The 47,116-nt window shown below is 62.6% G+C and carries 42 protein-coding genes, 1 tRNA gene, 2 pseudogenes and 1 riboswitch; of the genes and pseudogenes, 33 read left to right on the top strand and 12 right to left on the bottom strand.

Annotation, left to right across the window (positions count from 1 at the left end; genetic code table 11):
• From RUW20_RS09005 to RUW20_RS09050, 10 genes and pseudogenes are all read left to right on the top strand, one after another.
• A partial coding sequence (locus RUW20_RS09005) for a MiaB/RimO family radical SAM methylthiotransferase (protein WP_313951864.1) occupies positions 1-771 on the top strand: 771 nt, incomplete at its 5' end.
• A complete protein-coding gene (locus tag RUW20_RS09010; RefSeq protein ID WP_313951865.1) occupies positions 768-1,799 on the top strand; it encodes a PhoH family protein in 1,032 nt (343 codons plus the stop codon). The genes RUW20_RS09005 and RUW20_RS09010, both read left to right, overlap by 4 nt.
• The gene (gene ybeY, locus RUW20_RS09015; RefSeq protein ID WP_313951866.1) at positions 1,783-2,250 is read left to right on the top strand and encodes an rRNA maturation RNase YbeY; all 468 of its coding nucleotides are present in this window, start codon (positions 1,783-1,785) and stop codon (positions 2,248-2,250) included. Before RUW20_RS09010 ends, ybeY begins: the two co-directional genes overlap by 17 nt.
• 72 nt (positions 2,251-2,322) lie before the next feature.
• Positions 2,323-3,162: a transporter associated domain-containing protein gene (locus tag RUW20_RS09020; protein WP_313951867.1), complete on the top strand. Its 840-nt coding sequence runs from the start codon at positions 2,323-2,325 to the stop codon at positions 3,160-3,162.
• Positions 3,143-4,690 (top strand): apolipoprotein N-acyltransferase, encoded by a 1,548-nt coding sequence (lnt, locus tag RUW20_RS09025; protein WP_313951868.1) that lies wholly within the window; start codon positions 3,143-3,145, stop codon positions 4,688-4,690. The genes RUW20_RS09020 and lnt overlap by 20 nt, the downstream gene beginning before the upstream one ends.
• A gap of 93 nt (positions 4,691-4,783) precedes the next feature.
• On the top strand, positions 4,784-5,689 hold the full coding sequence (gene glyQ, locus RUW20_RS09030) for a glycine--tRNA ligase subunit alpha (RefSeq protein ID WP_313951869.1): 906 nt from the start codon (positions 4,784-4,786) through the stop codon (positions 5,687-5,689).
• A 1-nt stretch (position 5,690) separates the two neighbouring features.
• Positions 5,691-7,763 (top strand): glycine--tRNA ligase subunit beta, encoded by a 2,073-nt coding sequence (gene glyS / locus RUW20_RS09035; RefSeq protein WP_313951870.1) that lies wholly within the window; start codon positions 5,691-5,693, stop codon positions 7,761-7,763.
• Positions 7,739-8,257, top strand: a pseudogene (gmhB, locus tag RUW20_RS09040) (D-glycero-beta-D-manno-heptose 1,7-bisphosphate 7-phosphatase); the annotation flags it as partial. The gene glyS and the pseudogene gmhB, both read left to right, overlap by 25 nt.
• A gap of 38 nt (positions 8,258-8,295) precedes the next feature.
• Positions 8,296-9,039 carry a lysophospholipid acyltransferase family protein gene (locus RUW20_RS09045; protein ID WP_313951872.1) on the top strand — a complete coding sequence of 248 codons (744 nt, stop codon included), beginning with the start codon at positions 8,296-8,298 and terminating at the stop codon, positions 9,037-9,039.
• Entirely contained in the window at positions 9,023-9,784 is a 762-nt protein-coding gene (locus tag RUW20_RS09050; RefSeq protein ID WP_313951873.1) for a SprT family zinc-dependent metalloprotease, read from the top strand. The genes RUW20_RS09045 and RUW20_RS09050 overlap by 17 nt, the downstream gene beginning before the upstream one ends.
• 120 nt (positions 9,785-9,904) lie before the next feature.
• Here RUW20_RS09050 and RUW20_RS09055 read toward each other — a convergent pair whose 3' ends face one another.
• The gene (locus tag RUW20_RS09055) at positions 9,905-10,402 is read right to left on the bottom strand and encodes a hemerythrin family protein (RefSeq protein ID WP_313951874.1); all 498 of its coding nucleotides are present in this window, start codon (positions 10,400-10,402) and stop codon (positions 9,905-9,907) included.
• Positions 10,403-10,813: 411 nt separating this feature from the next.
• Here RUW20_RS09055 and gloA point away from each other — a divergent pair, with 411 nt between their 5' ends.
• The 5 genes from gloA (at position 10,814) to RUW20_RS09080 (ending at position 14,961) form a co-directional block, all read left to right on the top strand.
• The gene (gloA, locus tag RUW20_RS09060) at positions 10,814-11,203 is read left to right on the top strand and encodes a lactoylglutathione lyase (RefSeq protein ID WP_313951875.1); all 390 of its coding nucleotides are present in this window, start codon (positions 10,814-10,816) and stop codon (positions 11,201-11,203) included.
• A gap of 4 nt (positions 11,204-11,207) precedes the next feature.
• On the top strand, positions 11,208-11,462 hold the full coding sequence (locus tag RUW20_RS09065; RefSeq protein WP_313951876.1) for a hypothetical protein: 255 nt from the start codon (positions 11,208-11,210) through the stop codon (positions 11,460-11,462).
• A gap of 401 nt (positions 11,463-11,863) precedes the next feature.
• Positions 11,864-12,382 carry an HD domain-containing protein gene (locus RUW20_RS09070; protein WP_313951877.1) on the top strand — a complete coding sequence of 173 codons (519 nt, stop codon included), beginning with the start codon at positions 11,864-11,866 and terminating at the stop codon, positions 12,380-12,382.
• A 148-nt stretch (positions 12,383-12,530) separates the two neighbouring features.
• Positions 12,531-13,151: a LysE family translocator gene (locus RUW20_RS09075; protein WP_313951878.1), complete on the top strand. Its 621-nt coding sequence runs from the start codon at positions 12,531-12,533 to the stop codon at positions 13,149-13,151.
• A gap of 187 nt (positions 13,152-13,338) precedes the next feature.
• A complete protein-coding gene (locus RUW20_RS09080) occupies positions 13,339-14,961 on the top strand; it encodes an ABC-F family ATPase (protein ID WP_313951879.1) in 1,623 nt (540 codons plus the stop codon).
• Between the two features lie 141 nt (positions 14,962-15,102).
• On the opposite strand, the gene RUW20_RS09085 is transcribed toward RUW20_RS09080, so the two are convergent.
• A complete protein-coding gene (locus tag RUW20_RS09085; protein ID WP_313951880.1) occupies positions 15,103-15,693 on the bottom strand; it encodes a hypothetical protein in 591 nt (196 codons plus the stop codon).
• A 286-nt stretch (positions 15,694-15,979) separates the two neighbouring features.
• Between RUW20_RS09085 and thrH the strand changes: the two genes are divergently transcribed.
• From thrH to RUW20_RS09110, 5 genes are all read left to right on the top strand, one after another.
• Positions 15,980-16,597, top strand: a complete 618-nt coding sequence (thrH, locus tag RUW20_RS09090; RefSeq protein WP_313951881.1) for a bifunctional phosphoserine phosphatase/homoserine phosphotransferase ThrH — start codon at positions 15,980-15,982, stop codon at positions 16,595-16,597.
• 13 nt (positions 16,598-16,610) lie between these two features.
• Positions 16,611-17,483, top strand: a complete 873-nt coding sequence (purU, locus tag RUW20_RS09095) for a formyltetrahydrofolate deformylase (RefSeq protein WP_313951882.1) — start codon at positions 16,611-16,613, stop codon at positions 17,481-17,483.
• A gap of 82 nt (positions 17,484-17,565) precedes the next feature.
• Positions 17,566-19,512 carry an ABC-F family ATP-binding cassette domain-containing protein gene (locus RUW20_RS09100; RefSeq protein WP_313951883.1) on the top strand — a complete coding sequence of 649 codons (1,947 nt, stop codon included), beginning with the start codon at positions 17,566-17,568 and terminating at the stop codon, positions 19,510-19,512.
• A gap of 41 nt (positions 19,513-19,553) precedes the next feature.
• Positions 19,554-19,970, top strand: coding sequence for a hemerythrin family protein (locus RUW20_RS09105; RefSeq protein ID WP_313951884.1), 417 nt, complete (start codon positions 19,554-19,556; stop codon positions 19,968-19,970).
• Positions 19,971-20,156: 186 nt separating this feature from the next.
• Entirely contained in the window at positions 20,157-21,887 is a 1,731-nt protein-coding gene (locus RUW20_RS09110) for a diguanylate cyclase domain-containing protein (RefSeq protein ID WP_313951885.1), read from the top strand.
• A 152-nt stretch (positions 21,888-22,039) separates the two neighbouring features.
• On the opposite strand, the pseudogene RUW20_RS09115 reads toward RUW20_RS09110, so the two are convergent.
• From RUW20_RS09115 to RUW20_RS09125, 3 genes and pseudogenes are all read right to left on the bottom strand, one after another.
• Positions 22,040-22,741: pseudogene (locus RUW20_RS09115) on the bottom strand (ABC transporter ATP-binding protein); the annotation flags it as partial.
• Between the two features lie 79 nt (positions 22,742-22,820).
• Positions 22,821-23,810, bottom strand: coding sequence for an iron ABC transporter permease (locus RUW20_RS09120; RefSeq protein WP_313951887.1), 990 nt, complete (start codon positions 23,808-23,810; stop codon positions 22,821-22,823).
• Between the two features lie 8 nt (positions 23,811-23,818).
• Positions 23,819-25,690 (bottom strand): TonB-dependent receptor domain-containing protein, encoded by a 1,872-nt coding sequence (locus tag RUW20_RS09125; RefSeq protein ID WP_313951888.1) that lies wholly within the window; start codon positions 25,688-25,690, stop codon positions 23,819-23,821.
• A 132-nt stretch (positions 25,691-25,822) separates the two neighbouring features.
• Positions 25,823-26,032, bottom strand: a riboswitch (cobalamin riboswitch).
• Positions 26,033-26,189: 157 nt separating this feature from the next.
• Between RUW20_RS09125 and RUW20_RS09130 the strand changes: the two genes are divergently transcribed.
• The 7 genes from RUW20_RS09130 to RUW20_RS09160 all read left to right on the top strand — a co-directional run bounded on the left by RUW20_RS09130 (position 26,190) and on the right by RUW20_RS09160 (position 32,556).
• Positions 26,190-26,390 carry a hypothetical protein gene (locus RUW20_RS09130; RefSeq protein WP_313951889.1) on the top strand — a complete coding sequence of 67 codons (201 nt, stop codon included), beginning with the start codon at positions 26,190-26,192 and terminating at the stop codon, positions 26,388-26,390.
• A 13-nt stretch (positions 26,391-26,403) separates the two neighbouring features.
• A complete protein-coding gene (locus RUW20_RS09135) occupies positions 26,404-26,733 on the top strand; it encodes a cell division protein ZapA (RefSeq protein WP_313951890.1) in 330 nt (109 codons plus the stop codon).
• A gap of 372 nt (positions 26,734-27,105) precedes the next feature.
• Positions 27,106-27,564 (top strand): chaperone NapD, encoded by a 459-nt coding sequence (locus RUW20_RS09140; RefSeq protein ID WP_313951891.1) that lies wholly within the window; start codon positions 27,106-27,108, stop codon positions 27,562-27,564.
• Position 27,565: 1 nt separating this feature from the next.
• A complete protein-coding gene (gene napA / locus RUW20_RS09145; protein ID WP_409559334.1) occupies positions 27,566-30,091 on the top strand; it encodes a nitrate reductase catalytic subunit NapA in 2,526 nt (841 codons plus the stop codon).
• 100 nt (positions 30,092-30,191) lie between these two features.
• Positions 30,192-31,136 carry a ferredoxin-type protein NapG gene (gene napG / locus RUW20_RS09150; protein ID WP_313951892.1) on the top strand — a complete coding sequence of 315 codons (945 nt, stop codon included), beginning with the start codon at positions 30,192-30,194 and terminating at the stop codon, positions 31,134-31,136.
• The gene (gene napH / locus RUW20_RS09155) at positions 31,133-32,035 is read left to right on the top strand and encodes a quinol dehydrogenase ferredoxin subunit NapH (protein ID WP_313951893.1); all 903 of its coding nucleotides are present in this window, start codon (positions 31,133-31,135) and stop codon (positions 32,033-32,035) included. The genes napG and napH overlap by 4 nt, the downstream gene beginning before the upstream one ends.
• A 53-nt stretch (positions 32,036-32,088) precedes the next feature.
• Positions 32,089-32,556, top strand: a complete 468-nt coding sequence (locus tag RUW20_RS09160) for a nitrate reductase cytochrome c-type subunit (protein ID WP_313951894.1) — start codon at positions 32,089-32,091, stop codon at positions 32,554-32,556.
• A gap of 107 nt (positions 32,557-32,663) precedes the next feature.
• Here the strand turns inward: RUW20_RS09160 and RUW20_RS09165 are convergent, their stop codons facing one another.
• From RUW20_RS09165 to rnr, 4 genes are all read right to left on the bottom strand, one after another.
• Positions 32,664-35,495, bottom strand: coding sequence for an AMP-binding protein (locus RUW20_RS09165; RefSeq protein WP_313951895.1), 2,832 nt, complete (start codon positions 35,493-35,495; stop codon positions 32,664-32,666).
• Between the two features lie 150 nt (positions 35,496-35,645).
• On the bottom strand, positions 35,646-36,209 hold the full coding sequence (gene napF / locus RUW20_RS09170; RefSeq protein ID WP_313951896.1) for a ferredoxin-type protein NapF: 564 nt from the start codon (positions 36,207-36,209) through the stop codon (positions 35,646-35,648).
• A gap of 98 nt (positions 36,210-36,307) precedes the next feature.
• Positions 36,308-36,979 carry a 5,6-dimethylbenzimidazole synthase gene (gene bluB, locus RUW20_RS09175; protein WP_313951897.1) on the bottom strand — a complete coding sequence of 224 codons (672 nt, stop codon included), beginning with the start codon at positions 36,977-36,979 and terminating at the stop codon, positions 36,308-36,310.
• 348 nt (positions 36,980-37,327) lie between these two features.
• Entirely contained in the window at positions 37,328-39,499 is a 2,172-nt protein-coding gene (gene rnr / locus RUW20_RS09180; protein ID WP_313951898.1) for a ribonuclease R, read from the bottom strand.
• A 38-nt stretch (positions 39,500-39,537) separates the two neighbouring features.
• On the opposite strand from rnr, the gene RUW20_RS09185 reads away from it, so the two are divergent.
• From RUW20_RS09185 to RUW20_RS09205, 5 genes are all read left to right on the top strand, one after another.
• Positions 39,538-39,624, top strand: a tRNA-Leu gene (locus tag RUW20_RS09185).
• 338 nt (positions 39,625-39,962) lie between these two features.
• Positions 39,963-41,516, top strand: a complete 1,554-nt coding sequence (locus RUW20_RS09190) for an acyl-CoA carboxylase subunit beta (protein ID WP_313951899.1) — start codon at positions 39,963-39,965, stop codon at positions 41,514-41,516.
• A gap of 24 nt (positions 41,517-41,540) precedes the next feature.
• Complete coding sequence (locus tag RUW20_RS09195; protein WP_313951900.1) at positions 41,541-41,876, top strand: hypothetical protein; 336 nt, start codon at positions 41,541-41,543, stop codon at positions 41,874-41,876.
• A 12-nt stretch (positions 41,877-41,888) separates the two neighbouring features.
• The gene (locus tag RUW20_RS09200; RefSeq protein ID WP_313951901.1) at positions 41,889-42,287 is read left to right on the top strand and encodes a biotin/lipoyl-containing protein; all 399 of its coding nucleotides are present in this window, start codon (positions 41,889-41,891) and stop codon (positions 42,285-42,287) included.
• A gap of 94 nt (positions 42,288-42,381) precedes the next feature.
• Positions 42,382-43,587 carry a sodium ion-translocating decarboxylase subunit beta gene (locus tag RUW20_RS09205; protein ID WP_313951902.1) on the top strand — a complete coding sequence of 402 codons (1,206 nt, stop codon included), beginning with the start codon at positions 42,382-42,384 and terminating at the stop codon, positions 43,585-43,587.
• Positions 43,588-43,838: 251 nt separating this feature from the next.
• Here RUW20_RS09205 and phaR read toward each other — a convergent pair whose 3' ends face one another.
• Entirely contained in the window at positions 43,839-44,414 is a 576-nt protein-coding gene (gene phaR / locus RUW20_RS09210; protein ID WP_313951918.1) for a polyhydroxyalkanoate synthesis repressor PhaR, read from the bottom strand.
• A gap of 144 nt (positions 44,415-44,558) precedes the next feature.
• Positions 44,559-45,302: an acetoacetyl-CoA reductase gene (phbB, locus tag RUW20_RS09215; RefSeq protein WP_313951903.1), complete on the bottom strand. Its 744-nt coding sequence runs from the start codon at positions 45,300-45,302 to the stop codon at positions 44,559-44,561.
• 603 nt (positions 45,303-45,905) lie between these two features.
• On the opposite strand from phbB, the gene RUW20_RS09220 reads away from it, so the two are divergent.
• Positions 45,906-46,136 carry a hypothetical protein gene (locus tag RUW20_RS09220; protein ID WP_313951904.1) on the top strand — a complete coding sequence of 77 codons (231 nt, stop codon included), beginning with the start codon at positions 45,906-45,908 and terminating at the stop codon, positions 46,134-46,136.
• 125 nt (positions 46,137-46,261) lie between these two features.
• Here the strand turns inward: RUW20_RS09220 and pgeF are convergent.
• Positions 46,262-47,116: peptidoglycan editing factor PgeF (gene pgeF, locus RUW20_RS09225; RefSeq protein WP_313951906.1), on the bottom strand; the 855-nt coding region annotated here is incomplete at its 5' end.

Below are 47,116 nucleotides of genomic sequence, written 5' to 3' on the forward strand. Positions count from 1 at the left end.
GGGCAGAACGTCAATGCCTACCGTGGCGCGATGACCGGCAACGGCCAGGTCCAGCCCGGTGAAGAAGCAGCCGATCTGGCGCTGCTGATCGAATACATCGCCGAGGTCCCGGGCATCGAACGCATCCGCTACACCACCTCGCATCCGCGCGAGGTGACGCAGCGGCTGATTGATGTCTATGCCACGGTGCCGAAGCTGGTCTCGCACCTTCACCTGCCGGTGCAGTCGGGTTCCGACCGTGTCCTGGCAGCGATGAAGCGCGGCTATACGGCGCTCGAGTACAAGAGTCTGGTGCGCAAACTGCGGGCGGCGCGTCCGGATCTGTCGCTGTCCTCAGACTTCATCGTCGGTTTTCCGGGCGAGACGGCCGAAGATTTCGAGAAGACGATGAAGCTGATCGACGATCTCGGCTTCGACGCGTCGTTCTCGTTCATCTACAGCGCGCGTCCCGGCACACCGGCCGCCGAACTCGCCGACGACACGCCGCCAGCGGTCAAACTCGAACGCCTGCAGCGCCTTCAGCAGCGCATCGATGGACTGGCGCAGGCAGTCTCGCTGGCGATGGTCGGGACCATCCAGCGGGTGCTGGTCGAAGGCGTTTCGCGGAAAGACAAGAACGAACTCGCGGGACGTACCGACAACAACCGGGTGGTCAACTTCGCGGCCGAATCGACCGATACCGCGCCCTGGCTCGATCGCTTCGTCGATGTGCGCATCAGTTCGGCGATGCCGCATTCGCTGCGCGGCGAAATGGTCGGCCAAAGCGCATGAACACGAAGACACCAGTGGTGAAAAACCGGGCCATCGAGCTGTTGCTGTCGCCGGTCAATAACCGGCATCTGGCCAACCTGTGTGGCTCTCTCGACGAAAATCTACGCCAGATCGAAACCGCTCTCGACGTCTCGATTTCCCGCCGCGGCGAGCGCTTCACGCTGCGCGGGGAGGTGGCGCAGACGACGCGCGCTTCCGAGGCCCTGCAGCAATTCTACGGACAAGCCAAGGACGCCTTGTCGGTCGACGAAATCCAGCTCGGATTGATCGAGATCCTCAACCGGCCGGTGCGCAAGCTGTCGTCCGGCGGCGGCCTCTCGCCTTCCTTGATGACCCGCAAGACCGAACTGCACGGCCGCACGCCACGGCAGATCGAATACCTCAAGCACATCCAGGAACACGACATTACCTTCGGCACCGGCCCGGCCGGTACCGGCAAGACCTACCTCGCTGTCGCTTCGGCGGTCGACGCCTTCGAACGCGAACTGGTACAGCGCATCGTGCTTACCCGGCCGGCGGTCGAGGCCGGCGAACGCCTCGGCTTCCTGCCCGGCGACCTGACGCAAAAGGTTGATCCCTATCTGCGGCCGCTCTACGATGCGCTCTACGACCTGATGGGCTTCGAGCGCGTCGGCAAGCTGTTCGAGCGTGGCTCGATCGAGATCGCGCCGCTGGCCTATATGCGTGGCCGCACCCTGAACCACGCCTTCATCATCCTCGACGAAGCGCAGAACACCACGCCCGAACAAATGAAGATGTTCCTGACGCGAATCGGCATCGGCGCCAAAGCGGTGGTTACCGGCGACGTCACCCAAATCGACCTGCAGCGTGGCCAGAAAAGCGGCCTGATCGAAGCGCGCGTGATCCTCAAGGACGTTCGCGGCATCGCCTTCACCGAGTTCCTCAAGGAAGATGTCGTACGCCACCCGCTGGTGGCGCGCATCGTCTCGGCCTACGAAGCGCATACCGCGGCGCTCGAAGCACGCGACGCCAAAGCGAGTGCCCGCCAGCATGCCGAAAACAACTGAAGCGCTGGAGGTCGGCGTGCAGTACGCCTGCAAACACAAGGACCTCCCCGGCAAAGGGCAGGTCCGCGCCTGGGTGCGTGCCGCGATCGCCGCGGTCGGTGAGCGTTCCGGACAAATCACCGTCTGTTTCGTCGCGGCCGGCGAAGGACGGCGACTGAACCGGGAGTACCGCAGCAAGGACGATGCGACCAACGTCCTGTCCTTCCCCTATGAGCTGGAACCGCTGCTCTGTGGCGATTTGGTACTCTGCGCGCCGGTGGTGGCGCGCGAAGCCGCTGAGCAGGGCAAATCGCTGGAAGCGCATTACGCGCATCTGATTGTTCATGGCGCACTGCATTTGCAGGCCTACGACCATGAAGCGGGCGAGGAACAGGCGGCCGAGATGGAACACCTCGAACGAAAAATCCTGGCCACCTTGGGATATCCCGATCCGTATCAGGACGAGGACTGATACGTCAGCGGCGGTGAGCGCTCGCCGGGCACCGCTTCATCGCCGCTGACGCCTCAATCCTCAAAGCTTACGATGGCCAAACCCAGCACCACTCCGGGCTTTTTCGAACGCCTCTCTTCCCTTCTCCTGCGTGAGCCCGAAGACCGCGAGCAACTGATGAAGTTGCTGCAGTCGGCGCACCAGCGCAAGCTCCTTGATGCCGATGCCCTCAGCATCACCGAAGGCGCGCTCGCCGCTTCCGAAATCACCGCGCGCGAGGTGATGGTGCCGCGCCCACTGATGGAGGTGGTCGATATCGGGGATTCACTGGAGACCATCATCGCCCAGGTGAATCGCACGGCACACTCGCGCTTTCCGGTCGTCGAGGGCAATCGCGACAAGGTGATCGGCATCCTGCTAGCCAAGGATTTGCTACGCGTGCAGCGCGAAGTTGGTTTTGATCTGCGCGACTGGGTGCGCCCGGCGGTGTTCATCTCGGAATTCAAGCGCCTCGATGGCTTGCTGCGCGAGTTCCGCGTCTCGCGCAATCACATGGCGATGGTCATCGACGAATACGCCGGCATTGCCGGTCTGATCACCATCGAGGATGTGCTCGAGCAGATCGTCGGCGAGATCGAGGATGAGTACGACTTTGACGAGGCTGACGGCAACATCGAACTCGATCACAGCGGTCTCTACCGGGTCAAGGCGCATACCGCTGTGGCGGACTTCAATGCCGCCTTCGGAACGTGCTTCAGTGACGACCGGTGCGCGACGGTCGGCGGCCTGCTCCTGCGCGAACTGGGCCGCGTGCCACTGTTCAACGAAACCATCGCCATCGACGGCACGAACTTCCAGATCTTGCGCGCCGACAGTCAGCGGATCTATACCCTGCTGGTCTCCGGACCGCCAGATGCCGGCGACCCACAGTAGCGCGCTCGGCTGGCGCTGCCTCGCTGCGCTGCTGATCGGCGCCGCGGGGGTTCTGGCTTTCGCACCGTTCGGCTGGTTTCCGCTCAACTGGCTAACCCTCGGCGGATTCTACGCCCTGCTCAGCGCCGAGGCAGACGGTACGCGGCGCGCTCGCCACGGCGCCCTCCTCGGTGCCGCTTTTGCCTTCGGCCTGTTCGTCGCCGGCGCATCCTGGGTCTACGTCAGCCTCAGCGTCTTTGGTGGCATGCCGGCCTGGCTGGCAGGCCTGGCCACCGTTCTCTTCTGCGTCGTATTGACCCTCTTCCCGGCGCTGGCAGGCGCGCTGTTCGTCCGCCTGGCGGCAGCGGGCGCCCTCGCCCGGGCGCTACTCTTCGCCAGCCTGTGGACAGTCGGCGAGTGGGCACGCTCCTGGGTTTTCACCGGCTTTCCGTGGCTCGCCGCCGGCTACTCGCAAGTCCCGTCAAGTCCGCTCGCCGGCTATGCGCCAGTGCTCGGCGTCTACGGTGTTTCGTTGTCTTCGGCCCTGGCGGGCGCGCTGCTGTTCCAGCTAGCCAAACGCTGGCGCTGGCCACCGGCCAACAGCGCGGGCGGCCAGCGACGCTGGTTGGCGGCTCAACCGCTACTGGCCATCGCCCTGATCCTCGCCGGCGGCGCCCTGCTGCGCGAAGTGCGCTGGACGCAAGCCACAGGCGAACCACTGACCGTGGCACTGCTCCAGGGCAACGTGGCCCAGGAGATGAAATGGCGGCCTGAACGCTTCGCCGATTCGCTGCGCACCTACTACCGGCTGGCGCAGGAGAATCCTGCGCGACTTACGGTGCTGCCCGAAACCGCCCTGCCCGCTTTTCTCGAGCAGATCCCCGCCGAATATCTTGACGAACTGCGAAAGCTCGCCCTTCGCCAGCAAGGCGACCTGCTGCTCGGCATCGCGGTCGCCGACGGCAAGCGCTATTTCAATGCGGCGGTGACGCTCGGCGCGTCGCCAGCGCAGCGCTACAGCAAGCGACACCTGGTTCCTTTTGGCGAGTTCGTGCCGCCCGGCTTTGCCTGGTTCATGGCCATGGCCAACATCCCGATGTCCGATTTCACTGCCGGCTCGCCACGGCAGCCACCGCTCCAGCTGGCCGGCCAGCAGGTCGCCGTGAACATCTGCTACGAGGACGCTTTTGGCGAGGAGATCATCGGCGCCCTGCCCGCCGCCACGCTACTGGTCAATATCTCCAACGTCGCCTGGTTCGGCGACTCTCTGGCCCCCGCGCAACACCTGCAGATCGCCCAGATGCGCGCGCTGGAAAGCGGCCGCATGATGCTGCGGGCGACCAACACCGGCATGACGGCGATCATCGCTGTCGACGGCCGCGTACGCTCGGTGCTGCCGCCGTTCACCCGCGGCGCACTGGTCGACGAAGTGCAAGCCTATGCGGGGGCAACGCCATTCGTGCGCTGGGGTAACTGGCCAGCCATCGCTGTCGCCCTGCTGCTGATCGTGCTGGCGACGAGACGCCCACCGGCCCGGCCGACTGTCTGAGCCGGCCAACGCCGCAAACCGGGTTGAAGGCGGTTCTTGTGCAGCCAGAAACCAAGTAAAATTGCGCATTCTGCTTCGATCCGAAATTCTCCCATGCCCACGTTTCAGCAAGTCATTCTGCGTCTCCAGGAGTTCTGGGACAAACAGGGCTGCGCGCTGCTGCAGCCCTACGACATCGAAGTCGGTGCCGGCACCTTTCATACCGCGACCTTTCTGGGAGCGATCGGCCCGGAACCATGGAACGCCGCCTACGTGCAACCGTCGCGCCGCCCCAAGGACGGTCGCTACGGCGAGAACCCGAACCGCCTGCAGCATTACTACCAGTACCAGGTGGTACTGAAGCCGTCACCCGCCAACATCCAGGAGCTGTACCTTGAATCGCTGCGCGCGCTCGGCATCGATACCGCCAAGCACGACATCCGCTTTGTCGAGGATGACTGGGAAAGCCCGACCCTGGGCGCCTGGGGACTCGGCTGGGAAGTGTGGCTGGACGGCATGGAAGTGACCCAGTTCACCTATTTCCAGGAAGTCGGCTCCCTGCCCTGCAAACCGGTACTCGGCGAAATCACCTACGGCCTCGAACGACTGGCGATGTATCTGCAAGGGGTGGAGAACGTCTTCGACCTGATCTGGGCTGAAGGACCGGGCTACCGCGTGACCTATGGTGACGTCTTTCACCAGAACGAAGTCGAGCAGTCGACCTACAACTTCGAACAGGCCAATGTCGAGCTGCTGTTCCGCCATTTTGGCGAACACGAATCCGAAGCCCTGCGTCTGATCGCTGCCGGGCTGCCGCTACCGGGCTACGAGATGGTGATGAAGTGCTCGCATACCTTCAATCTGCTCGACGCGCGCGGCGCCATCTCGGTCACTGAACGGGCGGCTTATATTGGCCGGGTCCGCGCCCTGGCGCGCGCCGTCGCACAAGCGTATTACGACTCCCGCCAAGCCCTGGGTTTCCCGATGTGCAAGGCCAGCGCCAGCCGCGAGGGGCAATGAGATGAACGATACCCTCCTGATCGAACTGCGCACCGAAGAGCTGCCGCCGAAATCGCTCAAGCAGCTCTCCGAGGCCTTTGCCGACGCCGTGTTCACCGCCCTCAAGGGACAGCAGTTCACGGCTGCCGACAGCGTTTGCACGCCATACGCCACCCCGCGCCGACTGGCGTTGACCCTCTCCGCTGTCGCCCGGCTCCAGCCCGACCGTGTGCTGGAGCGCAAGGGGCCGGCCGTCGCCGGTGCGCTCGACGCGGCTGGCAAGCCGACCAAGGCGCTGGAAGGCTTCATGCGCTCCGCCGGTGTCAGTTTCGAACAATTGCACAAGACGACGGACGGCAAGGGTGAGTACTTCGTCGCCCGTCTGGAGAAAAAGGGCGAGCAACTCGATGTCCATCTTGCCGAGATCGTCGCCCAGGCGCTGCGCAAGCTACCGATCCCCAAGCTAATGCGCTGGGGCGATTCCGAACACCAGTTCGTTCGCCCGGTGCATGGCCTGATCCTGCTGCACGGTGAGCACGTCATCCCCGGCGAGGTGCTGGGACTGCGCAGTGACCGGATTACCCTCGGTCACCGCTTCCTGTCGGCCGGCGAAATCGTCGTCGGCGACGCCAGCGAATATGCTGAAAAGCTGACCGCGAGCAAGGTCATCGCCTCGTTCCCGGCCAGGCGCGCGGCGATCGCTGCGCAGCTCGAGGCCGCCGCCGCCACACTCGACGCCCGCATCAATCCGTCCGACGGACTGCTCGACGAGGTCACGGCGCTGGTCGAATGGCCGGCAGTCTATGCCGGTGAGTTCGAGGCCGAGTACCTCGAAGTCCCGCAGGAGTGCCTGATCCTGACCATGCAGCAGAACCAGAAGTATTTCCCGCTGCTCGATGCCGGTGGCAAGCTGCTCAACCGGTTCCTGATCGTTTCCAACATGCAGGTCGACGATCCCAGCCAAATCATCCGCGGCAACGAGCGCGTCGTTCGCCCACGCCTGGCGGACGCCCGGTTTTTCTACAATCAGGACCGCAAGAACGCTTTCAGCACGCGCGCCTCGCGCCTCGGCGCGGTGGTCTATCACAACAAACTCGGCTCCTTGGGCGACCGCGCGCAGCGCCTCGGCCGCATCGCGCGCGGCATCGCCGAACGGCTCGGCGCCGACGGTAAGCTCGCCGAAGACGCCGGCCTGCTGGCCAAGGTCGACCTGCTGACCGACATGGTCGGCGAGTTTCCCGAGTTGCAGGGGATCATGGGCCGCTACTATCTGCTCCATGAAGGCCAACCGCCGGAGCTGGCCGACGCCGTCGAACAACACTACCGGCCGCGCTTTGCCGGCGACGCCCTGCCGGCAGGCAACATAGCCTGTGCCGCCGCGCTGGCCGACAAACTCGATGCACTGGTCGGTTTCTTCGGCATCGGGCAACTGCCGACCGGCGACAAGGATCCCTTCGCCCTGCGCCGCGCCGCCCTCGGTGTGCTGCGCATCCTGATGGAAACGCCGCTGCCGCTTGATCTGGCGGAACTGATCAGCGACGCGACCAAGGCGCTGAGCACGCAAGGGATTTCGCTCGAGCCGGTCGATCAGCCCTTGCTGGCATTCATGCTTGACCGCCTGCGCGGCATGCTCAGGGATGCCGGCCATTCGGTGGACGTCGTCGAGGCGGTGCTTGTTCAGCAACCGACGCGGATTGATCTGGTTCCTGCCAGACTGGCGGCGGTGCGCGAGTTTTTGACGCTGCCCGAAGCACAGGCTCTGGCCGCCGCCAACAAGCGGATCGGCAACATCCTGAAGAAGGCCGACGCGAACCTGCCCGAGCCGGACGTGGCATTGCTTGAGGAAGACGCCGAGAAGGCGCTGTTCGAGCGCGTGCTGCTGATCGCACCACTGGTCAAGTCGCACGTCGCCAACGAGGACTACGCCGATGCGCTGAAAGTACTCGCCTCGGTACGCGCCGAGGTCGACCGCTTCTTCGAAGAGGTGATGGTCAACGTTCCTGAACCGCTGCTGCGCGGCAACCGCCTTGGCCTCCTGAAGACCCTCTTCGAGCAGCTCAACGCGGTCGCCGACATTGCGAAACTCGCGCTATGAAACTCGTCATTCTCGACCGCGACGGCGTCATCAACTACGACTCGAAGCAATTCATCAAGTCACCGGCAGAGTGGCGGCCGATCCCGGGTAGCGTCGAGGCGATCGCCCGGCTCAATCAGGCTGGCTACCGCGTAGTACTGGCCACTAACCAGTCCGGGGTGGGGCGCGGCCTGTTCGACATGGATACGCTGAATGCGATCCACGACAAGATGCACCGTGCCGTGCAGGCTGCCGGCGGGCGCATCGACGCCATCTTCTACTGTCCGCACCCGGTCGACGCGCACTGCACCTGCCGCAAGCCCAAGACCGGCATGTTCGATCGCATTGCCAACTGCTTCAACGTCGACCTGGCGGGAGTACCAGCAGTCGGCGACACCCTGCGCGATCTGCTCGCCGCCGCCGCAGTTGGCGCCCAGCCGCTGCTGGTATTGACCGGCCTGGGCGCGCAAACGGTCGAAGCAGGCGGCCTGCCCGAGGGCACTCTGGTCTTCCCTGATCTCGCTGCAGTTGCCGACCACATCCTGCTTTCCTGATGGTCGCTCTACGGTCCACGCTGTTCCTGCTGCTGGTCAGCCTGTGGACGATACCTTTCGGCATTCTCGTTTCGCTGGCGGTGCTGCTGCCGATAGCTGTGCGCTACCGGATCATCGCGCTCTGGCGAGCCGGATTCATGGCCCTCTGCCGCTGCGTCCTCGGTATCCGCTATCGGGTGATCGGCCGCGAGAACATCCCCGCCGAGCCTTCGGTAGTTCTCGCCAAGCACCAGTCGGCGTGGGAAACGGTCGGCCTGCAGGAAGTCTTTCCGCCGCTCGTCTTCGTGCTCAAGAAAGAGTTGCTGCGGCTACCGTTCTTTGGCTGGGGCCTGGCGGCGTTGAAGATGATCTCGATCAACCGTGCCGCCGCCAAGGATGCGCTCAAGCAAATATTCGATCAGGGACGCGATCGCCTGTCCGCCGGCTATTGGGTGGTAATTTTCCCTGAAGGGACCCGCGTCGCGCCGGGTCAGACCTGTCGTTACAAGCCGGGGGGCGCTCACCTTGCCGTTCGTGTTGGGGCACGGGTGGTACCGGTGGCGCACGATGCCGGCGAAATCTGGGGACGAAACGCCTTCCAGATTCGCCCCGGCCTGATCACGGTCAGCGTCGGACCAGCGATCGACACGGCCGACAAATCGGCGGCCAAGATCAACGCCCTGGCTGCCGCCTGGATAGAGGAGGAAATGCGTCGCCTCTCGCCGCACCGCTACCCGCCACTTACCGATGCCGTGGCTGCCTGAGGCATGGCGGCTGGCTGAGCGCCCACCAGCGTCCGCCGAAACTTCACGGACCATCGAGCTCGGCGAGCGCACCATCCCCTACGTTCTGCGGCGAGCTCGCCGCAAGACCATCGGGCTGTCGATCGATCATCGCGGCCTGCGCGTCGGCGCCCCACCCCGCGCCTCGCTGCGCGATGTCGAGGCGCTGCTGGTGCAGCATGGCGAATGGATCGGCAGGAAGCTCGACGAGTGGTCTCGCCGCAGCGCTCCCGAAGCGCTGCGCATCACCGACGGACTGGTCCTGCCGGTGCTCGGCGGCCCGCTCAGAATCCGCCTGGCCCTCGGCGCCAATCGCTGCGTATGGAACCTGCAGGCGGCCGAACCAGCGCTTACCCTGTGCCTACGCTCACCGGCAGACGCGCCTCGCGTACTCGAGAAGACGCTGCGCGAAAAGGCGCGTGAGCTGTTCGGAGAGCGTCTTGCCCATTACGCACCGCAACTCGGCGTCGAACCACCGACGCTGTCGCTGTCGGCCGCCCGCACCCGCTGGGGAAGCTGCAGCCTGCGCAGCGGTATTCGTCTGAATTGGCGGCTGATCCATTTCCCGCTGGCGGTGGTCGATTACGTGGTGGCGCACGAGTTGGCTCATCTGCGCGAGATGAATCACAGCCCGCGCTTCTGGGCGATCGTGGCGCGGCTATACCCCGATCACCGGGCCACGCGCCAGGAACTGAAACGACTCGCGGCCAATTGCCCACGCTGGTAGAAACCCGCTTCGCCGGCAGACGCGTCAGATAGAGCGCTGCCAGCCCAAGAGCTTCGTCGCCTCGGCTAACCGGTGACGGTGCCCTATCGCTCGGACGTAGGTGCGCCGCTTCTCCCGGACTTACGAGGCGGGCCAGACCTGCTCCTGGTTGCTCACTGCCTTGCGGGCATACAGGCAGTAATCCATGTCGCTGTTGAAAATGTGGCCGACCGTCAGGCCCAGGACGTAGTTCTGGAAAGCCAAACCCGGCTCTCCGGCGATAGTGCCGGATTCCGACTTGTGGAGGCGATCGAGGATGACCTGAAGTTCCTCGAGCATCAGCTGGTGTTCGGCCTGATGCGCAACGAGCCCCGGATAACCGATCTCCGCCAGCAGCTGTTCCTCGTATCGGAAATGGGCTTTCAGGACCTTGTTGAGCTTCTCGGCGAGCGCCCTGAGTTCGCCGAGATCACCCCGATCCTGCCAGATGTGCGCGATTTCAAGCGCGAGATCGAAAATGGCCTCGTGCTGGGCATCGATCTGCGGTTGGTGGACCTTGAGGTGGTCGCCCCACGAGATCAGTTGTTTGAGGGAAAACTCGGAAAGGTTGTGAAGACCCGATACCGGAGCCAACTTCATGGTGTTTCTCCTTTCGCCTTCGCAGGGTGTACTCTTGCGATTAGTACACCACGACTGCTCTGGTTATAGGTGCTCAGCCGATTTTGTCAAGCAACAACGATTGCGTGCCTACGCGTGATGTGTTGCGACTGCAGGATATGCCGGGAGAGCGGACTGCCCGAGCCAGATGCCGAAGCATCGGTATCGCCACAGCGTCTGATAGCGATTGGTGGCGGCCGTGCAGCCGCCGTGCAGCCTGCTTCTGCGGCCATTATTCGCACCAGTCGTGGCGCATGAACTGGCGAATCCCTGCTGAACGAGCCTTGGCCCGTGCTTCTGGTGTATCGTCACGTGGCCACGCCGCCATCCCACTGACTGCGCGCAGCACTGAATCTGCGCGCAGCCAATTGCCCACCCTGTTGAGGAGAAAGCATGAGAATTCTGCATACGATGCTGCGCGTTGGCGATCTCGATCGCTCGCTGGCTTTCTACACCGAGGTCCTCGGCATGCGCCAGTTGCGTCGCCAGGATTACCCCGGCGGTCGCTTTACCCTGGCCTTTGTCGGCTTCGGCTCGGAGTCCGAAGGGGCGGTCATCGAGCTGACCCATAACTGGGATACGCCATCCTATGACCTGGGCAACGGCTTTGGCCACATTGCCGTCGAAGTCGCCGACGCCTACGCCGCCTGCGAGCAGATCAAGGCGCGCGGCGGCAAGGTCGTTCGCGAAGCGGGTCCGATGAAACACGGCACGACGGTAATCGCTTTCGTCGACGATCCGGATGGCTACAAGATCGAGCTGATCCAGAAGAAGACGGCCTAAAGCGATGACTTTCCCCGGTTTCTTCGCCGCAGTACCGACCATCGCCGTGCGCGATCACCTGGCCGAGTTTCTTGGGGCTGCCGAGGGCGGGTTGATCGAGTACGGCTACGCCGGCGCCGTCAAACTGGCCGCTCATTCCTGCCCGACCGTCGCCGGCAGCTATCTCCTCTGCAGCCGCGTCCTGAAGGCACTCTATCCCGAACAGATTCCCTTGCGCGGCGAGATACGCGTGTCGTCGCCGCCGTCGTCGGGCTGCTGACCGGCGCTGCCGGGGTTGGTGGTTTCAAGGGGCTGGCGGGGCGTTTCTCGCGGCGCGAGCTGCTTCGCTTCGGCGTCGACCTGCCGGGCGAGGTCTGCTTCACCCGCCAGGACAGTGGACAGCGTGTCACCGCGTCGCTGCACCTGGGCCATGTGCCGCCCGACCCACGCCTCGGATCCTTGCTGCAGAGGCAACTGGCCGGCAACGACGATCGCCAAGAGTCGGCCCTGTTCGCCATGCTCTGGCAAGATCGCGTGCGGCGAATCCTTATCGAGCACTTCACCGATCCCCGCCTGGTCAGTTTCACGTAAGAGAGCAATTGCAGAATCCGGCCGTGACCGATCCGCTCACGCTCGGCCGGCAGCGGCTTACGCTGCCCGAGCAGTGGCAAGGAGACACCCATGCTCGATGAAGCACGCAAGTTTGCCCTGGCTGCGCACGGCAAGCAACGCTATGGCAGTCGACCCTACTCCGTTCACCTCGACGCGGTAGTCAGGCTCCTGTACCCGTACGGCATCGACGCGCAGGTGATCGGCTATCTCCATGACGTCGTCGAAGACACCGAGGTCAGCGACGACGATATCCGGAATTGCTTCGGACAACTGGTTGCCGACTGTGTCGCCCTGCTCACTGACTCTCCCGGCGCCAGCCGCGCCGAGCGCAAGGCAGCGACCTACGCCCGGCTCGCCAGTGTCACGGGTGCCGTCGAGCTGGCGCTGGTGGTGAAGGCCGCCGACCGCCTGGCCAACGTCAGGACCTGTGCGTTCGACGACCAGCGAGGCCTGATGCAGGTCTATCGCAGCGAGCACCCCACGTTCAGACGCGCCGCCTACCGCGAGGGACTCTGTGAACCTTTGTGGGTGGAACTGGATGCCTTGCTGACGGTAACGGCATCCGCGGCAGCGGCTGACCAGGGCTGAGCAACGGCCCGAATGTCCGAACAGGATTCGCTTGCCGGCCATCGCCGCTTCCGACCTGGTCGGGCAAGGCGCGACGCCAGCGAGGGCTGCCGTTGACCACGGACGGCGCCCCGACCTCGCGCATCACCATCGACAGGAAATTCAAAACGTGTTCGAAATTCAGAACTACGCCAGCTTCATCGCCGCCATCGTCGTCTTCCAGCTGATTCCAGGGCCGGGTACGCTGGCCATTGTCAACGCCACCGCGCGCAATGGCGTGCTGGCCGGTCTGGGCGCAGTAATCGGCACGCTGCTCGGCGATTTGGTCTATATGGTCGCGGCCCTCGCCGGGCTGGCGGCAGTTATGAATGCCCACCCCGCTCTCTTCCAGGCCTTGCAGTGGTTTGGCGCAGCCTATCTCGGTTGGATCGGTCTGCAGTTGCTGCTCAGACCAGTCGCCAGTAGCAGCGCCGGGCAAGCAACAAGACAAAGCGCCTGGGTGTACTTCCGCCAGGCATTCGCCGTGAGCCTCACCAACCCGAAAGTGATGCTCTTCTTCGTCGCCTTCTTTCCGCTCTTCCTGCGTGCCGATGCCTCGGCGCCGACCCTCGCCGCGATGATGCTGCACGTGACCCTGCTCAGCCTTCTCTACCAGACAGGTTTGGTACTTGCTGGCAACCTGGTAGCGCGCAAACTGTCGGCTCTGCCCCTGGCACGTACGCTGGCAACGCGCCTGGCGGGCATCGCACTGCTCGCTTTCGGGATCAAGCTGGCGCTGAACAATCGCTGACCCTGACGGATCCGGGCCGACCCGGTCGTACCGCCAGCAAACCACCGTCAGGCAGCAAAAATCGGGGCGCTACGCCGCCCGCGCTGGCCGCCGAGCCCCGGATCGGGCGCGCGAAGCGGTCACACGGCTGCTCCCTGAGGTACAATATCGCCCCTTTGCAACCCAATGATTTTGCCGAGGATTCTGAGTGCTCGTTGCCAACAATGTCACCATGCAGTTCGGGGCCAAACCCCTTTTTGAAAATGTCTCGGTCAAGTTCGGCGAGGGCTATCGCTACGGGCTGATCGGAGCCAATGGCTCCGGCAAGTCGACCTTCATGAAGATTCTCGACGGCGAACTTGAGCCCACCGCGGGCAACGTCTCGAAGGACGCTCACGAACGCATGGCCTACCTTCGCCAGGATCAGTTTGCCTTCGAACAGCAACGCGTCATCGACGTGGTGATGATGGGCCATGAGCAGATGTGGGCCTGTATGGTCGAGAAGGACGCCATCTACGCCAATCCGGAAGCGAGCGAGGCCGACTACCTGCACGCGGCCGAACTGGAAGGTCGCTTTGCCGAATACGACGGCTACACCGCCGAGGCGCGCGCTGGCGAACTGCTGCTCGGCGTCGGCATTCCGGCGGAACAGCACTTCGGGCCGATGAGTGACGTCGCACCGGGCTGGAAACTTCGGGTGCTGCTGATTCAGGCGCTATTCGCCGACCCCGACATCCTGCTGCTTGACGAGCCGACCAACAACCTCGACATCGGCACCATCCGCTGGCTGGAAGACGTGATCAACGAGCGCAACAGCACGATGGTCATCATTTCCCACGACCGACACTTCCTCAACCAGGTGTGCACCCACATGGCCGACCTGGACTACGGCAAGATCACCGTCTATCCGGGCAATTACGACGATTTCATGGAAGCTTCGACGCAGGCGCGTGAGCGGCAACAAAACGCCAACAGCAAGGCCAGGGAAAGGATCGCCGACCTGCAGAACTTCGTTCGCCGCTTTTCGGCCAACGCCTCCAAGGCCAAGCAGGCCACCTCCCGCGTCAAGCTGATCGAGAAACTCAAGCCGGAGGACGTCAAGCCTTCGTCACGCCAGTATCCGTGGATCCGCTTCGAGTACGACGAGCGTGAAAAACTGCACCGCCAGGCTGTCGAGATCGAAAGCCTGAGCTTCGGCTACCCGGGAGCCGCTAGCCGGCTGTTCAACAAGCTTGATCTGACCATCAACGGCGGCGATCGCCTGGCCATCATTGGCGAAAACGGTGCCGGCAAAACGACCTTGTTGAAGCTGCTGATGGGCGAGCTGCAACCCCAGAGCGGCAGTATCAAGTGGGCGGAGAAAGCTCGGCTCGGATACTACGCCCAGGACCACGCCGGCGATTTCAACAGCAACACCAGCCTGACCGACTGGATCTCCGGCTACGCGCGCGCCAGCGCCGATGACGGCGATGACCTCGAGACGCTGATCCGCGGCACCCTCGGACGCCTCCTTTTCTCGGGCAGCGAAGTAGGCAAGGCAGTGAACGTGATCTCCGGCGGCGAGCAGGGCCGGATGATTTTCGGCAAGCTGATGCTGATGAAGCCGAACGTGCTGGTGATGGACGAGCCGACCAACCACCTCGACATGGAGTCAATCGAGTCGCTGAATACCTCGCTCGAAAAGTTCAAGGGCACGCTGATCTTCGTCTCCCACGACCGCGAGTTCGTCTCCTCGCTGGCGACGCGGATCCTGGAGATCCGCCTCGACGGCCGGCTGGTCAACTATCTCGGCAGCTACGAAGAGTACCTGGCCAGCCAGGGCCTCGCCTGACGCCGCGATCCAGCCTGCGGCCAGCCCGACTTCGCTCGATCGGCCGGCGGCCTGCAGCCAACCGCGCCGGTGCCTTCTGCAGCGACGGCGCGGCGGGCCGGCGAATCAGCTCGCCCGGTGGCGGCAAAGCCAGCCGCCAGATCAGTTGACCGGAACGGGAGTTTCCTTGCGCCCTTCTCTGGCCGCCTTTTCTGCCGCGCGCTCCGCATCTTTCCGAGCCCGCCGCTCAAGCTTGGCTTGCCTTTTGGCCTGCTCGGCAGCCGCGTTGGCACGCCCTTGTTCCGCTTTCCTGGCTTTGTCGGCCAGCTTTCGCTCGCGTTCAGCGGTCTTCGCCACCTGCTCCGCGCGGTACAGCTTGGCGCTTTCCGCCTCCTCCGCCTCGCGCCGAACCCGATCCGCCGCCCGCTGAGCGTCCTCGGCCTCGACTTCGTGCCTCCTTGCTTCACGCTCGAAATCGCGAGCCGGTTGATCAAGCTTGCGGGCCTCGATGAGCGACGCCGTACGGCGCTTTTTGGCGGCAACCAGGCAATCGCTGACCAGGAACTTGCCGTAGCACTCGTTCTGCTCGAACTCGTAGCGACGCTCGGCTTCATCGCTCATCGCTGCAGCCCTTTCCCGTTGTGCGAGGGCCTCCTCCAGCGTTTGCGGAACTGGTGGCGAGGGCGGCGGCGTATCAGCCCACGCCGCGCCACTGATCCACAAGGTGACAAGCAGCAAATGGCCGGTGCGCATGCAGTTCCCTTTCCTGTCGACAATACGGTTGGTTCAATCATTTCGCCGCGGCCGGCGGGCAGGCCTAGGCCAACCGCTGGTCTACTATAAACGACACCTGCTGCCGGACGTCAGCGGAACGAGAACTGGTCTGCTCGGCAAGCGGATCGTTCGGCTTCTCAGCGCTTCTGATAGCGGCAAGGATCGGCCAGTAGCACCTCTTCACCGCCATCGGTCTGCGTTTTTCGCCGGGAGTATTTGGTAGAATCACGTTTTTTCGCCAAACCTTCGATTTTGGGAGCCTGCCGTGCAAATCGTCTGCCTTGACCTTGAAGGCGTACTCGTCCCCGAAATCTGGATCGAATTCGCCGCTCGCACCGGCATACCGGAGCTTCGCCGCACCACCCGCGACGAGCCCAACTATGACAAATTGATGAGCTACCGGCTGGCCATCCTGGCGGAGAACAAACTTGGACTCCCCGACATCCAGAAGGTCATCGCCGAGATGGGGCCGCTCGATGGAGCCCGTGCTTTCGTCGATGGGCTGCGCGAGGACTATCAGCTGATCATTTTGTCCGACACCTTCTACGAGTTCGCGCACCCGCTGATGCGCCAACTCGGCTGGCCCACGCTGTTTTGTCACAGCCTCGAAACCAACGCCGATGGCATGGTGGTGCAATACCGGCTGCGCATGCCGGACCAGAAACGTGAGGCGGTGCAACGTCTCAAGGAACTCAGGTTCACGGTCGTCGCCGCAGGTGACTCGTACAACGACACGGCGATGCTCGGCGAAGCGCACGCCGGCATTCTTTTTCGCCCGCCAGAGAAGGTGGTCGACGAGTTCCCGCAGTATCCGGTGACGCAGTCCTACGCTGATCTGCGCGCAGAGATCGACAAGGCCTTTGCCGCAGTCGCGGTGACCTGAGAGTTAGCGCGAAATGCAGCCAAAACGCTTCTATACCCTGTCCGGATCCTGCCCGGACCAGGTCGGCATCATCGCCCGCGTTTCGAGTTTCATCGCCCAGCACGGCGGATGGATTCTCGAATCGAGCTATCACGCTGATGACGGCAACAGCGACAACGGCAGTCGCTACTTCATGCGCATGCAGGTGAAAGCTGATTCGCTGCCTTTTCACCTGGCCGAGTTTCGCGAGCGCTTCGCGCCGCTGGCGAACGAGCTGTCAATGGACTGGAAAATCAGCGATTCGGCGGTCAAGCGGCGGGTCGTGCTGATGGTCAGCAAACAGGAGCACTGCCTGTACGACCTGCTGGCACGCTGGCAGTCGAAGGAGCTCGACATCGAGATCCCTTGCGTCATCTCGAATCATGACAACTTCAAGGCCTTCGTCGAATGGCACGGCATCCGCTTTCACCACGTTCCGGTAAACCCGGATAACAAGGAAGCTGCGCACGCCGAAATCCGGCGCATCTACGACGAGGTCAAGGGCGATACGATGGTCCTCGCTCGCTACATGCAGATTCTGCCGCCCGACCTCTGCGAGCGCTACCCCGGACAGATCATCAACATCCATCACTCGTTTCTGCCCAGCTTCGTTGGCGCCCGACCCTACCATCAAGCCTACCAGCGTGGTGTCAAGCTGATCGGCGCCACCTGCCACTACGTCACCAGGGAGCTTGACCAGGGGCCAATCGTCGAACAGGACGTGATCCGCATTGACCATTCCGACTCGGTCGAAGACATGGTGCGCTACGGCAAGGATATCGAGAAGGCGGTACTGGCGCGCGGACTGCGCTACCACCTGGAAGACCGCGTGCTGTTACACGCCAACAAGACGGTGATTTTCCGCTGAGCCCTGCCAACGCCGGCCCGGTTCACCTTGAAGTCCCGTACGCTCCGCTGGCACTCGACAATCGACTGGAGTTACCCCCCGCATGATCACCCTCAAGGGCATCACGCTGCGCCGCGGCGCCAGGGTGTTGCTTGACAACACCTCGGTGACCATCAACACCGGCGAAAGAGTCGGCCTGATCGGTCGCAACGGTGCCGGCAAGTCGACCCTCTTCGCGCTGCTCGACGGCAGCCTGCACGAAGACGCTGGCGAGTTCTTCCGACCGGCCCAGTGGCGCCTCGCGCAAGTGCTGCAGGAAATGCCGGAAACAGCCCAAAGTGCAACCGACTTCGTGATCACCGGCGACACCGCCTTGCTCGCCGCCCAGGAGGAAGTGCGCCTGGCCGAAGAGAGCGGCGATGGCGACGAGCTGGCACACGCCTACATGGCGTTGCACGATGCTGGAGCACACGACGCGCAGGCGCGCGCGCAGGCGCTGATTCTTGGCCTCGGCTTCAAGACCACCGAATTGAACAACCCGGTAGACAGCTTCTCCGGTGGCTGGCGGATGCGGCTGCAGCTGGCACGGGCGCTGATGTGTCCGTCAGATCTGTTGCTGCTCGACGAGCCGACCAACCACCTCGATCTGGATGCGCTGGTGTGGCTGGAGAGCTGGCTTAAACGCTACGAAGGCACGATGCTGGTGATCAGTCACGACCGGGAGTTTCTCGACGCGATTTGTACGGTGACGCTGCACCTCGACAACGCGCAGTTAACGCGTTATGGCGGCAACTACAGCGTTTTCGAAGAAACCCGCGCCCAGCAGCTCGAGCTGCAACAAAACGCCTACGTCAAGCAACAGGACAAGATCGCCCACCTGCAGAGCTTCATTACGCGCTTCAAGGCCAAGGCGACCAAAGCCAAGCAGGCGCAAAGCCGGGTCAAGGCGCTGGAGAGGATCGAACGACTGGCGCCGGTGCTGGCCAATGCCGAGTTCAGCTTCGAGTTCAAGGAGGCCGCCAACCTGCCCAACCCGATGCTGATCATGGACGATGCCTTTTTCGGCTATCCGGCACCGCTAGACGCAGCACCCGGCACGCCGCCGACAGTGATCGTCCGCAAGGTCACGCGATCGGTGCTGGCGGGCCAGCGCATCGGCATCCTCGGCGCCAACGGACAGGGCAAATCGACGCTGGTCAAGACGATTGCCCGCGTTTTGAGCTGCACCGGCGGCACGATCAGCGAAGGAAAAGGCCTGCACATCGGCTACTTCGCACAGCAGGAGCTTGACGTCCTGCGCCCGGACGAAACGCCGCTGGAACACATGGTTCGCATGGCCAAGGAGGGTTTACCGAGCGGACAGAGCGGCCGTGAGCAGGATCTGCGCAGCTTCCTCGGCACCTTCAACTTCAGCGGCGACATGGTCAAGCAGACTGTCGGCACGATGAGCGGTGGCGAAAAAGCACGTCTGGTGCTATGCATGATCGTCTGGCAGCGGCCCAATCTGCTGCTGCTCGACGAACCGACCAACCACCTGGACCTCGCCACCCGTGAGGCGCTGTCGCTGGCGCTCAACGAATTCGAGGGAACGGTGATGCTGGTCAGCCACGACCGCTCGCTGCTCCGCTCGGTGTGCGACGAGTTCTGGCTGGTCACCCGCGGCGGCATCGAGGACTTCACCGGTGATCTCGATGACTACCAGCGCTACCTCCTCGACGAGGCGCGACGCAATCGCGAAAACCTGAAGGAGTCGAGCAGGAAGGCCAGGCAGCCCGCCAAAGGCGATACGCCGGCTGGCAGCACCGGCAAGAAATCTCCCGGAAACGTGAAAGCGCTGGCACGGGACCAGGGAAAGGTCGAGCAGGCGCTGCTCGATCTCCAGAAGGAGCAGCACTCTCTTGAGATCCGCTTGTCAACTTCCCTGTCCGCGCCGGATCTGGCCGACGTCGGAAGAAGAATGAACGAAATTACCGAGGAACTGGCCAAACTGGAAGACCGGTGGCTGGCCCTTTCCGACCAGATCGATACCACCACCAGTCCGGCCATCTGATGAGAGCGTCGGGGGCGTGCTGTTGAGCAGATGGAGCAAGTATGAAATTTGAGTTGGCGCAGTGGTCGCCCGAAATCCTGGTGGGACTGCCAAATATCGATGCACAGCATCGACAGTTGTTTGACCTGGCCGCGACTTTCGCCGGCGATGGCGACCAGATCCGGGTACTGAAATCACTGGCGATGTTGACCGAGTACGTCAAGGTGCATTTGCGCGAAGAGGAGCAGATGATGGCCGCTTGCCAATACCCTGGCCTCGAGGCACATCGCCAACTGCACGCGGAGTTCCGCAGGATGCTGTTCACGCTGCTCGAGAACGCCAAGAAGATGACACTCGACGAGATCGCCGACGAGGTGAAATTCCTGATCAACGGCTGGTTTTACAACCACATCCTGGTCGCCGACTTCGATTACGTACCAAGCGTCAAAGCAGCAGCCGCGCCGCAAGCGGACGAATGACCGCCGGCAGAAGGCTGCAAGTCGCCCGACTCCGTGATATCCGTCACCTCGTGGGCGCCCACATAGCGATAGCATCTCCTTCCCCAAGCGCCTCGCCAGGCTCGCCATCGAACCGCCAAGGCCGATCACGGCAGGGTGTCGGCTCGCCTTGCACGCTTTCCCCCGAATTGCTCAGGGCGAACGCCAATGAAGTTTCTCCAGTTCCTTTCCCTGCGGCAGATGCTCACCATGCCGTATGTCGTCCTGGTCGTGGCACTGGCAGCCGCCATTGGCGGCTTGTCGTATTCGGCCGGCCGGGTCGCCGTCGACACCTTGTCGAACCAGTTGCTATCGGAGACGGTGTACCGCATCGCCCAGGCCGCCGAGCGGCATGTATTCGGCGCCAGCGCCGTTCTCGAGACGGCATTTCCAAACGGCGTCGCCGCCCCGGAGAACATCAAGGATGACCTTGCCAATTTGCGCACGCGCTTCTGGCTGGCAACATCGGTCCATCGTGATCCGAACAATTACGCCTATTACGGCAGTCGCACTGGACAGTTTTTCGGTCTCTGGCGTCATTCGGAGACGGATGCCGAGTTGCGACTGCGCACCAGGGGCGAGGGCCCGCGCACCATTTATCGCTTCTCCGGAATAGATGGCGAACTGAAGGATGGCCTACGCGAAACGCGGATCTTCGAGCCGCGCGAGCGTCCGTGGTTCACGTCCGGCAAGAGTGCTCTTTCTTCGAACACCTGGACCTCGGTGTACATTGACTTCAAGACCGAGGAACTGGTGGCCACGCGAGCCAGACGGGTAAACAACGCCCAGGGGGAATTCCAGGGCGTTGTCGCTACCGACCTTTCGCTGCAAGGGGTCAACGATTTTCTCAGCTCACTGCGACTCAGCGCGAACGGTATTGCCTATGTGGTCGAGACCGATGGCAACCTGATTGGCACCTCACGTGGCCCACATCTGCACAAGGACAACGCCGGTGGCAACGTGCGGCTCAACGCCGAAGCCAGTGACGATCAACTGGTGGTCGCCAGCTACCGCGCCATCCGCAAGCTGCTGCGCCATTCGGCCGAACCATCGCAACCGCAGACCGCACTGTTCGAAGCCGCTGATGGCGAGCCGGTCGAAGCCGCGTACGCGCGCATCCAGGATGCCGCCGGCCTCGACTGGATTATCGTCGTGGCGGTACCGCGCAGCGACTTCCTCTTCCGGGTCACCGAGAACTTCAAGCGTACGGTGGTGGTCGCCCTGCTGGCGTGCCTGATGACCATGGTCATCGGCTTCATGGTCCTCTCGGTCGTCGCCCGCGACCTCAAGCAACTGGCCATCGCGGCACGCAAGGTCGGCAACGGTGATCTGAACGCGGCTTTCGATGTCACCCGCAGAGATGAAATCGGCGACCTTGCCAAGAGCTTCCGGACCATGCAGACACAGCTACTGAGCGACCGCCTGACCGGGCTGGCCAACCGCGAGGCCTTCCTGCGACGTGTTGATGAGCGCCTGGCCCAGCAGGACGGGCACCCGGAGCCACGCCCATTCGCCATCCTGTTCATTGACCTCAACGATTTCAAACACATCAATGACAGCTTCGGCCACGATGTCGGCGACAAGGTGCTGCAGGAGATGGCGCAACGCATGCTCAGCGGACTGCGTAGCCGGGATCTGGTAGCACGATACGCCGGCGATGAGTTCGTCGTCATGCTGGATGCAGTGAACAATCGACAAGACGCCGAGAGTGCCCGCAGCAATATCGAGCAGCTGCTCGCGCTACCCCTACAGTCGATCGACCCCATGGCACTGGCGGCGACGGCGGGCGCTTCGGTCGGCCTGGCGATGTACCCCGAGGATGGCGAGGACGTCGAGTCCCTGGTCAAGCGTTCAGATGCCGACATGTACCGGCGGAAACAACCCGGCCCTGGGGAATGAGACCAGCCTTCGAGCCCACTCGCATGATCGGGCGAGGCTGCGAGCCCGGCAGGAATCCAGCGCTCGATCGCGACAAGCGCTGTTTCCCGACGCCCCTTCTGCTGCGCGGGCGACGCCAATGAAGATCGGCAAAGCCCCGCTGGCGGAGACGCCTACGCAGGCATGAACCAGCGCCGGCCTCCATCGCCGACTTCGCGCAGCGGATAGCCGTACAGCCTGGTCAGCGATGCGCTGCTGATGACCTCGTCACAAGCTCCCTGTTGCGTCGTACCGTCGTCGAAGAGCAGCAACGCACGGGTGCAGAAACGTGCCGCCAGACCGGGTTCGTGCAGAACCATCACGCTGGCGATCTGTTCGTCTCGGGTGAGCGCGGCAAAGAGCTCCAGGGTGGCGATCTGGTGGTTCAGATCCAGGTGAGCGAGAGGTTCGTCGAGCAGGTACAGGCGTGGTGCCTGAGTGAGCAAGGTGGCGATCGACAGCCTTTGCCGCTCGCCGCCGGAGAGTGTCTGCACGTCTCGCGACGCCAGGTCGGCAAGGCCGACGACCGCCAGCGCCTGACGGGCAATCTCGGCATCCTTCTCGGACTCCCAGTCCCAGCGCGCCAGATGCGGGTGGCGACCGACCAGTGCAGTTTCCAGCACGGTCGACGAAAACGCCTCACTGCCGCTTTGCGGCAACCAGCCGCGAATGCGCGCGCTGGCCTTGGCGCCGAGCCTGGCGTAGCTCGCGCCATCGACGCACACCTCGCCGGCTTGCGGCTCGCGCAAGCCGGCAAGCACCGACAGCAAAGTGGATTTGCCCGCGCCGTTGCGGCCGAGAATGGCGAGGGATTCGCCCGGGCGCACGGTCAAAGCGAGATCTCGGCAGAAAGTGCGGTCGGCGATGCCGACGGCGAGATCTCGAGTGCTCAGAAGAGGCGCGGGGTGATTCATTTCAGCCCCGCCCCGGTGCGGCGCGGGTCAACAGAAACAGGAAAACCGGTACGCCAATCAGTGCGGTCAGCACCCCCACCGGCAGTTGCTGCGGCGCCAGGAGCGTACGCGCCAGGGTGTCGGCAATCACCAGCAGGCTGCCACCTGCAAGTGCCGATGCGGGTAGTAACAAGCGTTGATCATTGCCAGTGGCCAGGCGAACGAGATGCGGCACGATCAGCCCGATGAAGCCGATCGCCCCGGCATGGGTGACCGCGGCAGCGGTCGCCAGTGAAGCAACCAGGTAGACGCCGCGGCGCAAGGGACGAACGGCGACCCCCAGGGCCTGGGCGACATCCGCACCCCGCGCCAGCAGGTTGAGTTCACGGGCGAACGGCAACGAGATCAACAATACGGTCAGCAACAGGATCAGCACCAGTTGCGGGTCGCCAGTCTGCGACAGGTCGCCCATCAGCCAGAACAGCATCCCACGCAAGCGGTCTTCGGGAGCGATGGCCAGCATCAGGGTGACCACAGCACCACATCCAGCGGCAACGATGACGCCGGTCAACAGCAGGCGCGAGTGTGTCCATCCCCCTTCGCCGTGCGCCAGGCCAAAGACCAGCAGCATCGCGCCGAGTGCACCGGCGAAAGCCAGGCCATTGACGCCGGCGACGCCGAGGCCGAGGACAATCGCCAGTAACGCGCCGATGCCGGCGCCGCCCGAAATACCCAGGACGTAGGGATCGGCAAGCGGGTTACGCAACAAGACCTGAAGCAAGGCACCGGCCAGCGCCAGCAAGCCGCCACAGGCGAAACCAGTCAGCGCGCGTGGCAGACGCAGGCTGCGCACGACGTCGGCAGTCGTCTCGCCACCGCTCCCGAGAAGCGTGGATATGACCTCGACCGGGCTGATCGGGATGCTGCCCACCATCAGCGCCAGTACGATGCTCAACTGCGACAGCCCGGCAAGGGCTGCGAGGATCAGCAAGGCACGGCGGCGAGTGGGCATCAAGCGTCCTATTTGGGAGCGTAGCGAACACCGACGAAGACGTTGGCCCCCGCGGTGGCATAGTTGTCAACAGTCTCGTAGTACTTGTCGAAGATGTTGTTGGCGCGGGCAAACAGCGTCCAGTCGCGCTGCAAGCGGTAGTCCGCATAGAGATTGACCAGACCGTAGCCACCGAGAAGCTTGGTGTTGGCCGGGTCGTCGTAGCGATCGCCGACCAGTTGCCACTCGCCACGCAAATCCCAATTGCCGAGCGTTCGGCTGACGTAGCTACTCATCTGCTGTTTGGAGCGGCGGGCCAGTCGATTACCATTGTTGGCTCCGCCGTCCTCATTGCGCGGATCGAGGAAATCGACGACAACGCCCGCACCCCACTCCGAGAAGCGCCCGTCGTATGTCAACGTGGCGCCCCGCAACAGCGCCTTGCTGACATTGACCGGTGCGTAAGTCGGAGGCCGGAATTCGATCAGGTCGGTAACGTCGTTGTTGTACAAAACCACCGAGGCACGATGATCGCCGCGCTCCCAGTTGGCCCCCACTTCAGTGTTCTTCGCCTGCTCGGGCTGCAGATCGGGATTACCGCCAGAGAAGAAATTGCTGGGTGGGAAATACAGCTCGTTGAACGTCGGCGCGCGAAACGCCGTTCCGTACGCGACGTGCGCTCGCCATTCGGGCGTGAACTGATAGCCATAGGACGCGGAACCCGTTGTTTCATCACCGAACTGCGAGTTATCGTCTCGTCGCACGTTGAACTGCAAGCGGTGCTTGTCGATATTGGCGTTCCAGCCAGCCAGCAGTGAGCGGATCGTGCGTTCGCTGGCGGTGTAAGCGGTACTGCCGGAGACGTTCTGTTTGGCATACTCGGCAGCCAGCAGCGCTTCGCCCACCGGCAGCACGATGTCGTTCTGCCACGACGCCAGATCCATATCGGTGCGGAAAGTGGCGGTGCGAACACTGCCGGCATAGTCCTTCGCCGCATCGGTACTGCGCCCGAGGCGCACGGTGCTGGTCCACACCTCGTTCAAGCGGTTGCGCGAGTAAATCGAATACGAACCGATGGTCTGCTGGCTGTTGTAGTTCTTGCCGGCGCCGACGGCACTGAAGTCGTTCGAGTCGTACTGGTTGGTACCGTCGCTGGCCAGCAGGTTTACGCCGATCTCCTGACCCGTCGCCGGGCGCACGGAGAAATTGGCGCTGACGTTGCTGTTGCGATAGCCATCATTGTCCGGGTTGTAGAAGCTGTTCGTCTTGTTGTGAACGGCGCTGAAGCCGCCGGTGTCAAGATAGCCCGCCTGCACGCTGTAGGAAACCAGATCGGTACCACCGGAAATGCCAACCGTAGTGTCGGTCGTACCATAGGTGCCGTAACCGGTACTGGCATTGAAGCGGGCCGGCCCCGCGCCCTGACGAGTAAAGATCTGGATCACCCCACCGATGGCATCGGCACCGTAAAGGGAGGAAGCCGGGCCACGCAGGATCTCGATGCGGTCGATCTGGTCCAGCGGAATGCGCGCCAGCGCGGCACTACCCGTAGTCGCCGAGCCGATTCGCTGTCCGTCGATCAGCACGATCGACTGATTGCTGCTCGCCCCGCGGATGAATACGCCGCTGTTGGTGCCCGGACCGCCGTTGGCGGTGTACTGAATGCCTGGCTGACGTGCCAGCAGTTGTTCGACTGTTGATTGTCCGGCCTCATTGATCTCTTCGCGGGTGATGACCGACACATCGCTGGTCAACGCATTGCTCCGCGTTGCCTGCCGCGTGGCTGTAACGACAATCGGATCGAACTGTTGCTCGGCGGCGTGCGATGCCATCGCGCCCAGCGCGCCGGCAAATGTGATCAGCGTCGACGCAAAACGCACGCACTGTTTACTCTGATGCATGATTGTTCTCTCCGTGATTCCGACGAACGTCCCCGCAAGCCGGCGAGCAAAAGATGAAATGCCACGAGGGAGATGAAGAAAACGAGCAGGCGCCAACGCCGAGCGTTTCGTGTCCGCTTCCCCGCGGCACTTCCGTTCAATGTGTGCGAAGGCCGGTATCCGGGCTCGCGAGTCTTGGTATGTCGCCTTCCCAGGCTTTCGCCCAGTGGCATTTCGACACACCCGCACTCGCTTACCGTTGCGGGGGCAGCTCAGGCATGGTGTTCTTGCGGACACCCACCTGCTTCCCGTTTAACCGCTGCAGAGAACCTGCGTTGCGGCACCTTGCACGAGTTCTTCCGCTGACCAAGGTCTGCGAAAACCGCGATTATAGCCCGCCCGGCGGCCATCGCCTCTCCATCGCGGCAGAAAGCGTCCACTGCCGGAACGAGCGCCTTTGCCCAGCGGCGCTTACGCCACGCCTTGACCGGACACGGCTCTTGAATCTATAGTCTGCCCCATGCTTAATGAACTCAATGCGCTCGAGAGCAGGGTTGCCGAGGTGGTCGCGCTCTGCCGCAGCTTGCGCACCGATAATGACCTGCTTCGGGAGCAGCTCGCTGTCGCCGAAACGGAGAAGCAACGCCTCGCCGAACGCATGGGAACCGCCTGCGTGCGACTTGAACAGCTCGCGCTGCAACTGCCTGAAAGCAAGGCCTGAGAACCTTTACCCGATGCCCGACGACGCCAACTTTCTCGACATCACCCTCCTGGGCAAGGAATACCGTGTCGCCTGCCCTCCGGACCAACGGGCCGCTCTGCTCGAAGCAGCAGCCTACGTCGACGGAAAAATGCGCGACATCGCGGAGAAGACCAAGAGCAATCTCGCCGAGCGGATAGCCGTCATGGCTGCCCTGAACATCGCTCACGAGCACCTCTCCGCGAATCAAAACTCCTCCGCCGGACATCAGAAAATTGAATCCGAAATAGGCCTGGACATGGACGCCGTTAGGCGTAGAATTTGCCACATGGAGACGGAACTTGAGGCGGTCTTGAAGCCGTAGTCACTAGTTCCAAGTTCTCCGAAAGTGTTCCCTGCGGTGTTTGTTAAGGTCATAGATTCCTTGAACCAATGCAAATTGGCATTGGTCGCAGACCATAGAAACCGCTGTTGTGTGTGCCCCTAGCTAGCGGGCGTACCTGATGCGGAAGGGAAGTGACCTATCTGAACCCAGGTTCAGGATGCCGGCCTGACGGCACTCGCGGGGACAAGATTTAAAAAGCGCAGAACCTTTGGTTCCGCGCTTTTTTTTGCCCGCCTTTCTTGTGCCCAATCCAGGCGCGGGACGCTCTGCCCCACGCTCATCGGCTGGCGGATCGACATTGAAAAACAAGCAATCGGCGCTCGTCCTTTCTGGCCAGGACGTGAAGCGAACTTGCCTGGCGCCGACAAAGGCGGCCCGGCAAGCTGCCGCGTCGCCACCACCGCCGACGCTTCGAGGCGTATTTTTTTCTCGCTTGACTTGCATCAAGCAAAAGCCCCTACCGCGCGCATAGAGTACTCATCTGCTGCGAATCTGATTGGCTCGGCATCCAGAGATACGGGCGATACGAGTGCAGTTTGCGAACAGGAGAGCCTCGAAGCCATGAATATTTCCAGTCTGCTGGTCAACGCGCGGCCCGACGTGCAGCAACAGGTGCGGGAAGGCCTGCTGCTCATGGATGGCGTTGAAGTACACGCAGCCACCGCGCATGGCCAACTGATCGTGACCATCGAAGCCGACTCCGATCGCGCGGCGGCCGACATGTTCACGACGATCAGCCAACAGCCAGGCGTACTCTCCGCGTCATTGGTTTACCACCAGTTTGAACCCGATCCTGATGAGGAAGCATGAAATGAAATTGACTTTGACACGTCGTGACTTTATCAAGAGCAACGCGGTCGCAGCCGCCGCCACCGCGGCCGGCATCACCATTCCCGGTATCGCCCAGGCCGCGCCGGGCAAAACTGACGGCGTGCGTTGGGACAAAGGCGCCTGCCGCTACTGTGGAACAGGCTGCGGCGTGCTGGTGGGGACCAAAGGTGGCCGTATTGTTGCCACCCAGGGCGACCCCGATGCACCGGTCAACCGCGGACTCAACTGCATCAAAGGTTACTTCCTGTCAAAAATTCAGTACGGCAAGGATCGTCTGACAACGCCGCTGCTGCGCATGAAGGACGGCAAGTTCGACAAGAACGGCGAGTTCACGCCGATTTCCTGGGACCAGGCCTACGACATCATGGCCGAGAAATGCAAGGCCGCGCTCAAGAAAGGTGGTCCGCGCAACATCGCCATGTTCGGCTCTGGCCAATGGACGGTATGGGAAGGATACGCCGCCGCCAAACTGATGAAAGCCGGCTTGCTGAGCAACAACCTCGACCCGAATGCCCGCCACTGCATGGCGTCTGCCGTCGCCGGCTTCATGCGCACTTTCGGTATCGACGAACCGATGGGTTGCTACGACGACCTCGAGCACGCCGATACTTTCGTGCTGTGGGGTGCGAACATGGCCGAGATGCACCCGATTCTATGGTCGCGACTGACCGACCGCCGCCTGACCGGCAAGAACGTCAAGGTTCACGTCCTTTCGACCTTCAGCCATCGTTCGACCGAACTGGCCGACAACGAGCTGATTTTCAAGCCGCAGAGCGATCTGGCCATCCTCAACTACATCTGCAACTACATCATCCAGAACAAGGCGGTGAATGAGGAATTCGTCGCCCGCAACGTCAACTTCGCGAAGGGCGTGACGGACATCGGCTACGGCCTGCGGCCGAATCATCCGCTCGAGAAGGTGGCCATGAACAACGGCTACCCGGGCGAAGACGGCAAGCCCAAGGGCAACCCGGGGGCTAACAGCCCGATCAGCTTCGACGAGTTCAAAGCCTTCGTCGCCGAGTACACGCTGGACAAGGCGCACGAGATCTCCGGCGTGCCGAAAGACAAGCTTGAAGCGCTGGCCAAGGCCTATGCCGACCCGAACGCCAAGGTAACTTCCTACTGGACCATGGGCTTCAACCAGCATACGCGTGGCACCTGGGCCAACAACATGATCTACAACGTGCACCTGCTGGTCGGCAAGATTTCCGAGCCCGGCAACGGTCCGTTTTCGCTCACCGGTCAACCATCGGCCTGTGGCACCGCCCGCGAAGTCGGCACCTTCGCGCACCGCCTGCCGGCCGACATGGTGGTGACCAATCCGAAGCATCGGGAAAGAAGCGAGAAGCTGTGGAAGCTGCCTGCCGGCACCATCCCGGACTGGAACGGCGCGCACGCGGTATTGCAGAGCCGCCTGCTCAAGGACGGCAAGATCAACTTCTACTGGACGACGACGACCAACAACATGCAGGCCGGGCCGAACGTCAATGACGAGGTCTTCCCGGGTTGGCGTAACCCCGACAATTTCATCGTCGTCTCCGACTGCTATCCGACGGTTTCGGCGATGTCTGGCGACCTGATCCTGCCATCGGCGATGTGGATGGAGAAGGAAGGCGCTTTCGGCAACGCCGAGCGCCGCACGCAGTTCTGGCGCCAGCAGGTCAAGGCGCCGGGTGAGGCCCGCTCCGACTTGCTACAGTACATCGAGTTCTCGAAGCGTTTCACGACCGACGAGGTGTGGCCAGCGGAGTTACTCGCCAAGAACCCGGAGTACAAGGGCAAAACTCTCTACGAGGTGCTCTACGCCAACGGCCAGGTGGACAAATTCCCTCTTGACCAAATCTACAAGGGCTTCGACAACGACGAGGCCAAGGCTTGCGGTTTCTATCTGCAGAAAGGCCTGTTTGAGGAATACGCAGCCTTCGGTCGCGGCCATGCACACGATCTCGCCGCGTTCGACGCCTACCACAAGGCACGGGGTTTGCGCTGGCCAGTGGTCGATGGCAAGGAAACGCTATGGCGCTTCCGCGAAGGCTACGACCCCTATGTGAAGAAAGGCGAAGGCCTGAGGTTTTACGGCAAGCCCGACGGCAAGGCGGTCATTTTTGCACTGCCCTACCAGCCAGCCGCCGAAATGCCCGACCAGGAGTACGACCTGTGGCTGTGCACCGGGCGTGTTCTCGAACACTGGCATACCGGCTCGATGACGCGGCGCGTCCCCGAACTGTACAAGGCGATGCCCGATGCCTGGATGTACATGCATCCGGACGACGCCAAGAAACGCGGCCTGCAACGTGGTGACGTCGTCAAGGCGAGCACCCGCCGCGGAGAGATTCAGGTGCGCGTCGAAACCCGTGGCCGCAACAAGCCGCCGGTCGGTCTGGTATTCGTGCCCTTCTTCGACGAGCATCGCCTGGTGAACAAGTTGACGCTCGACGCAACCTGTCCGATCTCCAAGGAAACCGACTTCAAGAAATGCGCGTGCAAGGTGGTCAAAGCCTGATCGACACGTGAACGCAGGGCAATCAGGGAGAGCCACGGCGGGCAGAACATCGCCCGCCTGATGGCCGCTGAACAACTGCACGGTTTCCGGCTACGCAACCATGCCCACGGCAAACAAAAACACCCGCCCCGTGCCCGCACGCGCGGCGAACACGCAATCATTGGCGCGCCGTCAGTTCGTCTTCGATTCGGCACGGCTGTTTTGCGGCGTCGGGGTCCTGGGACTGGGTTTGGCAACGTATAGCAAGCAGGCCAGGTCCAAACCGCCGCTGGCGGTGCGGCCACCGGGTGCCGCCGCCGAAGCCGACTTTCTCGGTGCGTGCATCCGCTGCGGCATGTGCGTGCGAGACTGTCCTTACAATATTCTCGAACTCGCCCGGCCGGAGTCGCCGATCGCCACCGGCACCCCGTATTTCACCGCGCGCACCGGCCCCTGCGAGATGTGCGAGGACATACCCTGCGTCAAGGCTTGTCCGACTGGCGCCCTCGACCATGCCCTGACCGACATCAACCAGTCACGGATGGGCCTGGCAGTACTCTCCGACCAGGAAACCTGCCTGAACTTCCTCGGCCTGCGCTGCGACGTCTGCTATCGCGTCTGCCCGGTGATCGACAAGGCGATCACCCTCGAAGTGCGGCCAAACACCCGTACCGGCCGGCACGCGATGTTCATCCCGACGGTGCACTCCGAGTACTGCACCGGCTGCGGCAAGTGCGAACACGCTTGCGTGACCGAAGAGGCGTCAATCCGCGTGCTGCCGGCCAAGCTCGTGCAAGGCTCGCTCGGTGCACATTACCGCCTCGGGTGGGAAGAGAAAAGCAAGGCCGGTGGGCATTCCCTGGTCGAGGACCGGGAAGTGGTCGACTTGCCCGACCGCCTGCCTGAAGGCGTCAAGCTCGAAGGCCATTTCGACCCGGGCAGCGAGCGACTGCCGGCGAGAATGTCAGAAAACGGCCCGGCGGTTCCTAACCTGCCGCCCGGCCTGGGTGGTCCGGCGGCACCGGCCAATGGGTTGAGCGACTTACCTGCCGAGGCGGCAAGATGAGCGCCAAACGACCCGGAGCCGAAGCGATTGCGGCCAAAGGCTGGATGGCCGCGAACAAATGGTTGCTACTGCGCCGTCTGTGCCAACTCACAATCCTCCTCCTGTTCCTGCTCGGCCCTTTCGCCGCCGTGTGGGTCGTCAAGGGCAATCTGGCCTACAGCCTGACCCTCGACACCCTGCCCCTGACCGACCCCTACGTACTGCTGCAGTCACTGCTTGCCGGCAATCTTCCCGAGCAGCTCGGACTTGTCGGCGCAGTCATCGTTGTCGTCTTCTATTTCCTCGTCGGCGGTCGCGTCTTCTGCTCTTGGGTCTGCCCGATCAATCCGCTGACCGACCTCGCTGGCTGGCTACGTCGTCGGCTGGCGATCAAGGGCAGCGCGCACGTCACGCGCAGCAGCCGCTACTGGATTCTGGCAATGACCTTGCTGCTCGCCGGGCTGACCGGCAGCATCGCCTGGGAACTGGTTAACCCGGTATCGATGTTGCATCGCGGCCTGATCTTCGGCCTCGGCGCCGCATGGGTAGTGGTGCTGGCGGTCTTTCTGTTCGACCTGTTCGTCATGAGCCGCGGCTGGTGCGGGCATCTCTGCCCGGTCGGCGCCTTCTATAGCCTGCTCGGCAAGTGGAGTCCGCTGCGCATCACCGCGTCGAAAAGGGCAGCCTGCAACGACTGTATGGACTGCTTCGAAGTTTGCCCAGAACCGCAGGTCATTCGGCCAGCCCTGAAAGGTGCTGGCAAGGGTGTGGGCCCGGTCATTCTCGCCGCCAACTGTACCAACTGCGGACGCTGCATCGATGTCTGTTCCAAAGATGTTTTCACTTTCGGCCTGCGCTTCGACAACCCACCGGACAACGGCACACAGGCTACGCGACAAGCAGCTGCAAGCGGCAACTGAGGTATCCGAGAATCATCAGAAGGTTTTTTTTTGACGTGGAGGGAACGCCAACCATGAAGCACTCACTGAAACTTACCGTCGCACTCATCGCGACTTGTCTGACGTCCCTGGTCTTTGCCGCTGACGCGACGACATCGATGCGCGGCATTGACGTCGGGGCAGCCAGTCCGGCTCCGGAAATCAAGGACTATGCCGGCAAGCGGCCCGGCACTGAAGAACCAGTAGCCCGCACCTTCAGCACGCAGCCGCCAGTGATCCCGCACGCTGTGCAAAATTTCGACGAAATCAACCTCGAAGAAAACCAATGCATGGATTGCCACTCGGCAGCGAACTACCAGAAAAAGAAGGCGCCGAAGGTGGGCGACAGCCACTTCATCGACCGCGAGGGCAAGAAACACGCTGAAGCGACCGGTGGTCGCTACAACTGCGTGCAGTGTCACGTGCCGCAGGTCGACGCACCGCCCCTGGTCGACAACACCTTCAAGGGCGACGCCGTCAAGAAAGCGGTCAAGAAGAACTGAGACGGCCTCGCCGGCTCCGGCCGGCGAGTTCTTCAGCAACAGGCGCAGCGTAGCGGCAGCAGTCCTCACTCACTTCGTCGGCCGGCCAGCCCTTCAGGATCTGTCGGTCAGCGCTCCAGATCATGTTCGCCGCAAAGTTGCAGCATCTCTTTGCGCGCCGAATCGCGCAGGCCTACCGCCGCCACCCAATCGTCTCCCGCCGGGGCCAGCAGCGGCCCGAACGCCAAGGCCAGACGGCCACGTCTGGGCATCCAGGTCTGATCGCGCAGGATGATGCGCGACCCGCACAGGCCACTCACCAGCACCGGCGTCCCGGCCCGCGCAGCGGCGACGAATGCTCCCATGCGAAACGGTTTGAGGCCAGCTTCCCGCGAGAAGGTGCCCTCCGGGAAGATCACCAAATTCTGCCCCTGCCTGAGCGCTTCGGCGATTTCGTCCACGTCCTCGGCACTCTTTGACGCCTCGAAGCGCTCGACGAACAGCGTACCGAGAGCGCGCAGGAAAGCGTGTATCACCGGTTGCTCGACAAACTCGCGTTTGGCGACGAAGCGGTAGGCATGGGCTGGCGGCAGCGCGGCGCAGAGGGCCAGTGCGTCGAAATAACTGCAATGGTTCACCAGCAGGAGGTGAGGCACCGTCGGTAGAGCTTCTGCCGCGGTGATGCGCAAGGGTAACCCCGCCAGCACCAGGAAGAGCCGCGCTGCGCCGTGGACGAGGCGACGTCCGATGGTCGCCGAGCGCAGGATGACCACCATTGCCACAACCGGCACGCCGAGCAGCAGAAAAACGCTCCAGCACCAGCCGCCGTAAAAACTCCGGCCGAGACGCCGCATTGATTCGGCAAAGCGAGCGCGCAAAGAGGCTAGGCCAAGGCGCAGCATTTGCTGTCGGGCAGGCGCGGTGCGAGCACCGATCAGGCCACGCTCGAAGGCGTCACGGCAGGCGTTACGACGGATCTTGCCACTCGACGTCTTGAGTACCGAGTTCGGCGGTGCCAGCACAATCTCGTCAGCCGGCATCCCGATCACGTCCACCGCAGCGTCATTGACTTTCTGGCGCAGCATCTCGCGCAAAGCGGCGTCCTCTTCGCGCGTCTCCGCCAGCACAACCAGGCGTTCGCTGGCATTGACCGGATCGCGGCTGGCGAACACCGCCACACAGCCCTTGCGCACCCCTACAATGTTACCGACCGCTTGCTCCAGCTCGTAGGGATAGAGGTTTCGCCCGCCGCGGATAATCACGTCCTTGACCCGGCCGGTCAAATAGATCTCCCCATTGACGGTGTACGCGAAATCGCCGGAGTCCAGCCAGCCATCGCTGAACAGCGCTTGCGTCGCCGCCGGGTTGCGGTAATAGCCGCACGTCGCCGAGGGACCGCGAAACTGCAGGCGTCCGACCTGCCGATCCGGCAGTTCACGGCCGGCATGGTCAACAATACGAATCTCGTGCCGTGGCAAGGCTCGACCACACGCGGGGACACGCATCGGCTCCTCGTCGCCGCTGCTGGCCGGCACCGCACACTTGCTGGTGACCAGCGCTTCGCGCTCGATCAGGTCGATCAAGGGGCCACGCTCCAGCGGCGGGAAGGCCAGCCCAACCGAGCACTCGGCGAGGCCGTAGACGGGCGTAATCGCCTCGCCCCGCAGGCCGTAGGGAGCGAAACGCTCGGCGAAGACGTGCAGCGTCGCCGCGCTTACCGGTTCGGCACCATTCAGCGCCAGCCGCCAGGACGACAGGTCAAGCCCCTGCAGATCGGCGTCCGGGAGTTTTTTGGCGCACAGTTCGTAGGCAAAATTCGGCGCCGGCGAAATCGTGCCACGATGATCCGAGATGGCACGCAACCAGCGTAGCGGCCGCGAGAGAAATGCCAGCGGCGACATCAATACCAGTCGCATGCCGAAGTAGAGCGGGCAGAACCACGCCCCGATCAGCCCCATGTCGTGATACAGCGGCAACCAGGAAACAAACACGTCGTCACTGTTGACGTCGCATGCCTCACCCATGGCGCGCACATTGGCCAGCAGATTGGCATGGCTGAGCACCACGCCCTTGGGGTCGCCAGTGCTGCCCGAGGTGTACTGCAGGAAGGCGATATCGTCTGGCGCCGCGCGGTACAGCAAACTGATCGGTTCGCTATCGAGTTCCTGTGGAGTCAGAATCTCACTTAGCGCGGGTGCCTCGGCACGGAGCAGCGCGGCAACGCCTTTCGCCTGCGGCACGGTAATGATGAACACCGCTTCGGCGTTGGCCAGGATGCGCGCGTGCCGGCGCAGGTGATCGTCGATCTGCGCCAGACGCGCCGGTGGATAGATCGGCACTGGGACACCGCCGGCGAGCAACACGCCGAAAAAGCTGCTCAGGTAGTCACGGCCAGTGGGTAACATCAGCGCGACCGTCTGCCGCGGCAACAGCCCGCGTGCCACCAGACCGGTGGCGATGCGGCGCGACTGCTCGAGCAATTCGGCGTAGGTGATCGGCTGGGCGCGAAATTCGTGGGACTCGCCGCTGCCATCGGCGTAGAGCAGAACATGCACCCGTTGCGGACTGTGTTCGGCATGCCATTCGAGAACGTCGAGCAGCGTCTCTGCCTGCCCGGGAACACTGATTGGGCCAGCGGTTGCCGCGACAGCCGCGACCGCAGTCGAACGGTCTTCGACGCCGCCGCGGGCGAGGAAGCGCAGCAGATCGCGAGGCGTTTCCGCCTCGGCGAGCGCCGCTTCCGGTAGAGAGGTGCCGAACTCGCACCCCACGCGCAGCAGGAGTTCGACGCGCGCCAGGCTATCGAGTCCCAGATCCCGTTCCAGATGGCTACTCATGCTCACCCGTCCGGCGCGTCCCGGGCGTGTCTCCTGGACCATCGCGGTCACCACGCGCAGTAACTTGGCCGACACTTCCGGCGGCTGCTCGCGCAACGGCACCTGCCCTTCCCCGTCGCTCATCGGGCCAGCTTCCCGCAAGCGCTCATGCCGACGAGTCCGGACAGTCCGGGACGGCAGCGCGACCGCCAGCGCTCGGGCGCCGGCCAAGTGCACCCGAGCCTTGGCCGGCGCTCGGCCCGCTCACCCGGTGCACGCCGCTGCGGCACCAGCTCATGGCAGATCATCGACTTTGCCCACCGTGATGGCGCGCGTCGGACACGGCGCAAAGCAAGCGCCACAGCCCGTGCAGCGAGAGATGTCGACCAGCGGCGTCGAAATGCCACCGACCCGGGGCACGAAGTGGATTGCGCCGGCCACGCACTGATCGCCGCAGATCCGGCATTCGACCTGCTGACGCGCCAGGCAATGCTCGCCAATGACCGCCCGTAGCAACCATGGCGCCTGGCCATCCGCACGGCGCAGAGCACCGGTGGTACACGCGTCGACACAGGCACCGCAGAACGTGCATTCGCCCAAGGCGAAATCGAGCACCGGATAGCCACCATCACGGTCGCTGATGATTCGTGTCGGGCAGGCAGTGCGGCAATCACCGCAACGCGTGCAAGCCAGTAGAAAAGCGCTTTCGGCAGCGACCCACGGCGGACGCAGCGACGCGGTACGCTTGGAAAATCGGCCGCGGAGGAAATTTCGGCGGCTAGAGAGGTCGGTCACGGGTCCAGTAGACTTTCGCGTGGTGATTGATTGACAGAAACAACGCTTCTTGCAGGGCCGCACAGAAAGGTGACGACATCGAGGCGTGTCCAGCCAAGCGGTCGGTGGGCCGATGGCAAGCGCCCGCCGTGACGCTGTGCACGCCGCGCGGCCAAGCGGCGTCAATAGGCGGTCGGCGTACCGCCGGCGCCGGCTTTCCAGCGATCCTCGAAGAGCACCTCGTCAAGCGGCAAGCGCTTACCCCAGCCTTGTGATTCGAGAACCGGCACCGGCGGAAACTCCGCCACCGGGCCGAGGCAGAGAATGGCGACCGGGCGACTACCTGGCGGCATCGCCAGCAGACGAGCGACTTCGTCGGGATCGAAGAAAGACACCCAGCCAAGGCCCACACCCTCGGCCCGTGCCAGCAGCCACATGTTCTGAATCGCACAAGCGGTCGACGCGAGGTCCATCTCGGGCAGTGTACGACGGCCGAAAATGTGCGCTTCGCGACCCGGCATCAAGGCCACCACCAGCACTTCGGCCGCCTCCCGAATACCGTCAATCTTCAGCTTGAGGAAATCGGCAGCGCGGGTCGGCAACGCGGCAGCCGTCGCCCTACGCTCGGCATCGACGATACCCCACAGGGCCTCACGGGTTGCGCTACTGGCGATGCGCACGAAGCGCCACGGTTGCATGTAGCCCACCGATGGGGCGAGGTGGGCGGCGTCAATGAGGCGGCCAAGCAGTCCCTCCGGCAAGGCTCCGGGAGCGAACTGCCGGATGTCGCGACGTTCGCGGATGACCCGCTCGATGGCGGCGATATCCGCCGAAGGGTAGCGATGCTCAGTCATGATCGGTAAAGCCGGCGCGGCGGCGCCCGGCTTGCGACAGCCGAACACCCTGACCCCACCGGTCATTGCTGTCGCTGGACCTGTTCGTGGCGTAGCGCCGCGGGCGCGAGAGTACGACCAGATCGTCACACATTCATGGCTCCAACGCTTCCTGTGATGCCTCTTGGGCGCCCGAGTCTACCAGACTGACCACGCCTGCGGCATGCAGATCGCCAGGTGCCGGCAAGTAACGAGTTGGCCAAAGCCCAGTTCGCGCGGCTATCCTTACTGTGGCGGTGCCAGAATCGTCGCGCCGGTCATCGTTCTCGCCTCAACACTCGCGCTCGCAACGCCCTCCAAAGCCCGGGATCACGACGCTTCCGCGAGCACGAAATCAATCCGTCCGGTCTCGAGATCGGCCCTGACGAGCTTGACCTGCAGGCGGTCGCCGAGGCGGTAGCGCCGTGCTGTTCGCTCACCCAGCATCTGATGCCTGACGCTGTCGTACTTGAAATAGTCCTCGCCAAGCTCCGAAACATGGACCAGACCTTCCACATAGACTTCGTCGAGGGCGACGAACACCCCGAAAGGCACCACCGCGGCGATCGTTCCGGCAAAGATCTCGCCGATTCTGTCGCGCATGTAGTAGCACTTCAGCCAGTTCGTCACATCGCGAGTCGCTTCGTCGGCCCGCCGCTCGGTCATTGAGCAGTGCACGCCAATTTCTGCCCATTTTCCCGGCGCGTAGCTCGCGCCAGCCAGTACCGCCTTGATCGAACGGTGAACCAGGAGGTCCGGGTAGCGCCGTATCGGTGAAGTGAAATGCGTGTAATGCTCGTAGGAAAGACCAAAATGTCCGACATTGTCCGGGCTGTACACCGCCTGACGTAACGAGCGAAGCATCACCGTTTGCAGCAACTGCGCATCGGGACGCGCCTTGAGGCTATCGAGCAATTGGGCATAGTCGCTGGCGGTCGGCTCGTCGCCCCCGCCGAGAGCAAGCGCGAATTCCTTGAGGAAGTTGCGCAGCGCCTCCAGCTTCTCCGGCGTCGGACCCTGGTGTATGCGGTACAGGCAGGGCTGTCGATTCGCCTGGAGAAAGCCCGAAGCACAGACATTGGCGGCCAGCATGCACTCTTCAATCACCCGGTGTGCGTCGTTGCGGCGCACGGGAACGATGCTCTCAATCTTGCCCTGTTCGTTGAACAGCATCATCGTCTCGATGGTCTCGAAATCGATGGCGCCGCGCTTGCCACGCGCCTCACCCAGTACCTGGAACAGGGCGTACAGCGCCCGCAATTGAGGTTGCAGGTCGCGCTGAGCATCCGTCTCCGGTTGCGTCACCCCGGCCAGCCAGTTCCAGACCTGGTCATAAGTCAAACGCGCGTGCGAGCGGAACACCGCTTCATAGAACCGGTAATGCGTGATCGTCCCACTCTCGTCGATGTCCATGTCGCAGACCATCGCCAGTCGCTCGACATCCGGATTCAACGAACACAGGCCATTGGAGAGTTTCTCCGGCAACATCGGAATCACCCGACGGGGAAAATAGACCGAATTCCCTCGCTCCCGTGCCTCACGATCAAGCGCCGTTCCCGGCTGCACATAGTGACTGACATCGGCAATCGCTACCACCAATCGCCAGCCCTGCCCCTTCTTCTCGGCGAAAACAGCGTCGTCGAAATCCCTCGCCGTCTCACCGTCGATGGTGAGTAGCGCCAGTCCTCGCAAGTCCTCTCGGCCCGCCCAGTCGGATGGCTTGAGGGCCTCAGGCAGGGCCGCAGCTTCAGCCAACACGCCGCTCGAAAACTCGAACGGCAGCTCGTGCTTGCGCAAGGCGATCTCGATTTCCATGCCGGGATCCGCGTAGGTACCGATTATCTCGACGATGCGCCCGATCGGCTTCGCATGCCGCTGTGGTTGTTCGATGATTTCGACCGTGACCACAGCGCCCGAACTGGCGCCGCCGCTGCCGTCAGGCGTCACCAGGATATCCTGGTTGATGCGGCGGTTCTCTGGTACGACCAGCGTAATGCCATGCTCGACCACGACGCGGCCAACGACCATCCGGTTTGCCCGTTCGAGGACTTCGACGATCACCCCCTCGCGACGCCCTCGGCGGTCGACGCCGACAACACGAACCAGGGCACGATCTCGATGCAGCACCTTAGACATCTGTTTGGCTTCGAGAAACAGGTCTTCGCCAGCATCGTCAGGAATCAGGAAACCGTAGCCATCCGGGTGCCCCTCGACGCGGCCAGCAATCAGGCTGGCGCGTTCGGGGAGGATGTACCAGCCCTTGCGGTTACGCAGTAACTGGGCCTCGCGCTCCATTGCCCGCAGGCGGCGCTGCAGCAGTTCCAGCTCGTGGGGCTGGATATCGAGCAGAGCACACAGACTATCGAAGCTGACCGGCTTACCCTGCTCTTCGAGGATCTGCAGAATGTACTCGCGCGACGGTAGCGGCTGCTCGTAGGTCTTCAATTCGCGCTCGAGGTGGGGATCGCGGCGCCGAATCGCCGACAGTTTGCTTATTGACATTTCTTCTTGTTCCTATAGAATTCGCGCTCTCTGGAAATGCCCAGGTGGCGAAATTGGTAGACGCGCTAGGTTCAGGTCCTAGTGGTGGCAACACCGTGGAGGTTCGATTCCTCTCTTGGGCACCAGCTTCAAATAAAAAAGCTCTGATTTTTCGGAGCTTTTTTTGTTTTCCGGGACAGGACTTGCGCTGACCAAGCGCACGCTGCCACAAAGTGCAGCGGCCAGGTTCATACAGAACGCATTGTACGCCTTCGGCTACCTCAAGCTGTGCCGCTGTACCCATGGGGCTGTTGGACAACCTCGACGCACCGCCTTACTGTCACGCTGAGCGCGGCGTTTTCGTGAAAATCTTCCTGCGGAATACTAGCCATTCGCAACAAAAGTATGGATACTACGCTGCCGGAAAGTCGCCGGCCACGCTGCTGCGAGTTAGTTCCAACTTAGCCACCCGTTAGGATTTTAGATGACGATACGACCCGAATTGTTAGACAAGCTGCGCACCAAGCGCGCAAAGCTGACTGAAAACGTCAGCCCCGAGAAGTTGGAAGCGCTTCACGCCAAAGGGTTGCTGTCGGCTCGTGAACGCCTCGACACCCTTTTTGAAGACGGTACGTTCCAGGAGTTGGGCTTGCACGCTTCGCACAGCTCGACCAACTTCGGCATGGCGACCAAGGTCTTGCCCGCCGACGGAGTCGTCGTGGGCACTGGCTACGTCGGTGAAATGCAGGTCGCCTCGTTCAGCCAGGACTTCAGCGTCGTTGCCGGAACGCTGGGCAAGATGCAGGCCAGGAAAATCAACCGCATCATGCGCCACGCACTCAAAAATGGCGTGCCGGTGGTGGCTTTCAAGGACTCGGGCGGCGCACGCATCCAGGAAGGTGTCGATGCCCTTTCCGGCTATGGCGACGTGTTCTACTCCAACGTCCTGCTCTCCGGCGTGGTGCCGCAGATCGCGGTGATCTGCGGCCCTTGCGCCGGTGGCGCGGCCTACTCGCCGGCGTTGATGGACTTTGTGATCATGACCCGCGAGAACGCGCACATGTTCCTCACCGGTCCGCAGGTGATCAAGGCGGTAACCGGGCGCGCGACGACAATGGCCGAAGTTGGCGGTGCCGAGATGCACGCGACGGTCAGCGGCAATGCCCATTTCATCGCCGACGACGACCAGCACGCGATTGGCGTCGTCAAGCAGCTGCTTTCGTATCTGCCCGCCAACAACACCGAGGACCCGCCGCACAATCTGTCGATACCGATCGAAGAGATGGAGGACCCCGGGATCAACGACTGCATTCCCGACAGCCCTTCAGAGCCCCTCGACATGTACGCCGTCATTCGCCGTCTGGTGGATAATGGCGAACTCTTGGAAGTCCATGCCGGCTTCGCCCGCAACATCATTGTCGGCTTCGCGCGCATCAGTGGCGTGGTCATCGGGCTGGTCGCCAACCAGCCGATGGTAATGGCCGGCGCGCTGGACCTCAACGCTGCCGACAAGGTCGCCCGCTTCGTACGGACGTGCAACGTGTTCAACGTCCCGGTGGTCACGCTGGTCGATGTCCCGGGCTTCCTGCCAGGCATCGAGCAGGAGCGCGGCGGCATCATTCGCCACGGCGCCAAGATGCTTTTTGCCTACGGCTCCTGCACCACGCCAAAAATCACCGTGATCCTGCGCAAGGCGTACGGAGGATCGTATCTCGCCATGTGCAGCCAGGAAATGGGTGCGGACATGGTTTTCGCCTGGCCAACCGCAGAGATCGCCGTCATGGGTGCGGAAGCGGCTGTCAAGATCCTCTACCGCAAGGAAATCGAGGCCGCCGAGGACAAACCCGCGAAAGCAGCTGAACTGGCCCAGGACTACCGGGAAAAGTTCGCCTCCCCTTATGTTTCGGCGAGCAATTTCTATATTTCCGACGTCATCGAACCCCAAGACACACGCTGGATGGTAGCCCTGGCGCTGCGCAAGGTGCTCGACAAGCGCGAACTGAGGCCAACCAAGAAACACGGCAACATCCCCATGTAACCGGCGACGGAAGGAAGACACTTCATGCTAACAGCAGCCATCATCAAATCGCTACAGATCTACGGCATCGCCATTGTCGTGTCGCTGATCGTGGCCGTGCTGATCAAGGTGCTGGTTTCAGTGACCGCCAGAATGGAAAAACGCGTACCGGTCGAGGTTCCGACCGGTACGGTTTGCCCGGTATTCCTCGGCGTTCCGGAAGAGGATGTCGCCGCCATTTCGGCGGCAATCTTCGCGGCCATCGGCCCGCACCGCGTACTGCGCATTTCGCAACCCAGCCACGGCTGGGCAGTCGGCGGCCGTGCCGCCCAGCATTCATCTCACACGCCGGGACACGCTCCCGGCCGAAGCCACCGCTAACAGGAGCAGAACATGCCTAGACAATTCAAGGTCACGGTAAACGGACGCGAATACGACGTCAGCGTATTGGAACTCACCGCCGGCCAGCCGGCGCCATCATCGCCACCGCCGGCAGCTACGGCTGGCGGCGCGGCACCGGCGGCAGGCGCTGCACCAGCCACTCCCGTTTCCGCTGCCGCAGCGACTGCTGCCGCAGGCGACGGCGACGTCATTGCCGGAATGGGTGGCACGGTCGCTGAAGTCAACGTCAAGGTCGGGCAGGCAGTAGCCGTCGGAGATCGCCTGGTGGTCCTGGAGGCGATGAAGATGAAGACACCGGTGATGGCCACTCGCGCGGGCCAGGTAACCCGTGTTCTGGTCGCGGCCGGAGACCCCATCGAGGGCGGACAGCCCCTGTTGACAATCGCGTGAGCGGATATCAGCCGAAACCCGGCAGCCATAGCTTGGTTCGCAAGTTTGCGCGCCAAGCTTTAGGTGCCGTGGCTAGGCGCGAGGACTGAAGCGCATGGAAAGCATAAATTTTCTCGACCTGTTTCAGGGTGTGGCCACTCTTGTAGCGTCCGAGCCACAGATCATGATCGGGCGCATCTTCCTGATGTTGCTGGGCTTTCTGCTCATCTATCTGGGTTCCAAGAATGTTCTGGAGCCCTTGTTGATGATCCCCATGGGCATGGGCATGTCCTCGGTAAACGCGGCGGTGATGTTCCTCGACAGCGGCAAGCCGGGGACGCTCTTTGTCGATCCGTTGATCACCGACCCGGTTGAGTTGATCAACATCCTGCAGATCGACTGGTTACAGCCAATTTACACGCTGACCTTCAGCAACGGCCTGATCGCCTGTCTGGTATTCATGGGTATCGGCGTTCTGCTGGATGTGGGTTATGTCATGGCGCGCCCCTTCCAGAGCATGTTCATTGCCCTGTTCGCTGAACTGGGGACCTTCGTCGTCTTCCCGTTCGCCATCGCTCTCGGCCTCACCGAACCCGAGGCGGCCTCGGTCGCCACCATCGGCGGCGCCGACGGACCGATGGTGCTGTTTACCTCGCTGATTCTTGCCAAGCATCTGTTCGTCTCGATCACCGTCGTCGGTTACCTTTACCTCGGTCTGACCTACGGTGTCTACCCGTACATGATCAAGTGGCTGGTACCCAAACACATCCGGGGCATCAGCATGATCGGCGATCAAGGACCGAGAATTACCCGGTCGCAGAAACTGATCTTCGCGGTGGTCGCCTGTACGCTGCTGTGCCTGCTCTTCCCGGTGGCCGCGCCACTGTTCTTCTCGCTGTTCGTCGGTGTCGCCGTTCGTGAAAGCGGCCTCGAAAACTTCAGCAAGCTGCTCGGCGAAACCTTCCTGTACGGCGCAACCTTTTTCCTCGGCCTGACCCTGGGAGTTCTCTGCGAGGCCAACACACTGCTCGACCCGACGGTCTTGAAACTCCTGCTTCTGGGCATGCTGGCCCTGGGGGTCTCCGCCCTTGGTGGACTCGCGGGTGGTTACATTCTGTACTTCTGGACCGGCGGCAAGTTCAATCCGATCGTCGGCATCGCCGGAGTCAGCTGCGTGCCGACGACTGCCAAGATCGTTCAGAAGCTTGCCACTGCAGCCAACCCGGGAGCGATCGTCATGCCACAGGCGCTGGGCGCGAGTATCAGTGGTGTGATCACCTCGGCGATCATTGCCGCGGTATTCATCTCGGTGCTACGCTAAGCCGCTGCCCGTCGGCGGAGGCCACCACACACCCGGCCGCCCAAAGGAAGTGGCCGAGAGTGGTGACCTCCGGGCCCGGCTGCTTCAGACGCGGGCCGCGCGCGAAATTTTGAACGGCAATCGGCGGGTGCAGTGGACGACGCGCAGATGCCCGACAACGGCTGAGTGCCTTGTTGGGGTCGTGTAGCCAGAATGCCTAGACGGCGAACGTCTACCGGAGCTTCACCTGCAAGGCGGGCGCACGGGGTGTACTACTTCTCGGTGTCGTGTGCTTGCTTGACCGAATCTCCGGAAAAGCCGGGGAGCTGAACACCGTTAAACAAGGTACGCGTTTGACTTTTCAGCTGGTCCTGCATCTGGTGAAGCATCTTTCTGCTCTGCTCCATATAGGTGGTCATCATCGTCTGCATGGCCGGACCCTGCAGATTCATGAACTGAGACCACATGTCGTTCTGCATCTGACTGTTGCTTTCACCGTACAGTGATTGCGACTGCTCCTGCAACTTCTTCTGGAAGTCAACGAACGACTTGATGTTCGTCTCCAGGTATTTGCCGAGCATGCCCTGCATCGCGTGACCGTAGAAACGAATTACCTGCGACAGCAAATCGGTCGTAAACAGGGGCGCGCCCGCAGCTTCTTCCTCGAGGATGATTTGCAGCAGAATGGCGCGCGTAATATCTTCGCTGGTCTTGGCGTCAACAACAGTGAAGCTCGCTCGCGACAAAACAAGCTCCTTGACGTCGCTAAGGGTGATGTACGCACTCGTTTTCGTATCGTAGAGGCGACGGTTCGGGTATTTCTTGATCAGTCGCGGCTGCTCGGGCATGACGGCACTTCCTCCATTCGCATGTGACTCGACAAGCGCTTTCTCGCGCCATTTGGTGCGGTGCAGCACAATTATACCCCAGCAAAAAAAAACAGGCTCCTGACGGAGCCTGTTGCGACACTTCTATAAAAAAAGAAATTTCGTTTACTGATAGTACAGGCCGCCACAGATATTCATCGTCGAACCGGTCATGAACCCGGCAATATCGGAAGCGAGGTAAACGCAGGCACCGCCAATCTCTTCCGGCTTGGCCAAACGCTTCATCGGCACCGTGTCGATGATGCCCTGCAGGATCTCCGGCTTGATGGCCATGACCATCTGCGTAGCCACGTAACCGGGGCAAATGGCGTTGACCGTCACATTCTTGGCGGCCAGCTCGGCGGCGAGTGCCTTGCTGAAGCCGATCACGCCCGCCTTGGCTGCGGAATAGTTGGTTTGGCCCGCCTGACCGCGGAGGCCATTGACCGACGAGATGTTGATGATCCGACCCCAGCCACGTTCGGCCATCTTCGCCGACACTTGCTTGGTCATATTGAACAGGCTGCTGAGGTTGGTCGAGATTACGGCATTCCATTGCGCCGGTTCCATCCGACCAAACATCTTGTCGCGAGTGATGCCGGCATTGTTGACCAGAATATCGACCGGGCCGGCCTTGGCTTCAGCCTCGGCAACCATGGCAACGCAGGAATCGAAGTCGGAGACGTCACCGGCAACACAGACGAAATCGTTGAAGCCGGCGTCTGCCATTGCCTTGTTCCACTCGTCCGGCTTGTCGAACTCCGGATGGTAGGCAGCAACCACCTTGTGACCGGCCTTCGCCAATTCCTGGCAGATGGCCGTCCCGAGCCCACCCATAGCACCTGTAACCAAAGCAACACGTTGCGTCATAATTCTTCCTTTCCTGTTGACCAATGAAACAATTGGCGACCATCAGCCGCCACGATTACAACATCTCCTGACCGGTCACCGGACGGTGACTCCGACGCGACTCTGCGACACACCATCGTTCGAAGCCGGGCCAGGCGATCAGACCGGCGATCTCCCGCCACTTTCCGCGCCATCGCTCAGCAGAACGCAGAACAGCATTGTCCCACCTCCCGCCGGCTTCGCCAACCCGCCTGCCGTCGTCGTGAGACAATCTCGGCTCGACGAAATCGGGCGATCGCGGGCAAACCCAGGGAGCCGCCAAACGCTTCCGATGCGCGCCGACAAAAGGCGAACACCAGGCGCCATCCTCCTGCAAATCAGCAAGCCCCCTGCCGCAGCACGCGGGCAACTCGGAGCCGGAGACGTCAACACAGGGCTCGGGACAGCGACTGCAAGGCAACCAACACCAACACCCCCGGCGCCGATTCTGCATTGCACCATCTACGCTGTCAATGCCAACGCGTACAGCATATGGCTCTTGGCCCACCGTAGGCAGCCATAACTCTCCCGGAAGCGCCCGCCAAACAACGCCACCAACGCACCCCGGCGCCCTATAATGCGCGAGTGTATATCGTTGCGATCGGCTGGCTTTACGTCACCATCCTGATGGCGCTGACCGAGACCAGCGTTGTCGCCGGGGTGTTGACCTTGCTCTTCTATGGCCTGCTGCCAACGGCCCTGCTGCTGTGGCTTTTTGGTGGCCCGGCGCGTCGTCGTCGCGCCCGGATGGCCGCAGAGGCCAGCGCACGCGGTGGTCTCGGTCCCGGCACGGAGGAAAAGAAGCCCGATTGCTGAGCGTTCCGGAAGCCGCCGTCGAGCATCGCTGTCCGAGGCTTCGGGCTGATCGCTGAAGGCAAGACACCAAGGAGTCGCAAGCCGTTTTCCGAGAGGGCGCAAGCGATCCACCGCAGGCTACGGGATTATTCGTTCGCCAGCCAGATCAGCGACGCCATGCGCCCGGTCACGCGATCACGCCGATACGAGAAGAAGCGGCCAGTTTGCTGCGCCGTGCAATAGCCGCCCCCGTAAATTGCCTCGACACCGACTCGCCTCAGACTTAAGCGTGCCAGCAGATAGATATCCGCCAGCCAGCCGCCGGCAGGCTTTCCGGTCGCATCCGCCGCGCGGAGCACAGTCCGCTCGGTGCACACGTCCGAGCAGTTTTTCGATGACACGGCTTCGAAAGCCGCCCCAGCCGCCTGGTCTGCGTCGACAAACGCCGCGCGCACCTCGTCTCCTACCTCGAAGGCCTGCGGGCCTATCGCCGGCCCGAAACAGGCCAGCAATTGCTCGCCGGGGACAGCCATGGCACCCACTGTCCGCTCGAGAATACCGGCCTGCAGGCCGCGCCAACCCGCGTGCGCAGCCGCAACGACCGTGCCCGATCGGTCGCAGAACAGCACCGGCAAACAGTCCGCAGTCAGCACCGCACAGACGACGCCCGCGGTACGCGAAAAAACGCCATCTGCGGTCGGAACCTGCGCCGCGGCTGCACCGGCAGCGGCCTCCACGACAGTCGTGCCGTGCACCTGCTGCAGCCAGCAGGGCGCCGCCGGCAGGCTGTGGCCAAGCCGATGACGATTCGTGGCGACCGCCAGCGGATCATCACCCACATGATCGCCAAGGTTGAGGCTGGCGTAGGGTGCGGCACTGACGCCGCCCTGACGGGTCGTGATGAGACTGCGCACGCGCGCTGGTGCCGGCCAGTCGGGAACGATCCAGCCCTCATTGTTCACCGAGGTTGTTGCCATCGTCAGAGTCGTCCCCATCGTCAG

Source organism: Accumulibacter sp. (assembly GCF_032229525.1).
Classification (GTDB): Bacteria; Pseudomonadota; Gammaproteobacteria; order Burkholderiales; family Rhodocyclaceae; genus Accumulibacter.

Excerpts from the sequence above, each read along its gene's own strand:
- napA (WP_409559334.1), top strand. The coding sequence starts at position 27,566 with ATGAAATTGACTTTGACACGTCGTGACTTTATCAAGAGCAACGCGGTC.
- RUW20_RS09195 (WP_313951900.1), top strand. The coding sequence starts at position 41,541 with ATGCTAACAGCAGCCATCATCAAATCGCTACAGATCTACGGCATCGCC.
- RUW20_RS09055 (WP_313951874.1), bottom strand. The coding sequence starts at position 10,402 with ATGAAGTTGGCTCCGGTATCGGGTCTTCACAACCTTTCCGAGTTTTCC.
- RUW20_RS09070 (WP_313951877.1), top strand. The coding sequence starts at position 11,864 with ATGCTCGATGAAGCACGCAAGTTTGCCCTGGCTGCGCACGGCAAGCAA.
- ybeY (WP_313951866.1), top strand. The coding sequence starts at position 1,783 with ATGCCGAAAACAACTGAAGCGCTGGAGGTCGGCGTGCAGTACGCCTGC.
- RUW20_RS09100 (WP_313951883.1), top strand. The coding sequence starts at position 17,566 with ATGATCACCCTCAAGGGCATCACGCTGCGCCGCGGCGCCAGGGTGTTG.
- RUW20_RS09045 (WP_313951872.1), top strand. The coding sequence starts at position 8,296 with ATGGTCGCTCTACGGTCCACGCTGTTCCTGCTGCTGGTCAGCCTGTGG.
- RUW20_RS09020 (WP_313951867.1), top strand. The coding sequence starts at position 2,323 with ATGGCCAAACCCAGCACCACTCCGGGCTTTTTCGAACGCCTCTCTTCC.
- napH (WP_313951893.1), top strand. The coding sequence starts at position 31,133 with ATGAGCGCCAAACGACCCGGAGCCGAAGCGATTGCGGCCAAAGGCTGG.
- RUW20_RS09065 (WP_313951876.1), top strand. The coding sequence starts at position 11,208 with ATGACTTTCCCCGGTTTCTTCGCCGCAGTACCGACCATCGCCGTGCGC.
- RUW20_RS09125 (WP_313951888.1), bottom strand. The coding sequence starts at position 25,690 with ATGCATCAGAGTAAACAGTGCGTGCGTTTTGCGTCGACGCTGATCACA.
- RUW20_RS09200 (WP_313951901.1), top strand. The coding sequence starts at position 41,889 with ATGCCTAGACAATTCAAGGTCACGGTAAACGGACGCGAATACGACGTC.
- bluB (WP_313951897.1), bottom strand. The coding sequence starts at position 36,979 with ATGACTGAGCATCGCTACCCTTCGGCGGATATCGCCGCCATCGAGCGG.
- RUW20_RS09135 (WP_313951890.1), top strand. The coding sequence starts at position 26,404 with ATGCCCGACGACGCCAACTTTCTCGACATCACCCTCCTGGGCAAGGAA.
- RUW20_RS09190 (WP_313951899.1), top strand. The coding sequence starts at position 39,963 with ATGACGATACGACCCGAATTGTTAGACAAGCTGCGCACCAAGCGCGCA.
- napG (WP_313951892.1), top strand. The coding sequence starts at position 30,192 with ATGCCCACGGCAAACAAAAACACCCGCCCCGTGCCCGCACGCGCGGCG.
- RUW20_RS09110 (WP_313951885.1), top strand. The coding sequence starts at position 20,157 with ATGAAGTTTCTCCAGTTCCTTTCCCTGCGGCAGATGCTCACCATGCCG.
- rnr (WP_313951898.1), bottom strand. The coding sequence starts at position 39,499 with ATGTCAATAAGCAAACTGTCGGCGATTCGGCGCCGCGATCCCCACCTC.
- RUW20_RS09205 (WP_313951902.1), top strand. The coding sequence starts at position 42,382 with ATGGAAAGCATAAATTTTCTCGACCTGTTTCAGGGTGTGGCCACTCTT.
- phbB (WP_313951903.1), bottom strand. The coding sequence starts at position 45,302 with ATGACGCAACGTGTTGCTTTGGTTACAGGTGCTATGGGTGGGCTCGGG.
- glyQ (WP_313951869.1), top strand. The coding sequence starts at position 4,784 with ATGCCCACGTTTCAGCAAGTCATTCTGCGTCTCCAGGAGTTCTGGGAC.
- RUW20_RS09165 (WP_313951895.1), bottom strand. The coding sequence starts at position 35,495 with ATGAGCGACGGGGAAGGGCAGGTGCCGTTGCGCGAGCAGCCGCCGGAA.
- RUW20_RS09085 (WP_313951880.1), bottom strand. The coding sequence starts at position 15,693 with ATGCGCACCGGCCATTTGCTGCTTGTCACCTTGTGGATCAGTGGCGCG.
- lnt (WP_313951868.1), top strand. The coding sequence starts at position 3,143 with ATGCCGGCGACCCACAGTAGCGCGCTCGGCTGGCGCTGCCTCGCTGCG.
- RUW20_RS09130 (WP_313951889.1), top strand. The coding sequence starts at position 26,190 with ATGCTTAATGAACTCAATGCGCTCGAGAGCAGGGTTGCCGAGGTGGTC.
- RUW20_RS09160 (WP_313951894.1), top strand. The coding sequence starts at position 32,089 with ATGAAGCACTCACTGAAACTTACCGTCGCACTCATCGCGACTTGTCTG.
- RUW20_RS09050 (WP_313951873.1), top strand. The coding sequence starts at position 9,023 with ATGCCGTGGCTGCCTGAGGCATGGCGGCTGGCTGAGCGCCCACCAGCG.
- RUW20_RS09120 (WP_313951887.1), bottom strand. The coding sequence starts at position 23,810 with ATGCCCACTCGCCGCCGTGCCTTGCTGATCCTCGCAGCCCTTGCCGGG.
- phaR (WP_313951918.1), bottom strand. The coding sequence starts at position 44,414 with ATGCCCGAGCAGCCGCGACTGATCAAGAAATACCCGAACCGTCGCCTC.
- glyS (WP_313951870.1), top strand. The coding sequence starts at position 5,691 with ATGAACGATACCCTCCTGATCGAACTGCGCACCGAAGAGCTGCCGCCG.
- RUW20_RS09105 (WP_313951884.1), top strand. The coding sequence starts at position 19,554 with ATGAAATTTGAGTTGGCGCAGTGGTCGCCCGAAATCCTGGTGGGACTG.
- RUW20_RS09010 (WP_313951865.1), top strand. The coding sequence starts at position 768 with ATGAACACGAAGACACCAGTGGTGAAAAACCGGGCCATCGAGCTGTTG.
- purU (WP_313951882.1), top strand. The coding sequence starts at position 16,611 with ATGCAGCCAAAACGCTTCTATACCCTGTCCGGATCCTGCCCGGACCAG.
- gloA (WP_313951875.1), top strand. The coding sequence starts at position 10,814 with ATGAGAATTCTGCATACGATGCTGCGCGTTGGCGATCTCGATCGCTCG.